The sequence below is a fragment of the Clostridium sp. HBUAS56010 genome, from assembly GCF_007115105.1.
Classification (GTDB): Bacteria; Bacillota; Clostridia; order Lachnospirales; family Lachnospiraceae; genus Lacrimispora.
Genome location: NZ_SULJ01000008.1, coordinates 1 through 57,671 on the forward strand (window position 1 = coordinate 1; position 57,671 = coordinate 57,671).

65 protein-coding genes and 1 riboswitch (1 of these 66 running past the window's edge) are annotated in these 57,671 nt (G+C 39.7%); of the genes, 10 read left to right on the forward strand and 55 right to left on the reverse strand.

All coding sequences use genetic code 11. The features are described from left to right. On the forward strand, positions 1-347 hold a 347-nt coding region (locus tag FAY33_RS12865), incomplete at its 5' end, for an IS3 family transposase (RefSeq protein ID WP_143321639.1). A gap of 501 nt (positions 348-848) precedes the next feature. On the opposite strand, the gene FAY33_RS12870 is transcribed toward FAY33_RS12865, so the two are convergent. Continuing rightward, a complete protein-coding gene (locus tag FAY33_RS12870) occupies positions 849-1,733 on the reverse strand; it encodes a hypothetical protein (protein WP_143321640.1) in 885 nt (294 codons plus the stop codon). 21 nt (positions 1,734-1,754) lie between these two features. Continuing rightward, positions 1,755-2,009 (reverse strand): hypothetical protein, encoded by a 255-nt coding sequence (locus tag FAY33_RS12875; RefSeq protein ID WP_143321641.1) that lies wholly within the window; start codon positions 2,007-2,009, stop codon positions 1,755-1,757. Positions 2,010-2,185: 176 nt separating this feature from the next. Here FAY33_RS12875 and FAY33_RS12880 point away from each other — a divergent pair, with 176 nt between their 5' ends. Further along, on the forward strand, positions 2,186-2,632 hold the full coding sequence (locus FAY33_RS12880; RefSeq protein ID WP_143321642.1) for a hypothetical protein: 447 nt from the start codon (positions 2,186-2,188) through the stop codon (positions 2,630-2,632). A gap of 810 nt (positions 2,633-3,442) precedes the next feature. Here FAY33_RS12880 and FAY33_RS12885 read toward each other — a convergent pair. The 13 genes from FAY33_RS12885 to FAY33_RS12935 all read right to left on the reverse strand — a co-directional run bounded on the left by FAY33_RS12885 (position 3,443) and on the right by FAY33_RS12935 (position 9,795). Beyond that, positions 3,443-4,264 (reverse strand): hypothetical protein, encoded by an 822-nt coding sequence (locus FAY33_RS12885; protein WP_143321643.1) that lies wholly within the window; start codon positions 4,262-4,264, stop codon positions 3,443-3,445. 199 nt (positions 4,265-4,463) lie between these two features. Next, on the reverse strand, positions 4,464-4,934 hold the full coding sequence (locus tag FAY33_RS12890; RefSeq protein ID WP_143321644.1) for a DUF4365 domain-containing protein: 471 nt from the start codon (positions 4,932-4,934) through the stop codon (positions 4,464-4,466). Between the two features lie 72 nt (positions 4,935-5,006). Further along, complete coding sequence (locus FAY33_RS12895) at positions 5,007-5,657, reverse strand: hypothetical protein (RefSeq protein ID WP_143321645.1); 651 nt, start codon at positions 5,655-5,657, stop codon at positions 5,007-5,009. Positions 5,658-5,687: 30 nt separating this feature from the next. After that, positions 5,688-6,038: a hypothetical protein gene (locus FAY33_RS12900; RefSeq protein ID WP_143321646.1), complete on the reverse strand. Its 351-nt coding sequence runs from the start codon at positions 6,036-6,038 to the stop codon at positions 5,688-5,690. Between the two features lie 20 nt (positions 6,039-6,058). Continuing rightward, positions 6,059-6,292: a hypothetical protein gene (locus FAY33_RS12905; protein WP_143321647.1), complete on the reverse strand. Its 234-nt coding sequence runs from the start codon at positions 6,290-6,292 to the stop codon at positions 6,059-6,061. Positions 6,293-6,461: 169 nt separating this feature from the next. Next, complete coding sequence (locus FAY33_RS12910; protein WP_143321648.1) at positions 6,462-6,710, reverse strand: hypothetical protein; 249 nt, start codon at positions 6,708-6,710, stop codon at positions 6,462-6,464. A gap of 90 nt (positions 6,711-6,800) precedes the next feature. After that, positions 6,801-6,995: a hypothetical protein gene (locus FAY33_RS12915; RefSeq protein ID WP_143321649.1), complete on the reverse strand. Its 195-nt coding sequence runs from the start codon at positions 6,993-6,995 to the stop codon at positions 6,801-6,803. Further along, positions 6,979-7,638: a recombinase family protein gene (locus FAY33_RS12920; RefSeq protein ID WP_143321650.1), complete on the reverse strand. Its 660-nt coding sequence runs from the start codon at positions 7,636-7,638 to the stop codon at positions 6,979-6,981. The genes FAY33_RS12915 and FAY33_RS12920 overlap by 17 nt, the downstream gene beginning before the upstream one ends. A gap of 242 nt (positions 7,639-7,880) precedes the next feature. Further along, a complete protein-coding gene (locus FAY33_RS19505) occupies positions 7,881-8,054 on the reverse strand; it encodes a hypothetical protein (RefSeq protein ID WP_185967618.1) in 174 nt (57 codons plus the stop codon). Positions 8,055-8,108: 54 nt separating this feature from the next. Then, the gene (locus FAY33_RS12925) at positions 8,109-8,498 is read right to left on the reverse strand and encodes a hypothetical protein (RefSeq protein ID WP_143321651.1); all 390 of its coding nucleotides are present in this window, start codon (positions 8,496-8,498) and stop codon (positions 8,109-8,111) included. Between the two features lie 103 nt (positions 8,499-8,601). After that, complete coding sequence (locus FAY33_RS19510) at positions 8,602-8,754, reverse strand: hypothetical protein (RefSeq protein ID WP_185967619.1); 153 nt, start codon at positions 8,752-8,754, stop codon at positions 8,602-8,604. Between the two features lie 30 nt (positions 8,755-8,784). After that, on the reverse strand, positions 8,785-9,297 hold the full coding sequence (locus FAY33_RS12930) for a hypothetical protein (RefSeq protein WP_143321652.1): 513 nt from the start codon (positions 9,295-9,297) through the stop codon (positions 8,785-8,787). 228 nt (positions 9,298-9,525) lie between these two features. Continuing rightward, positions 9,526-9,795: a helix-turn-helix transcriptional regulator gene (locus FAY33_RS12935; protein ID WP_143321653.1), complete on the reverse strand. Its 270-nt coding sequence runs from the start codon at positions 9,793-9,795 to the stop codon at positions 9,526-9,528. Between the two features lie 196 nt (positions 9,796-9,991). On the opposite strand from FAY33_RS12935, the gene FAY33_RS19515 reads away from it, so the two are divergent. Next, positions 9,992-10,147: a hypothetical protein gene (locus tag FAY33_RS19515; protein ID WP_185967620.1), complete on the forward strand. Its 156-nt coding sequence runs from the start codon at positions 9,992-9,994 to the stop codon at positions 10,145-10,147. Between the two features lie 107 nt (positions 10,148-10,254). Continuing rightward, complete coding sequence (locus tag FAY33_RS12940; RefSeq protein ID WP_143321654.1) at positions 10,255-10,758, forward strand: J domain-containing protein; 504 nt, start codon at positions 10,255-10,257, stop codon at positions 10,756-10,758. A gap of 334 nt (positions 10,759-11,092) precedes the next feature. Here FAY33_RS12940 and FAY33_RS12945 read toward each other — a convergent pair whose 3' ends face one another. The 12 genes from FAY33_RS12945 to FAY33_RS12995 all read right to left on the reverse strand — a co-directional run bounded on the left by FAY33_RS12945 (position 11,093) and on the right by FAY33_RS12995 (position 21,885). Beyond that, the gene (locus FAY33_RS12945) at positions 11,093-11,968 is read right to left on the reverse strand and encodes a hypothetical protein (protein WP_143321655.1); all 876 of its coding nucleotides are present in this window, start codon (positions 11,966-11,968) and stop codon (positions 11,093-11,095) included. Positions 11,969-12,196: 228 nt separating this feature from the next. Next, positions 12,197-13,603, reverse strand: a complete 1,407-nt coding sequence (locus tag FAY33_RS19950; protein WP_243126736.1) for a tyrosine-type recombinase/integrase — start codon at positions 13,601-13,603, stop codon at positions 12,197-12,199. A 17-nt stretch (positions 13,604-13,620) separates the two neighbouring features. Next, entirely contained in the window at positions 13,621-14,874 is a 1,254-nt protein-coding gene (locus FAY33_RS12955) for a site-specific integrase (protein ID WP_143321656.1), read from the reverse strand. 157 nt (positions 14,875-15,031) lie between these two features. Next, a complete protein-coding gene (locus tag FAY33_RS12960) occupies positions 15,032-16,102 on the reverse strand; it encodes a hypothetical protein (protein ID WP_143321657.1) in 1,071 nt (356 codons plus the stop codon). A gap of 459 nt (positions 16,103-16,561) precedes the next feature. Beyond that, positions 16,562-16,723, reverse strand: coding sequence for a hypothetical protein (locus tag FAY33_RS19520; RefSeq protein WP_185967621.1), 162 nt, complete (start codon positions 16,721-16,723; stop codon positions 16,562-16,564). Positions 16,724-16,736: 13 nt separating this feature from the next. Further along, complete coding sequence (locus FAY33_RS12965) at positions 16,737-17,177, reverse strand: hypothetical protein (RefSeq protein ID WP_143321658.1); 441 nt, start codon at positions 17,175-17,177, stop codon at positions 16,737-16,739. After that, positions 17,158-17,391 (reverse strand): cold shock domain-containing protein, encoded by a 234-nt coding sequence (locus tag FAY33_RS12970; RefSeq protein ID WP_143321659.1) that lies wholly within the window; start codon positions 17,389-17,391, stop codon positions 17,158-17,160. The genes FAY33_RS12965 and FAY33_RS12970 overlap by 20 nt, the downstream gene beginning before the upstream one ends. After that, entirely contained in the window at positions 17,376-17,753 is a 378-nt protein-coding gene (locus FAY33_RS12975; protein WP_143321660.1) for an HU family DNA-binding protein, read from the reverse strand. Before FAY33_RS12975 ends, FAY33_RS12970 begins: the two co-directional genes overlap by 16 nt. A 794-nt stretch (positions 17,754-18,547) precedes the next feature. Then, positions 18,548-19,450: a dihydroorotate dehydrogenase gene (locus FAY33_RS12980; protein WP_143321661.1), complete on the reverse strand. Its 903-nt coding sequence runs from the start codon at positions 19,448-19,450 to the stop codon at positions 18,548-18,550. Beyond that, on the reverse strand, positions 19,447-20,223 hold the full coding sequence (locus tag FAY33_RS12985; protein ID WP_143321662.1) for a dihydroorotate dehydrogenase electron transfer subunit: 777 nt from the start codon (positions 20,221-20,223) through the stop codon (positions 19,447-19,449). Before FAY33_RS12985 ends, FAY33_RS12980 begins: the two co-directional genes overlap by 4 nt. A gap of 8 nt (positions 20,224-20,231) precedes the next feature. Beyond that, a complete protein-coding gene (pyrF, locus tag FAY33_RS12990; RefSeq protein WP_143321663.1) occupies positions 20,232-21,149 on the reverse strand; it encodes an orotidine-5'-phosphate decarboxylase in 918 nt (305 codons plus the stop codon). A gap of 73 nt (positions 21,150-21,222) precedes the next feature. Next, positions 21,223-21,885 (reverse strand): YkgJ family cysteine cluster protein, encoded by a 663-nt coding sequence (locus FAY33_RS12995; protein WP_143321664.1) that lies wholly within the window; start codon positions 21,883-21,885, stop codon positions 21,223-21,225. Between the two features lie 196 nt (positions 21,886-22,081). Between FAY33_RS12995 and FAY33_RS13000 the strand changes: the two genes are divergently transcribed. Further along, positions 22,082-22,495 carry an Hsp20/alpha crystallin family protein gene (locus tag FAY33_RS13000; protein ID WP_143321665.1) on the forward strand — a complete coding sequence of 138 codons (414 nt, stop codon included), beginning with the start codon at positions 22,082-22,084 and terminating at the stop codon, positions 22,493-22,495. Between the two features lie 52 nt (positions 22,496-22,547). On the opposite strand, the gene FAY33_RS13005 is transcribed toward FAY33_RS13000, so the two are convergent. From FAY33_RS13005 to FAY33_RS13025, 5 genes are all read right to left on the reverse strand, one after another. Next, positions 22,548-23,528 carry a D-isomer specific 2-hydroxyacid dehydrogenase family protein gene (locus FAY33_RS13005; RefSeq protein WP_143321666.1) on the reverse strand — a complete coding sequence of 327 codons (981 nt, stop codon included), beginning with the start codon at positions 23,526-23,528 and terminating at the stop codon, positions 22,548-22,550. Positions 23,529-23,653: 125 nt separating this feature from the next. Beyond that, complete coding sequence (locus FAY33_RS13010) at positions 23,654-24,460, reverse strand: ABC transporter ATP-binding protein (protein ID WP_143321667.1); 807 nt, start codon at positions 24,458-24,460, stop codon at positions 23,654-23,656. Continuing rightward, positions 24,460-25,572 carry an ABC transporter substrate-binding protein gene (locus tag FAY33_RS13015; RefSeq protein ID WP_143321668.1) on the reverse strand — a complete coding sequence of 371 codons (1,113 nt, stop codon included), beginning with the start codon at positions 25,570-25,572 and terminating at the stop codon, positions 24,460-24,462. Before FAY33_RS13015 ends, FAY33_RS13010 begins: the two co-directional genes overlap by 1 nt. A 20-nt stretch (positions 25,573-25,592) precedes the next feature. Then, positions 25,593-26,312 (reverse strand): ABC transporter permease, encoded by a 720-nt coding sequence (locus tag FAY33_RS13020; protein ID WP_347562696.1) that lies wholly within the window; start codon positions 26,310-26,312, stop codon positions 25,593-25,595. A 37-nt stretch (positions 26,313-26,349) separates the two neighbouring features. Continuing rightward, a complete protein-coding gene (locus FAY33_RS13025) occupies positions 26,350-27,300 on the reverse strand; it encodes a LysR family transcriptional regulator (protein ID WP_143321670.1) in 951 nt (316 codons plus the stop codon). A 329-nt stretch (positions 27,301-27,629) separates the two neighbouring features. On the opposite strand from FAY33_RS13025, the gene FAY33_RS13030 reads away from it, so the two are divergent. After that, positions 27,630-29,684, forward strand: a complete 2,055-nt coding sequence (locus tag FAY33_RS13030; protein ID WP_143321671.1) for an alkaline phosphatase family protein — start codon at positions 27,630-27,632, stop codon at positions 29,682-29,684. Between the two features lie 80 nt (positions 29,685-29,764). Here the strand turns inward: FAY33_RS13030 and FAY33_RS13035 are convergent, their stop codons facing one another. Together FAY33_RS13035 and pepF are read right to left on the reverse strand one after the other, a co-directional pair. Next, positions 29,765-30,538, reverse strand: a complete 774-nt coding sequence (locus FAY33_RS13035) for a nitroreductase family protein (protein WP_143321672.1) — start codon at positions 30,536-30,538, stop codon at positions 29,765-29,767. A 21-nt stretch (positions 30,539-30,559) separates the two neighbouring features. Then, positions 30,560-32,389 (reverse strand): oligoendopeptidase F, encoded by a 1,830-nt coding sequence (gene pepF / locus FAY33_RS13040; RefSeq protein WP_143321673.1) that lies wholly within the window; start codon positions 32,387-32,389, stop codon positions 30,560-30,562. 94 nt (positions 32,390-32,483) lie between these two features. Between pepF and FAY33_RS13045 the strand changes: the two genes are divergently transcribed. After that, entirely contained in the window at positions 32,484-33,251 is a 768-nt protein-coding gene (locus FAY33_RS13045; protein WP_143321674.1) for a GNAT family N-acetyltransferase, read from the forward strand. Between the two features lie 70 nt (positions 33,252-33,321). Here FAY33_RS13045 and FAY33_RS13050 read toward each other — a convergent pair whose 3' ends face one another. The 6 genes from FAY33_RS13050 to FAY33_RS13075 all read right to left on the reverse strand — a co-directional run bounded on the left by FAY33_RS13050 (position 33,322) and on the right by FAY33_RS13075 (position 39,628). Further along, positions 33,322-34,050, reverse strand: coding sequence for a YebC/PmpR family DNA-binding transcriptional regulator (locus FAY33_RS13050; RefSeq protein ID WP_143321675.1), 729 nt, complete (start codon positions 34,048-34,050; stop codon positions 33,322-33,324). A gap of 156 nt (positions 34,051-34,206) precedes the next feature. Beyond that, a complete protein-coding gene (locus FAY33_RS13055) occupies positions 34,207-35,613 on the reverse strand; it encodes a hemolysin family protein (RefSeq protein WP_143321676.1) in 1,407 nt (468 codons plus the stop codon). A 92-nt stretch (positions 35,614-35,705) separates the two neighbouring features. Further along, positions 35,706-36,053, reverse strand: coding sequence for a type II toxin-antitoxin system PemK/MazF family toxin (locus tag FAY33_RS13060; protein WP_054740115.1), 348 nt, complete (start codon positions 36,051-36,053; stop codon positions 35,706-35,708). A 115-nt stretch (positions 36,054-36,168) separates the two neighbouring features. Next, positions 36,169-37,356: an alanine racemase gene (alr, locus tag FAY33_RS13065; protein WP_143321677.1), complete on the reverse strand. Its 1,188-nt coding sequence runs from the start codon at positions 37,354-37,356 to the stop codon at positions 36,169-36,171. A 3-nt stretch (positions 37,357-37,359) separates the two neighbouring features. Continuing rightward, positions 37,360-38,880 (reverse strand): NAD(P)H-hydrate dehydratase, encoded by a 1,521-nt coding sequence (locus FAY33_RS13070; protein ID WP_143321678.1) that lies wholly within the window; start codon positions 38,878-38,880, stop codon positions 37,360-37,362. A gap of 82 nt (positions 38,881-38,962) precedes the next feature. Further along, entirely contained in the window at positions 38,963-39,628 is a 666-nt protein-coding gene (locus tag FAY33_RS13075) for a redox-sensing transcriptional repressor Rex (RefSeq protein WP_143321679.1), read from the reverse strand. 155 nt (positions 39,629-39,783) lie between these two features. Between FAY33_RS13075 and FAY33_RS13080 the strand changes: the two genes are divergently transcribed. After that, the gene (locus tag FAY33_RS13080; RefSeq protein WP_143321680.1) at positions 39,784-41,703 is read left to right on the forward strand and encodes an ABC-F family ATP-binding cassette domain-containing protein; all 1,920 of its coding nucleotides are present in this window, start codon (positions 39,784-39,786) and stop codon (positions 41,701-41,703) included. A gap of 71 nt (positions 41,704-41,774) precedes the next feature. On the opposite strand, the gene FAY33_RS13085 is transcribed toward FAY33_RS13080, so the two are convergent. Further along, positions 41,775-42,518 carry an NADPH-dependent oxidoreductase gene (locus FAY33_RS13085; protein ID WP_347562697.1) on the reverse strand — a complete coding sequence of 248 codons (744 nt, stop codon included), beginning with the start codon at positions 42,516-42,518 and terminating at the stop codon, positions 41,775-41,777. Positions 42,519-42,699: 181 nt separating this feature from the next. Next, positions 42,700-43,752: a cell wall-binding protein gene (locus FAY33_RS13090; protein WP_143321681.1), complete on the reverse strand. Its 1,053-nt coding sequence runs from the start codon at positions 43,750-43,752 to the stop codon at positions 42,700-42,702. Positions 43,753-43,933: 181 nt separating this feature from the next. Between FAY33_RS13090 and FAY33_RS13095 the strand changes: the two genes are divergently transcribed. Then, entirely contained in the window at positions 43,934-44,167 is a 234-nt protein-coding gene (locus FAY33_RS13095) for a hypothetical protein (RefSeq protein WP_143321682.1), read from the forward strand. A gap of 65 nt (positions 44,168-44,232) precedes the next feature. Here FAY33_RS13095 and FAY33_RS13100 read toward each other — a convergent pair whose 3' ends face one another. The 13 genes from FAY33_RS13100 to FAY33_RS13160 form a co-directional block, all read right to left on the reverse strand. Continuing rightward, positions 44,233-45,510, reverse strand: a complete 1,278-nt coding sequence (locus tag FAY33_RS13100) for an adenylosuccinate synthase (protein ID WP_143321683.1) — start codon at positions 45,508-45,510, stop codon at positions 44,233-44,235. A gap of 98 nt (positions 45,511-45,608) precedes the next feature. Next, positions 45,609-46,502, reverse strand: a complete 894-nt coding sequence (locus FAY33_RS13105) for a LysR family transcriptional regulator (RefSeq protein WP_143321684.1) — start codon at positions 46,500-46,502, stop codon at positions 45,609-45,611. A gap of 62 nt (positions 46,503-46,564) precedes the next feature. Then, positions 46,565-47,995: an adenylosuccinate lyase gene (gene purB / locus FAY33_RS13110; RefSeq protein WP_143321685.1), complete on the reverse strand. Its 1,431-nt coding sequence runs from the start codon at positions 47,993-47,995 to the stop codon at positions 46,565-46,567. An 84-nt stretch (positions 47,996-48,079) separates the two neighbouring features. Then, positions 48,080-49,522, reverse strand: coding sequence for an amidophosphoribosyltransferase (purF, locus tag FAY33_RS13115; RefSeq protein ID WP_143321686.1), 1,443 nt, complete (start codon positions 49,520-49,522; stop codon positions 48,080-48,082). A gap of 26 nt (positions 49,523-49,548) precedes the next feature. Further along, on the reverse strand, positions 49,549-50,256 hold the full coding sequence (purC, locus tag FAY33_RS13120) for a phosphoribosylaminoimidazolesuccinocarboxamide synthase (RefSeq protein WP_143321687.1): 708 nt from the start codon (positions 50,254-50,256) through the stop codon (positions 49,549-49,551). 146 nt (positions 50,257-50,402) lie between these two features. Beyond that, complete coding sequence (locus FAY33_RS19800; RefSeq protein WP_143321688.1) at positions 50,403-50,633, reverse strand: hypothetical protein; 231 nt, start codon at positions 50,631-50,633, stop codon at positions 50,403-50,405. A 303-nt stretch (positions 50,634-50,936) separates the two neighbouring features. Next, positions 50,937-51,245 carry a hypothetical protein gene (locus FAY33_RS13130; RefSeq protein WP_143321689.1) on the reverse strand — a complete coding sequence of 103 codons (309 nt, stop codon included), beginning with the start codon at positions 51,243-51,245 and terminating at the stop codon, positions 50,937-50,939. Positions 51,246-51,321: 76 nt separating this feature from the next. Beyond that, positions 51,322-52,080: a 4-hydroxy-tetrahydrodipicolinate reductase gene (gene dapB, locus FAY33_RS13135; RefSeq protein ID WP_143321690.1), complete on the reverse strand. Its 759-nt coding sequence runs from the start codon at positions 52,078-52,080 to the stop codon at positions 51,322-51,324. Between the two features lie 30 nt (positions 52,081-52,110). Continuing rightward, a complete protein-coding gene (gene dapA, locus FAY33_RS13140) occupies positions 52,111-52,995 on the reverse strand; it encodes a 4-hydroxy-tetrahydrodipicolinate synthase (protein ID WP_143321691.1) in 885 nt (294 codons plus the stop codon). 113 nt (positions 52,996-53,108) lie between these two features. Beyond that, positions 53,109-53,284: riboswitch (Lysine riboswitch) on the reverse strand. 23 nt (positions 53,285-53,307) lie between these two features. Continuing rightward, the gene (locus tag FAY33_RS13145) at positions 53,308-53,811 is read right to left on the reverse strand and encodes a cob(I)yrinic acid a,c-diamide adenosyltransferase (RefSeq protein ID WP_143321692.1); all 504 of its coding nucleotides are present in this window, start codon (positions 53,809-53,811) and stop codon (positions 53,308-53,310) included. Between the two features lie 127 nt (positions 53,812-53,938). Beyond that, a complete protein-coding gene (locus FAY33_RS13150; protein WP_143321693.1) occupies positions 53,939-54,565 on the reverse strand; it encodes a single-stranded DNA-binding protein in 627 nt (208 codons plus the stop codon). Positions 54,566-54,767: 202 nt separating this feature from the next. After that, positions 54,768-56,609 (reverse strand): translational GTPase TypA, encoded by a 1,842-nt coding sequence (typA, locus tag FAY33_RS13155; protein ID WP_143321694.1) that lies wholly within the window; start codon positions 56,607-56,609, stop codon positions 54,768-54,770. A gap of 200 nt (positions 56,610-56,809) precedes the next feature. Then, on the reverse strand, positions 56,810-57,466 hold the full coding sequence (locus FAY33_RS13160; protein WP_347562698.1) for a YigZ family protein: 657 nt from the start codon (positions 57,464-57,466) through the stop codon (positions 56,810-56,812). A gap of 162 nt (positions 57,467-57,628) precedes the next feature. On the opposite strand from FAY33_RS13160, the gene FAY33_RS13165 reads away from it, so the two are divergent. Continuing rightward, positions 57,629-57,671 carry the 5' end (the start) of a transglycosylase domain-containing protein gene (locus FAY33_RS13165; protein ID WP_143321695.1) on the forward strand. 2,606 nt of this gene lie beyond the right edge of the window, so the window shows 43 of its 2,649 coding nt (coding positions 1-43); it begins with the start codon at positions 57,629-57,631; its stop codon lies beyond the right edge, outside the window.

The following is a 57,671-nucleotide window of genomic DNA, read 5'->3' on the forward strand; positions in this document are numbered from 1 at the left end:
AACAAGCGTTTCAATCCGTAAATGGAACGCTGAAGGATATTCAAATATTTCACACGGATCGTGGTAACGAATTCAAGAATCAGACTATTGATGAGACGTTGAAAGCATTTGAAATTCAGCGTTCTCTCAGCCATAAAGGCTGCCCCTATGATAATGCAGTAGCAGAAGCAACCTTTAGAATAATGAAAACAGAATTAATTAGGAACCAGACGTTTCACAGCTTATACCATCTTCAGATTGAATTAGCTGATTATGTAAATTGGTTTAACAACCGTAGGATTCATTCTTCGCTAGGATACCTGACTCCGGTGAAGTATAGAATAAATACCCTAAAAAAAACTGTCTAGAAAACTGTTGACAATCCAAATATCTGCAATCTGATTATCGTTGCTAATAGAACACTTCTGTTCCGTTAGTCCATTTGATGTTATATTCATCTTCCATTTAGACTGTGGGAATATCGCACACCACATAGCACGTTTAAATGCCCATAAATCCATTTTAAGCTCATACCCTAAGAAGTATGCACTAATACTATTGTGAGCCAAGTATGGGGCAAATAGCAACGTTTGTGTTCATTGTGGTGGCATGTGAACACACTTGCATGGAATACCTGCATAGGCGAATGTGATCCATTTCGTTTTAAACTGAAATGCTTATAATTATTGAGTATCTTTCCCACTGTAGATTGTCTGATAGTTTAATTTTTATGTAGATATTGATATGATGGTAGCAGAATCGCCCCATTTTACACATCAAAAAGCTATAAGCCCATTGTAAAATAAGGATTTATAGCCTTTTTGAATTAATGATTTTGTTGTTTAACCTATTTGTTCGTCTAATACGTTCTATTGAATAATTAGTTGTTTAAACTGATAACCGGATATGTGAGAATTAGAATTGGGTGCGAAATATGCAGTATAAGTTTTAACAGGAAGATATTCATTTCTGTTACTTTGATATTGCACTACATTTCCAGTGAGTACTAAAACTCCATTCTCTAAATTATACAATACATTTTCACCAGATAAATAGTATGCACCTGCATCTCCGAAATCCCCCGTATTATTCATATAATATAAACCATTACTTTTCTTTTCTACATAGTTTTTTTCAAAAGTCTTCACATCATCATCATTGCAACTGCCTAAAACCTCTTTCATTATATCCCTTAAATCTTCAGGTCGTAATGTATTGTATGATTCATAATTAAGCGAACTTCCACTTTCTACATCCGATAATCTACCATCAACATATGCGTAATTATATTGGTACCAATATAAAATAAAAGCTTTTTCTTCTGAGCTTAAGTTTCCGGCCTTTAAATTTACATCAAATACCTCGGAATGATAAGGATCATTTTTTGATTCATAGGCTATATTAGCAAGTGATGTAAGATTATAAACAGCGTCCTTGCTTAATTGTATTTGATTCGCTGTTTCGGTGGCGTTCTTATTTTGTGCTGCACCACCAGAAACCCATGCACCACCAGCATCTACTTTATAGCCGTCAGGCGTAGTCGTATTTATAAAGCAATATCCGTCCTGTCCAAAATAATAGCATTTACCGTTTATCCATTGCCAGCCATTATTATAATAGCTTCCATTGTCGCTTTGATACCACCAGCCTGTATTATCTTGATTCCATTGACCAGCATTAACTGTAATAGTACTTCCTATTATAAATAACGATGTAATTACAGCCTTAGTTAAGTTTCCAACTTCTTTCCTCATAATATCACCCTCCTATCATCTTTAATTATATATCGACCAATGTACGATAATGTTTACTATATTTGCAAATTCAGCCTTTGTCTTTGTTACAATACCGGTATCTACTAAATCCGATAATTCTGGTATCATTTCGGCAAGGAGTTTGTAGTTTGCAAGAGTATCTACAGATATCCCAATTTGTTTAGCCAAATCATCTTGAGAAATCACATCCGAATTATTCGGAACTGATTTTGATTTTCTATCTCCTCCATTCTCGATTCCATATAATCGTTCCAATTCCCGTATCCTCATACCCATTTTCTTAGTTGATCCGCCTACATCTCCTCGACGACGAATATTGGACTCTAATAAATCAAGTAAAATCTCATCATTAGAAAATTATGGTATCACAAATATGTCCTTATATGATATAATTTAAGCAAAACTAACTGTCTGTAAAAGGGAAAATGATTATGCAAGTAGATACTACTTTGATTCGTAGTGTAATAGAAGTATTGGTGACACTCAATCCAAAATATCAGAGAAAAGCCTTATCAAATGTTCTTGAATTAATGATCCATCAAAAGGCTGAAGAAGAAGCTCTTAGTAATATTTCTCCAAAAGAAAATAAAGAAACAGCAATCAAAGATAAGCAAAAAGCACTTGAACAAGAAGCCATGGATCTAATTAATCTTCTAAGCCAAATGGGTTCTACCGATAAGGCTTCTTTTATGGCACTAATGGAAAAATGTAAGCCTGGCATAGTTACCACCAAAGAAGATATTACTATTTCTATTGGGGAACGTCACGTATCTATGGAAGATTATATTAAGACTTCTATTCCTAATGCCGATTATAATGCAGCAGAGAAGTTGGCAAATGAATATTTTAAGGAATTTAAGGATAAAGGCATAGTATGATGTGCTATAAATCACATAATTAATAATGTTTCGACTAACTGGACAGAATTGTCCTATTAGTTGAATTGATGGGATTATTGTTATAGTGTCTTTGTCTCTGATGTAAGCTTAGTTGACGTTAGAAATCTTGTGGAAATATGGATATGGTGATATATTGTAATTATCAATCGTGCATAATTTTATATTCTCATCGAACACAATAATAGTAATAATTACTATTTTTTCCATAAAGCCCTAAATAATATTCGTATATGCGAATTACGCTAAAACCCTTATAAATTAAGGCTTTTCGAGCATTAACATTGTCGTTGTAATTATCTGAAAATTTCCAAATATTTCTTAAATTCGTTCGCACATTAGTTCGGTATAACGTATATGAAATCATGCTTAATAAATTTTCTGACAATTTAAAATAGTATGATTTTTGTATCAAAACTGCTGAAACCCTTATAGAATAAGCACTATGTCGAACGACACTATATTTTTAAATTATTCCACACCTTATAACATAAAGAAAAAGCCCTAAATCCCCTAAATATAGGAATATAGGACTTATCTGTTATTTTTACCGAACCTTTTTAATTAGCTGACAATTATATAATTGTACCAATTTATGTGCAATATTATAATAATTAAATTTATTTTCTGTATCCTTTCCATGTTTATCTACTCTAGCATACTTTAGGGCTTATTTGCATATTAGTAATTATTACTATTATCAGCGATCAACTTAGACACCTTGTAGTATCTGAATCTAATCGCCTGGCTATTTTTTGATACACCACTTATAAGGGACAATGTTATAATCTCCTACTCTCCAACCATTATTTCATCAGAATTACTTACTTTTATATATTGCATAAGCATATTTAATTTTTCAAATATCTTATCTTCTGATAACATCGTATCATTTTTACTTAGATAAACTAGATGCAACATATCAATTGCATCATTTCTACTACACTCCGATCCATTAATTTCGTGCATTAGAAAAAGTAAGCAATTATATTTAAGATACACTTCTAAACTCTGATCATAATCATCAATTAAACGAAAATACTCCTCGCTGGGCCTTTTAGAGCCAGAAATATCTTCTACTAAATATATTAATGATAAATCACTTTGATGTCGCACATAAGGAAAAAGGAAGTCTTCATCAAACATTTTACGCTTAAATAATTTTCTATCTGCCTTTTCCAACGATGACCACTCATTTTTATTGAATATCGAGAATTTTTTCCCTAATTGTGAAAGCTCTTTGTCAAAATCCTCAAGACTCTCAAATGTATAGTACGTACTCTCATCAATATATATCTTTACGCACTTGTATTCTTCAAAATCATTACATCTAACTAATTTTTCAGCCATTTGCTTAATAACATATCCCTCAACATCATTATACGGCTGTTCGAAAGCATCATATTCTTTTTTTTTGTATGTTGACCAATCAATGTTTATTGAAGAATTCAATAAATCATTTACTACCTTTTTTCGCAATTCATAATCAGTCTCTTTTATCCCTGCTATTAGTTCTAAGACTGCAAGCACAGAAGTAAAAACATCTAAATTTTCAAATTTATTAAGCCTATTAGAGTTTTTTCTAATTGAAGACGTGTCTAAATATACCCTCATTTTTCCTCCTTAATATACATCATCCTTCTATAAAATTACTATTTTCTCTAGTAACTAAATTTTATTCCATATAAATTTTTCCTCAAATTTGCGCACTTGATCTTCATATATTTCTTTGACTGACGAATCATACTTCTTATGATAAAGTTCAAGAGTGTGACTTTTTAAAAAGTGTATTAAACTTTTGTTTTGGTTATAATCAATCTTCAAATATTCTCCGCAGGATCTTATCTAATTTATATTGCTCAAGCTCTTGTTGATTCCTGGCAGACAGATTTACCCCATACTCAGGAGTAGATTTCTTTCCTTCATAAGCGTGGTAGACAAGGAGCTTACTTTCCCTACTGTTCCAGGCAGAAGCAGGAATCATATACATATCTGGGTGTTCGCCATCTTTAAGGATAATAAGTATCAAATACAAAGATAAATCATCTGTGTTGAAATATTCTTCTCTCATGAACACATAATTTGTATTTGCCCTAACAGACTTCACCTGGAACTTTAAAAATCCATCTTTACCCTCTGCTACAAAATCAATTCCATGATCGTCAACCTCAGAGGTGTATATACTCATGCCGTAAGACGCAAGCGCCATCTTTGCATAGTATTCACAGAATGTTCCCAGCTTCTGAGGGCTAAGACCTTCACGGTGCCAGTTTAAATTATACATTGTGTTCTTCTCCTTGTATTTTTATAGCGTTATCCGCTTACGTTTGTTTCACGGTTTCAAGATCCACCAAATTTAACCAATCCAATGAATTCCTTCATCTGTTATTGTAAGAGAATATAATGGTTCTCCACATTCTTCTAGCTCTAAACATGACCGTTTTAACAATGCTCTAGTAAATCTAACACCTTCATCTAGTGTAAAATGTGGTATATCAGACTCATCTACCAATCTATCTCCTATATCCAGTTTTTCTTTACCACGAATAATATCTCTTGATATACCCCTTATACCGTCCCAAACGATACATATTGTAGGTATACCCCGCTCTGGATTTATATTTTTATGTGTAACTACACCATCCACAACCTGATAAAAACACTGCGTCCCATTCTCATATCCTGCAATATGGCATCGCATCGTTCCCCCTATTAATCTTTCGTTACATTCTTCATTGATTTTTTCAGCTATCTCCTTTATAGTCGTCATCTTGTTAAGTCTATTAAAAAGTCCATTCAGATAATCAGGCACATTTTCATTGCCTACCAGCGCATTTCCACACCATGATATACCTATATTTCTGTCACCAAATTGATAAATCTTCTTTTCCCCATCTCTGTGTGATACTTCTTGTTTACCATCTGGGTAAGTCCATATTAAAGTTGCCCGGCTATCTGCCGCCATAACAATACCATCATATAAACAAAGTGTAACAACAACCGACATTATATTTCTCCCTCAAGCAATTAAACTTTCTCAATTAAACTTTCTCAATTCTACATTTCTTCCATTTATTCGATATTCCAAAGATCCTTCATTTTCCATAATCGCTGCGACTGCTGAAGCGTGTTTTTGAGTCAACCCTTTAATATTATTCAGTATATAAGTTCCAAGACCGCCACGTTGCTTAGAAACATTAGCATCCAATAAGTACCATTTTTCACTATTAGTAAAAAACTCTTTTAAAATTTTATCAATATCATGCTTTGATATTTCGCATCCTTGCTTGCCCCATTTAAACTTACATTTATCAGGTAGCATTTCATATGTAATTATGCTTCTCTTATTCTTCAATGTGAAAATCTCTATTGCTCTACCTTCGGTCATAGCCTCATAATCCCCCCATTTTAAGAAACATTGGTCGGTAAACCACCAATATATCCATCAAGATAATTTTGTGTTTCACTTCCGCAATCCGGGCAGAAGCTTGTATAATCTCCACATGGTTTTCTGCAATCTGAATCCGTACAACGATTACCCCCAAACTCGTAACCACATTTGCAATACATTTCAAAAATGTCCATATGTCTATGACAAAGCGGACATTCTCTTGTTTCAATTTCTGGCATCTTACTTTCCATACAACCGCCCCATTCCATTATTCAATTATCACGAACGAACACACTCTTAAATTAATACTATCACAAACGCATTTATTGTTCAACTATGGCAATTAAATCAGATAAATTGTCGCAAGAAAAAAGGACTAATTTCTTAGCCCATAATTTCATATACCATATTAAATATTCATCACCAGTTAATTAATTTTTCAAGCGTGATCATTTCATCATGTTCATAGCCAAGCCGTTTCAAGGCTCTATATACTCCTTCTGCCTGCCCCCAATGCCTATCTGACCTTCTCTGGCTCATTTCACATTTATACATATCATCACTTAGATAATGTTGCCTGATGTAGTCAAACTCTTTTCTGGCTTGTCTCGCTACTCCTATGGCTTCCTTCATTAATTCTTCACATTTCATAATTTCCTGCTCTGTCATGGTAATACCTCCCAGGCAAACTATAATATATTTTCAATCTTTATAGTTCTGGAAATTCTTGCCATAATACGAATTATTACTATTATTTAATCAATTTAAATACCCTGTGGCATCTGCTGAATCTAACCGCCTGTTTATTTCTTTGATACACCACCAATAGATTTTCTCGGCAACCTCTAATTCGCTTCTATCCCTATCAGTGTATAAAAGCATATCGGCTAAATCAATATCAGCCATATTTACAATGTCTGCTTCAGATATCGTATAGTCAATTATTTGCTTCATGGCTATTCTCCCACAACTTCACCAGCTTATAGAAAGTGGTTCTCTTTAATTTCATGTCGTCCATGCACTTCTTAGCAGTAACACTTTTACTCTTCCACTCTGTATAATACTTTTCCCATTCTTCCGGGAACTCGGCAGCAGGTCTTCCAGTTGCTTTGCCAGTCTTAGAGGATACCCGTTTCCCGTTAATTACTGGCATAGAAGCTATTCCTTGTTTCTGCCTAGTGTTTATGTTCTGTCTCTCCTTTTCTGCTACATAGGCTAATATCTGAAGCGTGAGGTCTGCAATGAATCTATTGTCAAGTGAATCCTTAGAAATGCTTGTATCCAGTAATGGCATATCCAAAACCTTTATATTAGCTTTCAGAGTGTGAGTAATGTATTTCCATTGCTCCTGTATTTCAGTGTAGTTTCTTCCCATTCGGTCAATAGAATGAATAACCAGTAAATCCCCCTCATGTAATAATGGTGCAGTCAATTCAGTTCCTACGAGCGTGTTATATCCTTTGCGGTTGAAATCCTTTCCACTCTGCTCATCAATGATAACGAATCTTCTTTCAATTCCTATTTCCTCAAAGTCTTTAAGCTGCCTTGCTAAATTTTGATCCTTGGTACTAACTCTTGCATATCCGTAAATATCCATATACGAAATTCCACCTTTCGAATATTATTATGTCTTTATAATAGCATTTATATTCGTTAAGGTCAATTCAAAAGCGAACATGTTTGTAATTTACTTTTATATGTTTGCGAACATTGCATTTATATCTTTGGAGGTGTTTTCTTCATGTTCGTTAAAGCACACCTTTGCGAATACAAGAATAGCAGCAGAACAAAATAAAAGCACCTTCAGGAAAATATCTCCGTCTGGTGCTTTGCTCCCTATTACAGATAGACCATTTCATAGACTTTCAATATCTTCCGTCTACCATCGTCATAATTCTGGCAATTTCTTATAGCTTCCTGGACTTCTTCCCGATGAATTACTCTAAAATCAGATGCCAGTGTTTTCAACTCCTTCTTGTACTCTTTATTTCTACTTACATGAGCCTTGCGCATATAAAAGCCTCCTTTTGATAGATAGGGGAGCTGCTACACTCCCCATGAGTCAAGTTACATAAGTTCGTTAATCAGAACATTGGCAATCAGAGTTTTCATTTCTTCTTGGTGCATTGACAAATCAATTTCTATATAGGCACACTCGCCAAGTTTGGAATCATCTGAATCCTCGAAATATGTAGAGATAGAATATTTTGGCTTATTGCAATCGCTTAATGTAATTTTGAGTGTAATATCAACAATTTCCGCTTCTTCCCATTTCTGATCCCATTCATCGGAATAGTATTTTATTGCTTCCTCTACCGTTTTGCTTATCTCTTCTTTTATTACTTCTGGAATATCTGACATTACAACAAACAACGAAATACTTCCGTCTACAGTTACATCACACTGATTAAAATCTACGGTTCCTACGATTGTTACCACTGTGTTTTCTTTCTTCATAATTAATCCTACCTTTCATAAGTCATATATGTTTTTAGTTGCTTTATTTCCAAAGGGCATTAGCGGAATCGAACCACTAACTAGAACCGTTTGCCCTGACTGCTTACTGCTGTTTCTTTAGGAATAATGAATCATCAAGCCATTTAATTGAACCACCTTTAAACTTAATCTCAGGGTGATAAATTGAACTTCTACCGACTCTCTGAATTTCTCCGTTTTTAGTTTCAACTGCTGTCACCATTGTTTGCTTATACATTGCCTTATCCTCCATCAATTTAATTGTTTGTTATGCTACTCCACCAACTAAGAAGAGATATTTAAAACCTTCCTTTATCTCATTCCAATTGAATACTTGATACTTTCTTTCCAATGTTTCCCAACTTACTGCATTGCTTTTGAGATACTCACGCAGATTCATAACCGTTGTAACTGTGTCCTTATTGCACTCCACCTTGTCAAAATATCCGCTTGCATTCTCTGATACGATAATTGCTTTACCATTTTTAACAAGGGCTACACTTTTGTAGTTATCTGCTGAACATAAGAACACTGCTATATCAGCGGTTAATACTAATGCGGTGCGTCTGCAACCTTCCATTATTGATGCACCATTATTAATGGTAGCCGTTCCCATTGGATTTGTTCTAATGCTGTTGTCAATTCTCCAACCCATCGGTAAGTTGTAATAGAATTTGTCTCCTAGACGATCTATTGATTCGGGAATGTTCTGTATAACTGGACGTTTACTTGCGTTGTTGATATCGCCGTTTACTGCTACTTTAAATCTTCTCTTTACCATGAATGGCTCCTTTCGTTTGCGTTGGATGGTTGATGGTTTTTGATTTGTTTTGGTCTGTATTGGTTGACCTTATGATGTTATTATACACACTACATTTAGTGTTGTCTATGTGAAATATGTACAACATTTAGTGTTGGTTTTAGTGCAATATGTTACAATGTTTAGTGTTGGTTTGGGGTAAAAAAATAGAACCATCTTTTTCAGACAGTTCTATTTCCGTTTCTTATTTTATTCTTTATCATTTAACCTATATCTTCTTTCAGACGTATCGGAATATCCTTCTATATCATCAATACATTCTAATATGTCCCCTGGTTGACAGTTTAATAATTTGCACATTTTATCAACAACTTTAATATCTATTGATTCCCCATTGATTCCATTGTTTTTAAATAGTTTTGTAATTGTAGCTGATCCTAATATCCTATCCTGTCTTAATTTATATTGACTTATGTTTCTTTCATTTAATAATCTGATAAGTTTCTCATAGCTAATCATTTGATTAACCTCCTTTTCCCAAATTCATGATAGCATATGATTTTTAATCTTTCAATACTCTTACCTAAACATTGTAACATTTGTACAATTGTAAACACTAAACATTGTGCATAGTGTCAATATTCAGCACTACGTTTAGTGTGTATAATAAGTATATCAAATCAATAACACGCACACAGAAAGGCAAGGTATTCATATGAAGCTATACGCAACATTAAAGAACTCAGATAAGGTGTTCGTTTTATCACAGGACACAGAGAAAGACGCAAGACAAGCAGAATTGACCGTTGATGAATATGTGGAAGCAGTAAAGAGAATCAATCCACAATTTGGCGAAGTATGGACAGTATAGAAACAGACTCTTCCAATTACATAAATCTAATCTACCAATTGCAACCTTAAACAAAGGTGGGAAGGCTACCAAACTTCCCACCACCACAATTAAAGGCGGTAATACACATGACAGCATATTTCAATCATATCAATACATTAGAGGAATTAAGAAAGCAGTATAAGGAGTTATTAAAGAGATTCCACCCAGATAACCCAGACGGCAGTACAGAGGCAACACAGGCCATTAACGCAGAGTATGACAGCTTATTCAAGGAGTTAAAGGATAGACATGATAATGAAGCAGATAGCAGAAGAACCGCATACGATGATCTGAAATATGACTTTGCAGAAGATGAAAGATTAAGGGAAGTATTCCAACAGGTTATTTCATTCGTTGGTGTCAATATTATGATTGTAGGCGCATGGATTTGGATAGATGGTAATACATATGGATATAGAACTAAATTAAGCAATTTGGGATTCAAATGGGCATCGGATAAAAAGAAATGGTATTTTCATACTGAAGCATTCAGGAAACGCAGTCATAAGAAATTGAGCTTTAAGGATATCGAAAACTACTTTGGAAGTGCCAGAGTAGAACCGGAAGGAAAAGTATTATTGCAAGCATAAGGAAATTTTAGGTATAAGAAAAGGCGGTCATTTCAACCGTCTTTCTTTGCGTTCATAATTCGTCGTGTAGTGCTGTTATCTTGCTCATATTCGGCTTGTATGCGGTCATGTGTACAAGTGTTAGGGTAATTATTTCAACGGCATACAGGTGGCAATATGAACGTGTAGCGAGGTGTTGATTATGTGACATGGTGGCAGTAGGACGGGAGGTGTAAGGGGGCTATGTTTACATCTTTGCGTTGATGCGTTAGTGTTGTAGAGGGCATAGCTGTTCTACTCACACACTACGTTAAAAATTCAACCTTTACGAACTAATAATCATTATTTTTATCTTTTAAATATATATTGCAATAGGAATTATTAATATTGATGGTGCTTCAATTATAGTTTGAACATTTTCTATGCTGAAATTTTCATCATTCAGATTATTAAAATTATCAAATAAATCATCTAACATCTTTTCACGAATCATAGTAAAACTGGTATTCCGAAGCAAATTAATTTTTTCGTCATCAGAAGAACAAATTTTAGTAACCTTACCAAATACTTTAAAGCTTCCATCAATTAATTCATTCATATTTTGATTAAAGAAATAATCCATATAAACAGGCAAAACTCCTTGGAATTTAAAATCTCCATTATTTGACTTGCATATTAAGTCTAACATATCATTCGATTTTAAGCCATTAGAAAAATTTCTTATTTTACTTATTGTTTGTTTATCATCTAGGTTCTTTCTTTTTTGCTTTTGACCCGTATTATCTGAAAAAGCAGTCATTAATTCTATCATATTTGCCATGTTATCTAAAACTGAAATAAGTGGATTTTTCGAAAGGGTACCACAGATCTCTACAAACTCACCTGCATTTACTTTGTTAAAATCTTGTTGAGAATAAATTTTCTTGACCATCTTATTCTTATATAAACTCTCTTTCAATCCATTAAAAAGCGAAGAAGGAGTATGTATTTTTTCAAGTTCTTTTTCTTCACTTTTATCTCCACTTGTTTTTCCTTTAACGTTAGCATTTAAGAAAGCAAATATATTTTTATTTCCAAGACCAGCATCAACACTTGCTTCAACTTCTCCGCTTATTCCAGATGATGTCTTAATTTTAGATAATTTACTGAATCCATCATCAACAGAGGCTAATAAATCAAATACAATTTTTTGATTTAAATATAAAGGGATATCCAACTTATATTTATCCATATCTTCTCCTTTTAAGTGGGTTATAAATTATTATAAGAAGTTATTGCTTTTATTAATTTGAATCATATTAAATATATCATACCATACTCGAAAAACAAAAAAAATAGGCATATTAAATATTTCTTCCTAATATACTCAGAAACAACAAATAAGCCAGAAACACATCACATGTCACCGGCCTATCGTAAATTATTTTATTCAATTTTTATCCTTCATATTAAAAACCTATCAATCCACGTTTTTAAATATGGACTTTATAGAATCATGTCCACTTCTCTTTTCAAAGTCTTGATCTGCTTGTACATAATGCTTATTCGTATGCAATATAGACATTTCCTTTACTTTTTTCTGTGTCTCGCTCTCTCTAAACGGGTTGTAAATGTACGTCAAAGTAGTGGAAGTCATAGTATGACCGAGCCAGCGTCTTATCTCATCTAACGCCCAACCATTAGCGTTCATCCTGCTGGCAACCGTACGTCTGATACAATGAGATCTTTTCATATTCCCGGACTCTTTCCAACCTAAAGTGATTTCAGCTTTCTCTAGTCTATGAACAAATACCATCTTATCTGCTCTTGAGCCATCTTCCTTCAGAAAAATATACTCTGACAAGATATTACTGCTTCTTCTGATTTTCTTAAATATATCAATTAACTCATCACTTAGATTCAACTCCCTATAGCCAGTTTCAGCATCAGATTTTACATAATCAACTACTTCTCCAGAACTATCTTCCATACGTTGAATAAATACAGTTTCATTTTGCCAGTTAATATCCGACCATTTTAAAGCACATAGTTCACCTATACGAAGTCCTAATTCAAAATTCCCCTTTAGCCCTAAATTGGCTATATTGCCATTCAACTCGTATCCCCTATCGAATTCTTCAATAAGACCTTCAATTTCATCTGGATAGAAAATCATATCAGCAGAAGGTTTTCTTCTTGCAGATTTGAATAGGTGAGTATATTCCAACTCTTCTTTTTTCCAAGGATCTTCTGGAATTAGTCCTTTTCTTTTTGCATAACGAAGAGTTCCAGTAACAACAATCTTGTGGGTATTGAAACTTTTCGCTGTCATGGGATTATTAATCAGTACATCAATCGCCCAATTTTCAAGGTCTAGTGTTTTGATTTGTTTTAATGGCATTTTGTCGATTTCTGTACCTTGGACATATTTCTGGTAACTTGCTCTGTTCTGTTTCATCGTTTCATCGGTATTATTTTTCTTTTTACATTTGTAAGCAAGCCATTCTTCAAAGATGTCACAAAATCTATTTCTACTTACATGAGTATTTATTTTCCCTAAAAAATAAAACATATAAAGTTTATCAATCAATTTCTCATATGTTGCAGCTTTAATATTACGTCTCCCTCTTGGCTTTGTAGCATCTGGAGCCCACGTTCCAACTCTTCCATCATATAAATCAGCAATATTATATTTATGACATTCTCTAACCTTTTTTTCTTTAAACTTATTGATTTGTAGCTTTATAGCATCTGGATTTATAATTCCATTAGAAACTAATTCAAACCACATTCCTTTATCTAATGATGTTAATTCCAACCGTATCATGGTGTTATACAAAGAATCAAGTTCTTGCTCTTTTTGAATGAATGAAAATTCCTTAGTCATCTTATCAATTTTCCGCCTCAATTATTATCAAAAGCATCTCTAATCATCTCTAACGTCTTTTCTTTTGGAAGAGGATTGTAAATATATCCCAGTGTAGTTTGTGCATCAGAATGGCCTAAAAGCGTTCTGATTTCATCAATAGGAACCCCATTTGCATTCAGTTTACTTGCAAACGTTTTTCTAATTTTATGAGATGATTTTTTACCAAGTCCACTGCATTCACATACCCTCCATAAAGATTGATTTACTTGCTCTTTGTTCAAATAAGTATCCTTCCTCATAAACAGAAACTCCTCTTTATCACAATCACCGTTACGTTTACTTATAATTTTTGTTAATACATTTTTGGCTTTAGGGATTAAAGGTACAAAGCGATTCGTATATGTCTTTGTATGATTTTCTATTATCCACTTATATTTTCTTCTGCCGTTAACATCTAATATAATACGTTGAGTAACTTCCCTTTCAACAGATATATAATTCTTCTCATAATTCACATCCTTAAATTTCAAACCACATAGTTCACCCACCCTCAGCCCACAGTAGAAATTAAAAATTATTGCTAGATAAACTTCATTTTTTGTAAGTTCGTAATACTCATTACATTTAACTATTATTTTATCTAGCTCGTCGCCAATGAAAACTTCTTCTTCGGGAGTTTTCTTATTTACTTGCCTAAATCTAACGGTGATTTTGACCGATTCCCAAGGATTGATCTTTACAACACCCGTTCTAAAAGCATACGTCCATATACCATTTATAATAGTTTTAAGATTCTGCCACTCTTTTCTCGTGAGATTATGATCTTTGATTAAGCTGTTTGCCCATGATTCTAGCAATATCACATCAATATTTGTCATAGATTTCTTTACAATTTCTGTTCCCTCAAAATACCTCTTCCAATGGTTAATATGTCTTTGAATAGTGTTTTCAGAATTAGTTATTGTTCTTTTATACGGTATCCATTTCTTAAAAACCTCTTCCATAGATTTAGAAGACTCTACAGTATCAATAATATTGTAATACTCTGCTAATTTATTATATAATTTATTTTTCTCAGCAGCCTTGAATATTCTTCTTCCATTCTTTTTTCTGGAATCTAAGACATAAGTTTGCCAACGCTGATCATTCTTCCCGTTCAATTTGGTGATTTTATACTTATGAACCTCATCAACTTTCTCCATTAGCTCAATATTAGCCTTTTGAGAAATTTCTTGTAAATTAATTACCCCATTATCAATAGCATATTTCAAGATTTCTTCCTGTGTCAAATAAACCACTCCCTATTATTATCAATAATTAAAATATACCATATATTTAGAAAACTATTGACTTCCAATAACTTGTAATACAGGAAAAAAATGTAAAAAAATAGGCATACCAGATATTTCTATCCAATATGCCTATAAATTTAATTAACAATTTCAATCAATACGGTTGAACCTCATACTTCAGCAGAGCATCATACACATTCTTTGGAACCTTACTTTTATATTTAGCAGCCATTAGCAGAATATCAGCCTGTTTGATTTTCTTATATTCCTCAAAGGCTTCTTCTGGCGTGTCCCAATAAGACAGAGTGATTGTCTCATCATGTCCACATGGCTTAATCTGACCATAATATTTTCCCATGCTTATATTATGCCGGACTCCTAAAGGTAAATTTTCTTTAGATGTTCTCCATATTGAACGATTGGTACGTTTCTTGCAATTTGAAAGCATTGTGTTTAATGTTTGTGGAATAATACAACACGTTTCAGGAGAATAAACTTTATTGCCAGGATATAATAAATCCTTATCTACAGCCATGGATTCTCCATCACACTCATAATAATTCGCCACATACCATTCAACGAAAAGATCTATATCACTCAGCCACTTATCGCCCATTGAAGCAGATTCATAGCATACACCGGAACTGGACTGCTCCGTTTTATAACACCTATTATATATCCCATGCCAAATATCATAGGCTGTACTTCCTGTTATCGTTGTGTATGTAATATACTCTTGTTTTCTAGGAAGATCACTGATTGTAATTATGTCATTTTCCAAAGCATACCTTTCAGAGCCGTCAACATATACAAGATTCTTATAGTAATTATTGTTTACGTCTTTATCTATATGCCAAATACTTTCACAACCTGTAGGCTTAATTAGAAAATGCTCCGCTGTTATTCTATCAAGAAACTTGTCAATCTTAGTTCTTTCTCCTCTGGCATCATAACCTGTTAGCGTGAAATGTATTCCATACTTATTTTCCGTTGTTGTCTTGTGATAAAATATCTTACCCCGAAGATTGTTAATAATTCTTCCATAATTGGATATCCAGTAGTTACGTGTATTATTTACCTGTACAAATACTTCGTCTTTTTCTATTAATTCTACTCCATACTTTCTTACATTGAAAACGCTCTCGTCCTGGATTGATATATATTCTCTCCACTCCTTACGTTCCTGTAATTTCTTCTGCTTCTTGCTAATCTTATTGTCATTCATTGAACCTCCTTTTATTAACCAGAGATTCAAGAAAATTGCTATAGGGGGCATGGTTTAACATTATGGCTTCTATATACAGGGGGGTGATCCCAAGAACGCCTTATTTTGAGATATATTTTAACCGAAACCCTTGTAAAATAAGGCTTTTTATACGGTCCCAATGAATAAACCCTTATTCTATAAGCAATTCTTCATTATTTACCCCCTAGAAATCGCCATTTCTCGTTAATTCAGTCCCATAGCAAATAAGCCCAGAATACATTATCCTGAACTTTATAAATCCAATATTCTATTTTTTACTTTTCATGTCTTTATCACATGGAATAGTTGTGCTGATATATTGACGACCACCAATCGGGGGACGTTGATTACACATAGAAAATTAGAAATACTCTTGAATCGTGGCATTACCTTTCTTTTACTTCCCGGTAACTAGGAAATACAAATACATATAAATTCTTAATGGCAGCAGTTGTTGTCTTCCATTATTTCATCAATGGCAACCGCAATATGCTTATTTACAATTCGCTCCAGATCATCATGCGTCATGTTTCCATATAACTGATTCAATCCATTCATATTCTCGCTGCTGATAACTGCTACTCTGTTACTTAACTCCATTATGTAAATCCTCCTATGTTCTTACTGAAAAGCCTTTACTCTTCAGATATTTAATTGCCAGTTTCAACAATTCCCCATTCTCAACGGTATTTTCTATTGTCTCGTCCCAAACACGGGGAGTATTATTTCCTACATCTAAGCCGCCATGTAATCCCAGATTTGCCCATGTGGCCACCTCAGATCCTGTAGCATTGTAATAATTATCCATGGAGTCATAATCAATGTATACAGACGCTACCACCTTATTTCCTACTCTCTTAGGCTCAACTTTTACCGCTGATCGCAAAAAATCATATGACCTTCTGTACGATTCTGGCGAATAGGAATCATAATAGGATTGTAAATAATAATTCAAGGTTTCATATACTCTATCTTCCAGGATACTTACCATATTTTCCATTGTTGGTATAAGTGCAGCAGTCAACTGGCTCATATTACTTATTCTTTTTGCCATTCTTATATTTCCTTTCTGCGGCTTCAATCACAGATATATTCATGGCATTATAATCACTTCTATCTGTTGAATACACATCGAAATTTACCAGATATCCACGTTCGACATGTTCCCCGTTTAATTTTGACCAATGGATAAAATACGACTGACCATTCTCACCACGAATAAATCCAAAACCCTTGTCTTCAAAATACTTTGTTACTGTTCCAAACATTCGTCTTCTCCTTTCAATCCATGAATTCCTTTTTCCATATTCTTGCTTAATCTTTCTTTCAAACTCTTTTTAAATAAATCATTTGTGTGGAAATGTAATCTTACAAATGTACGAAGCTCACCTTCCTTGTCCTTCATCGTGGCAAGTCCACAATGTGAAGTTCTAACGATAGTAGGACGAATTGTACCTACTCCCTTAATGCTGACCTTTTCACCTTCCATTAATGCTCTGAGACATTCTTCTGCATACATTTTCAGAATATTTTCAATTGACTTCTTGGTGTAAGCATTATCCTCCCTTCTCCAAACCCGTTCTATTGCTCTCCAGATTGTAAATCCATGGTCATGTTTTTCTTTGCTCACTTAATTTCCTCCTTGATTTTTTATAAAATTGTTATCGGTGGTGCCGATATCTGCTGAAATCTCCGGTCATTATCGGAATCTCAATTTTCATAAAATTGCTATTTGCTAGTGTCGTGTATTAGTGCTGTTACAATGCCCCTGTGAAGCACCAGAATGTCCATACAGACATTTCAATGATGGGTAAAGGGATTTTTACATTGGAATTTAAGGCACTAAAATAAGCCCTCTATCAATCATATTTCTACAACTGATAAAGGACTTATGCTAATGTCCTAACCTATTAATTTTCTCCGATTTACTACACCATTTACTACACCATTTTAACATCAAACTTTGATATTTTGCGATAAGTTACGATAAGTAGATATCTCATCGGAATAACCCTAAAGTGTCGTAAAATCAAGCATTTGCAAGGATTTTTAAACCTCTGGAACTGAAGGATATTACAAATTCAATAAATTCCTGCTTATACTGTTCCATTTTATCATTTTCTCCTTATTTTATGCGCTTATCAGCACTTCGATCTACATGATTATCTTACACGCCCTAAATAACCCCAGAACATTCGTCCCTAATTTTACCATACCCAATATTTATTTTCAATCGGCAATTGTCTTTCTCATGCGAAAATATCTTCTTTTTAAAAGATATAAAATCAAAAGAAAAAGATAAAACAGCCATTCTTTTCCTTTCATTACACTTCTATCACACTTCATAAGCTCCCTTCAGTAAAACACAGAAGCCATATATCAATCATAGCCAACTGATATAGAGCTTCTGTGAAATGTAAAATATTAACGCACTGCCCCGATCAGATCACGGATATCTTCCACTTTATGTTTCTTCATATAAGCTTCGATTCCACTTACAATCTCTTTTGCCGCGTAAGGATTCCGGAAATTAGCTGTCCCCACGGAAACCGCTGTTGCACCTGCCAGAATAAACTCGATGGCATCATCCGCATTCATAATTCCACCCATGCCAATAATCGGAAGCTTCACCGCATTGGCAACCTGATAGACCATGCGCACCGCAATGGGTTTGACAGCAGGACCGGACAGACCGCCGGTTTTATTGGCTACGGCAAAGGTCTGACGGTTAATATCAATCTTCATTCCGGTCAATGTATTAATAAGAGAAAGCGCATCCGCTCCCCCTGCTTCTGCCGCTTTTGCCATCTCGGCGATGTCGGTTACATTAGGGCTTAATTTCATAATAACCGGCTGTTTTGCATGTTTTTTCACTTCCCGTGTAATGGCTTCCACTGCCTTAGGGTCCTGACCAAAAGCAATTCCGCCTTCTTTTACATTGGGACAGGAAATGTTGATCTCCAGCATATCCACCGGCTCCTGTGCAAGACGATCCACTACTGCAAGATAATCTTCTGTGGTCTTGCCGCAGACATTGACAATGATCTTTGTATCGTACTTTAGTAAAAAAGGAATATCTCTTTTGGCGAAAACCTCCATACCTGGATTCTGCAGGCCTATGGCATTGAGCATACCGCCGTAAGTCTCTGCAATCCGGGGAGTTGGATTGCCTGGCCAGGGAACGCTGGCAACCCCTTTGGTCACCACTGCACCTAGCAGGTTTAAATCCACCATCTCACTGTATTCTTCACCGGAGCCAAACGTACCGGAAGCTGTAACAACCGGGTTCTTAAATTCAATTCCAGCCAGATTCACTTTTGTATTCATGAAAAGTCTACCTCCTCTGCCCGAAACACCGGACCATCTTTGCAGACCCTTTTATTCTTTACTTTGGAATGGTCATCTACATCCGTACTTTTGCATACACAGGCAAGACAGGCACCGATGCCGCATGCCATCCGCTCCTCTAAAGAAAGATAACATTCTATCTTATGCTCCAGTGCATAAGCCTTAATCGCTTTTAACATGGGAGTTGGTCCGCAGGCATAGATCACATCTGCCTTTAACTGATGTTCTTCTATTGCATTTAGTACATTGCCCTTTGTTCCCTGACTTCCATCTTCTGTGGCAATAAATGTATCACCATAGGGTAAAAATTCCTCATTTAAAAACAAAGAATCCCGATAACCCAGAATGATCTGCTTTTCACAAGCAAGCTGCTTTGCCAGCTCTAACATTGGCGGAATTCCGATTCCGCCTCCGATTAAGAACGCCTTTTTTCCAGCTCCTACCTCTAAAGGGAATCCATTCCCCAGAGGACCCATAATCTCCACAAGATCCCCTTCTTTATAATGAGAGAATTCTTCTGTTCCACTTCCCAGAATCCGGTATACGATTCTTAACCTGCCATTTTCTTTGTCTACTTCACAAATACTGATGGGACGGGGAAGTAATTTGGAACTGTCTTTTGAATAGAGAGAAAGGAACTGGCCAGGCGTCGCCTGCTCTGCCATCTGTCTTGTCTCAATCCACATGCTGTATACACCTTCTGCCAGCCTGATCTGACTGGTGACCCTTGCTGATTCCAATGCTTTTGCCATGATTCCTCCTATAATACCCGGTTGATGTCTGTCACCATATCAATCACTGCCTGTCTGGAGGCTTCTCCAAAATGCTCTGCTCCAAACTTCTTATATTTATCCTGCTTATAAGCTGCAATAATTCCTCTGGAAGAGTTTACAACAGCACCTAATCCATCTTCATTAAAACATGGTTTTAAGTCTTCTGCGGTTCCGCCCTGTGCTCCGTAACCAGGCACCAGAAAATAAGTGTTTGGCATAAGTTTACGAAGAATGGCGCTCATCTCCGGATAAGTTGCTCCTACAACAGCTCCTACATTGCTGTAAGTGCCATCCATGGACTGGCTTCCCCACTCCACTACCTTTTCCGCAACCTGTTCATAGAGAGGACGTCCATCAATCAGACGATCCTGGAACTCTCCGCTGGAAGGATTGGAAGTCTTAACCAGGACAAAAAGTCCCTTATCCTCTTCCCGGCAAACATCCACAAAAGGCTTGATTCCGTCTGTTCCAAGATATGGATTAACCGTAAGGAAATCCGTACCAAAGGCAGAAAAGCTGTTATTCCCTACCTTTACTTTTCCAATATGTGCAGTTGCATAGGCGGCAGATGTGGAACCAATATCTCCCCTTTTGGCATCTCCAATGACCAATAGCCCCTTTTCCTGACAATAGTTAACTGTTTTCACATAGGTCTTTAAACCCTCTATACCAAACTGCTCATACATGGCAATCTGGGGTTTCACGGAGGGAATCAGATCATAAACATGGTCGATAATTTCTTTGTTATACTGCCAGATTGCTTCTGCAGCACCCTCCAGAGTTTCACCAAATTCTTCAAATGCCTTCTTCACAATATGCTCTGGGATATAGCTAAGCATAGGGTCTAAACCTACACAGACTGGGGCTTTTGTTTTCTGGATTTTTTCAATTAACTGCCTGATCATTGTTTCCTCCTTGGTTGTTCTTTGCCTTATTATTCTCGATTCTTTCCAATTCTATCATAAGAAAGAACTGGCTTCAAGCTTTTTCAAAGAAAGCAAAGGAGCGCCGCTCATCAAACTGACGGAAGAAATCTTCCTCTGATTCATAGCTTGTCAGATAAAATGTTTTTAATAGCAGAACGCTGATCTTATTCGCCAATTCCAGGTCTTTACTTTCTGCTATTTTCTCTTCAAGTTCTTTTAAAAGGCAATGCCATTGATAAATAAATGTTTCATATCGCTTCAAATCCGGTGTGTCAATCCACTTACGGACTTTTACTTTTGACCGTTTTTCCATGCGGCATTCATGGATCTGGAGAAAATAACGAAATCCGTCTTCCTCGTAAATTCTTCCAAGAGGAAAAAGTCTGCAGATTCCGGGCCGGGAACTGTGAATGCTGCATCTCCCTTTCTCATCCAGAAAGCCACACCGTTCTTCCTCTCCTGACATGTTTAAATTGGGCAGAATAATTCCGTCCACCACATTTAATTCAAGCTTATCAAGAAGCAGCATTTCCATACTGCAGGATAAATGTCTGGTCAGCCTGTAACAGTCAAAGGGGTCAAGAACCACAGACTTTCCCATTCCCTGACAACAGGAATAACAGCCCTCACAGTCTTTGCAATCCGCTTTCACCATATCATTCAGCCCATAAAGCCTGCCATCCGAAATCTCCTTTAAATCTATGTCTCGTTTCATAACCTGTCCTCTTTATCTCTTTTATAAAAGCATTGATAGTTTATCATCCTCTTCTCTCAGTAGCAATAAAAAAATTTTAAAAAATTAGCACTCACCTCTTGACAGTGCTAATAATAAGTGTTATATTACATGTATAACAAATAAATAAATGCACCAGCAATCTGATGCACATGTAATAGGAAAAGGAGGAGTTCATATGTTATTATCCAGAAGAAACAATTTATTTGAAGACTTTTTCAATGATCCTTTTTTTACGGATGCATATCAGACCAGACAATCCCTGATGAAAACCGATATTGAAGACGACGGAACAAACTACGTTATTGACATGGAATTACCGGGATATGCAAAAGATATGGTAAAAGCCGAATTAAAAGACGGATATTTAACCATCTCTGCAGAAGCTTCCTCAGAAGAGAATTCTGATCAGGATAAAAACTACATTCGTAAAGAGCGTTATCACAGTTCTCTGAAACGAAGCTTTTATGTTGGTTCCGGTCTGAAACAAGATGACATTAAAGCTTCCTTTGAAAACGGAGTTTTAAGACTTACCGTTCCAAAAGAAGTACCAAAAGCAATTGAAGAAAGCCATTATATTGCGATCGAATAAATCTAATAACATAAAAAATACCGTCCAAAAGATCTGGGCGGTATTTTTTATGTTATTCCACTCTCCACGGATTGTCTTTTCCCTCCGCTTCATACTTGCAGCTTAGAATCGAATATTCCACCATATCACTGACCGCCTCTTCCGTATAAAAAGCCGTGTGAGGCGTGATGATTACATTGGGCATGGACTGCAAAACTGCCAGATCCCGGTTTGGGATTACTTTATATTTTAAATCTTTATAAAATATTTTTCTTTCATTTTCCAACACATCCAAAGCTGCGGCACCGATTTTTCCCGATTCAAGACCAGCGATCAAAGACTGGGTATCAATCAGCGTCCCTCGGGCGGCATTAATCAGAACCGCCCCCTCCTTCATCTGTTCCATTTCCTTTTGCCCGATCAGATGTTCTGTCTCTGCCCTGGCAGGAGCATGAAGGGAAATAACATCACTTTCCCGCAAAAGCGCCTCTAAGGAAACATAGGATACAAAAGAAGCAAGCTCTTCTTTGGGGTTTAAGGTGTGAACCAGGATCTTGCATCCAAACCCCCGAAGCCGCTGAATCACAGCCTCTCCAATTCTTCCTGCTCCGATGATTCCCACTGTGCAGGTACGGAGTTCCCGTCCCCTTACCTTCGTGAGTGAAAAATCCTGGACAAGCCCCCGTGTCACAATTGTTTTTACTTTGCGTAATGTCATCAGAATGAGCATTACCGTATATTCCGCCACACTTGCAGGGGTATAATTGACTGTGGAGACAGGAATGCCTAAGGTTTTGGCAGCCTCCATGTCTATATGATCATAGCCTGCAGTGCGGGTCGATACACAGCGGATTCCGCCAGCTTTCCATTTTTTTAGTATTTCTTTGGTAATGGAGGAAGTGACAATACTCACTGCGTCAAAACCTTGTACATGTTCTGCGTTCTCTAATGAAGGGCTGTAAGGCACCGTATGAAGTTCTACCCCATATTTTTCTGAAAATCTCTGAAAAAACATTGATTCGTCTGTACGGACATTATATGCAAGCAATTTCATGAACCACCACTCCTTCTCTCTATTGATTGAATGCTTCAAGATGACTGTATTTTAATACATTCCAAACATTCCTGCAAGAGCTTTGGTTTTACACCATGAAATTTCACCTATGTCTCTGCCAACGTTTACTGTTCATTGATCAATTGAAGTACATATTTTCTTTTCTGATGAAATTTTTCCGTATATCTTGCCTCATCGGAATTTTCCTCAATAAAATCCCTGGTAAATTGTGCAGGAAAATCTGCGATGACTTTTCCGGGTCTTCTGGACATAACCAGGATTCTGGTTCCTAAAAGCAGTGCTTCATCCACATCATGGGTAATAAAAAAGATAGTCTTTCCTGAATTCCACCATATCTTACGGATTAATGCCTGCATCTGTTCTCTTGTAAGGGCATCCAGGGCGCCAAAAGGTTCATCCATCAGCAGAATATCCGGATTGTTGATGAGAGCACTTGCTATGGCTGCTCTCTGTCTCATTCCGCCGGATAATTCATATACCTTTTTATCTGCAAATTCCATTAGACCAACCTGATCCAGATAGACTTTTACGTCCTGTTCTATCTTTTTCTTTGGAACTTTTTTCATCATCGGGCCAAAAGCTATGTTTTTTCTGACAGAATACCATTCATAAAGCGGCGGATGCTGAAAAACAACTCCCCTTTGGGAATCAATTCCCTTAATCTCTTTCTGGTTCAGCCTTACAGTTCCTTCTGTAGGCGGGATAAAACCCGCCAGAATATTTAAAAGAGTACTTTTGCCGCAACCGCTTGGTCCCATGACACACACGAATTCTCCCTGATAAATATTGAGATTCAATTCAGAGATTGCAGGACTTCCACCTCCGCTTTTATCATAGGATAATGATACATGATCAATGGAAATCAGTTCATTGGCGGTTTCATAAAAGTTTTTTCCTTCTTCCTCTTCCATTATTCTCCCGCTCCTCCCGTTTTAAACTGCAATGCCTGCTCTGCAAAAGTCGGATCTACCGCATCGGCAATGCTCTTCTCATCAGGAGTCTGGCTGATGTTCCCCTGGGAATGATGAAACTCGGCAATGGTTTTTAAGGTACCAAACAGCTTCCCCTTGCTCTCTGCTGTTCCCAGATAGCTCTCAGACAACTGCTCTTCTCCGGATACCCATATATTATCATTGATCTGCCCTCTGGCACTTTCCTCAGAAATTCCTTCCCATTCAGCCACCTCCTTTACTGCCTGATCCGGATTTTCCTTGACCAGATCGTGAACGTTCATAAGAGCCTTTACATAACGGGCCACAAGAGTTGGATATTTCTCTGAAAAGCTGGTTTCTGCCACTGCAATTTCAGGAATAAGAACTCCTTGTTTTGCCAGTTCCCCGTCATTGATCAAAATCGTACCATCCTTTAAACATTCATCAAGAGCCGGACTCCATATGTATGCCCCATCAATATCTCCCCTGGTCCATGCTGCCACAATATCCTGACCAGACATATCCAGAAGTGTCACATCGCCGTCCTTTAAGCCCCCCAGCTCCAGAGCATTTAAAAGAGCATAATGGGCCGTTGTTCCAAATGGCGCTGCAATGGTCTTACCCTTTAAGTCTGCTACCGTTTTTGCATTTAAGTCTTTTTTTACTGCCAAAGCTTCAATATTCCCGCCCTGTACATAAGGAACATACACTGCCTTATACTGGATTCCATTGGCAATTCCCAGGGCGATCGGAGAAGACCCAAAGGATGCCACATCCACCTGACCGGATACTACCCCATTGTTAATATCTGTACCTGCCGAATAAGTAACTGCATTCACCTTAACTCCAATATCACTTAAAAAATCTTCCTTCAGTAAAATGGCAGATTCCGGTCCTCCTTCGATAATTCCCACATTAATCTGGTCTGGGTAGATCTCTCCAGTGACCGGGTCTTTCTCGGACATCTGGGATAAATCTGACGTTTTTGATGAATCACTGTCTAAACTGGTGTTTTTCAAGCCACATCCCAGCAATTGAATAGAAAGAATGGCTGTAAGACCTAAAAAAATAATTTCCTTTTTTCTTTTCATATAGAGCCTCCCGATTATAATTAATATTTTCCTTTCCAGAATACAATTCTGGTTTCCAGATAAAGCAGGATTCTGTCAAGAAAGATTCCTGTAACCCCCATAATTATGATTCCCACAAAGATGACATCGCTCCTGAGATACTTACTTGCATCTAACACCATCCACCCGATTCCAGATACGGCAGCTACCATTTCTGCCGCCACGGAAGTGGCATAAGCCACACTCATGGCATTTCTCAAACCTACAAATATATCAGGAAGAGAGGCGGGAAGGATTACATGAAGAAATATCTGTCCTTTGCCTGCCCCCAGGGTTCTGGCGCGGTTAATGTAGTCCTGTTTCACCCTTGTGACTCCTGCCACACAAGAGACAAAGACAGGCGCTATGGCACCTAAGAACAATAAAAGTATTTTAGAGCCATCTCCTATGCCCATCCACAAAATTATGATGGTATAATAGCCCAAAGGAGGCAGTGGTCTTATAAATGCGATTATAGGTTCAAAAACCCCACGCACCCTTTCTGAGTATCCGCTCAACAATCCCAGAGCCGTTCCAGTGACTACTGCAAAAAAATACGCAATAAAAAGTCTTCTTAAACTGGCTGCCATATGGACCCATAAAGAATGGCCTTTATACCCTTCTTTAAGCAGATTGATAAAACAGGCTCCGATTGCAGTGGGCGAAGGAATAATAATACTTGAAATCCGGTTATTCCAGGTTGCCGCGATCCAGACTGTCAAAATGACAGCTCCGGTAAAAATGCTGATCATATATTTTTCATTTGGCTTTTTGATTGTTCTCTCCCCCTTCCAATATCCCTTGTTTCTGCCCCATTTTCCGGACCGTGTCTTTGACCGCATTCAGCACGATTTTGTCTAATTTTTTCAGTTTGTACTTTATGCTTTCCACATATCCAACTTCAAAAGACAGACTTTTATCCGACACTTTAAGCCTTCGAATGTGACCGTTTTGAACATAAAAATCATTTTCCGACATGCAGCGTGGAAAAAAAGCCACATATTGATTATAAGTAATCATGCTTTTAATGGAATCCAGATTATCGGTGCGGAAAACCACCTTTGGAAGTTTACCGGAGCCGATCATATTGGTAAGACCACCGTTATACCGTTTAAATTCATCCCGGTAAGCAATGTAGGGCTCCTCCAGCAGTTCCCCGTATGTAATGCTTTCTCTGTCCCAATAAGGAGAACTTTTCCCCACATAAAGGACATACTCATCCTGAAACAGAGGGGTATACTTAAGATCTGTGCTCCGCTCTAACTCTCCGTAATGTATGAGAATTCCAAACTTTGCGATACCAGAGGAAACATCATGAGCTACCTGACTGCTCTCCCCTGTTGTGACAGAAAAAAGAATGTCTGCCATATCTTCTTTCAGACTGTGCACCGTGGATGGAATAATCCAGTCACAGATGCAGGGAATACAGGAGATGCTTATTTCTCCTGCTTTTTGCTGCTCCCTTGCCATTTCCGTAATGTCATCAATTGCCTTTAAAATCTCTTCTGCCTTTTTAAGCAGCAATTCTCCGGTTATGGTGGGAGACACACCAGCATTGCTTCTCCTCAAAAGTTCCGTCCCAAGCTCCTTCTCCAGATTGATAATCGAAGAACTTACCGATGACTGAGACATGAAATTCTTCTCAGCAGCCGCAGAAACAGAATTATATTTTACAGCTTCTTTAAATAAATATAATTGTTCAATCTTCAACCCCTTCTAAAACCTCACCTTTCCAGAATCCTTATTTTCAACATTTTATTGGTAAACACTACTTCTATGGTCCTCCTCCCGGCCATGATCCCATACCATACGGTTTCAGATCTTCAATTATCAGCAAGAAATTATCAACATAATAAACCGATAAACATATATTGTCAACATGTTTATATGTATTATGATGAGGCAAAAATTTAAAAATCCTGTATTTTCCTTGATAAAAGGGGATTATTAGAATTTCCGATACCCCGTATATTATTTTCCTATTTTTCAAGTATGTTTAATGGTTTATAATGTAATTAGTTATTTTTAAGGAGGTAAACATGAAGCGAAACGCTAGAACAAAGAAATTAATTGTACTGGGGATTGATGGTATGGACCCGGTTACCACAAAAAGAATGGTGAAAGAGGGCAAATTGCCGAATATCAAAAAATACCTTTCCATGGGGTCTGCCAGACAAGGGCTTGAGATGCTGGGTGCACATCCTACCATTACCCCTCCCTGCTGGACCACCCTTGCCACCGGAGCATATCCGGGAACCCACGGTATCACCTGTTATTGGCGTCAGTCACCGGAAAGTCTGGATGCAGTCGTCTATAACATGGATTCCAGAAACTGCAAAGCCGAACAGCTCTGGAATGTGACCACAGAAGAGGGGTTAAAAACCCTGGTATGGCATTGGCCTGGTTCGTCCTGGCCCCCAACCTCTCAAAGTCCCCTGCTCCATGTGGTGGATGGAACACAGCCAGGTTCCGTGAACATGGGCGTTGCCCAGATGGATTGGGAAAAGATTGTCTACGCCTCACCAGAAACCAGATCGCTGCGGTTTGTTCCTCATACCCAAAAAGCTGCCGGTGTGGGCTGCAACATTACGGATCTGCACCAGGTCATTTCTGAGGAAAATACAGATGATGACGAGATGATGGAACTGTGGTGGGGAGACGCAGCAAGAAGCGGGGGAGAAATCAGAACCTATATAAAAGATCTTGAGGACACAGAGATGATGATCGGTGCCAAGGTGGCTTATGACGTTGTGTTTTCCCCCATTCAGCCTGCCACAGACTGGACTGCTGCTCCTGAAGGCGGACTGGAATTTACCATTTTAATCTCAGGCGGCAAGGAAGAACGCTATGGGTTGATTACCAAAAGTGAATCAGGAGCATACGATAAAGTCTCCCTATACCGTTCCAAACATGACAAAGAACCCTTTGTCATCATTCCAAAGGGAGAGATGATCTCGGGCGTCATAGATGATGCCACAAAAAAAGGAACTACCAGACCTTGCTGCAGATCCTATAAAATACTGGAACTAAGTCCGGACGGCTCTACCCTTCGCCTCTGGATCAGCAATGCCCTTGACATCACCAATAAAATGCTCTGGCATCCGGCTTCTCTTTATGAAAAACTGGTTAAAGACGTTGGTAACATTCCTCCAGTAAGCCTGATTGGCGGAGAAGATTCAGAGCTGGTAGATCAGATCTTCGAACCTTCCTGGAATATATACAGCCAGTGGCAGGCAGACAGCCTGGAATACTTAATTGACAAGGAACACTATGACGTGGTATTCAGCCATCTCCACAATATTGACTGCGCCGGACATCAGATCTGGCATCTGGCAAAAACGCTTGAACCCTGGAACCATACAGATGAAAAAATCTACCAGGAGCTGATTGAACGCTTTTATATACAGACAGATCATTATCTGGGACGATTCCTCCACTACCTTGATGAGGGCTTTACCATTTTCATTGTATCGGACCACGGCTTGCTGGTAGGCGAAAATGTACCGCCGATTCTGGGAGAATACGGCGGCTTAAATACAAAAGTCATGGAGGAACTGGGATATACAGTTCTAAAAAAAGATGCACAAGGCAATTCCATTGATGAAATCGACTGGGAAAAAACCAGAGCCGTTCAGATCCGAAGCAACTATATCTACATAAATCTAAAGGGAAGGGACAAACACGGAATCGTGGAACAAGAAGAAAAATACCAGTTGGAAGAACAGATTATATCAGACCTGTATGGCTATCGGGACCCCTACACCCAAAAACGTGTGGTGGGAGTTGCTTTAAGAAATAAAGATGCGGTTCTTTTTGGCACAAACGGACCGGAGTGCGGAGATATATTCTTTACGGTTGAAGAAGGCTTTAACCGGCTTCATGGAGATGGTCTTACCACTGCAGACGGATATTTCAATACCTCTGTTTCACCGGTATTTATTGCTGCCGGGGAAGGAATCAAAGACGGATGTACCACAGAACGGGTTATCCGGCAGGTGGATGTAACTCCTACCATTGCAGTGCTTCTTGGCACCAGAATTCCATCCCAGTGCGAAGGAGCTCCCATCTATCAGATATTATTAGAAGAATTCTAACTGTATGGAAATGATAGAGAGAACGAAAGAGAAGATCCAGATAAGGGTCTTCTCTTTCGTTCTCTGTAAAAGCGGGAATCTCAGCAGTTAAATTCTTTTATATATGCCGTTGTTACATAGGTTCCGCTTTTATAAGATTTTTTTAACATTGCCTCTTCCACTTCCAGTTTTATATTCATCCACATCTCCTCTGCTGCAATGGTCAGATGCGACAGCATAATTCCAATGCTCAGTTCCCGCATGGATATGACCGATGCAGACGGAAGAAACTCCTTACAGGCAAAAATATAAATCCGGTCGTGATAAACAATGAATCTCCAGGGCTGGGTGTTCATCGCCGAGGGAGCAAGTCTTGCCGCCTTTAAAATGTTTTTTACCGGTTCGCCGGCTTCTTCTTTAAATATACACAGTTCCTTTAAGGGAAGACGTTTTGCAGTCGCCGGGTCCCGGTAAAGTAAGGTCTTTGGATATCCGAACGCAACGGTTATGACCTGTTTGAAGTCAGAAGGACCGGGGCGGTCAACCTTTGCATTGCCTAGATAACAGGTTCCCAGACCTTTTCCAGTCATATAAAGAAGCACCGGCTCCAGAATAAAACCTGCATTTGCCATGTAACCTTCTTTCTCTTCTGAATAAAGCACGATATAATAAGGGGCTTCTACCTTCCATAAGCCTTTTACAGAAAGGTTCCCATCCATATTGTCATAGATCTCCATCTTGACAGAAATATCCCCGTGAAGCTTTAATACACAATTCCCAAAATAAAGAATATCCTTCAAAAGCTGGGGCGAAACCTGCTCTTTTTTGAATTTTCTGATGGATCTTCTTTTAAATATCATCTGATAAAGATTCATACCTGCTCCCCTCTTAAAGACTTAAATAAGCCCTTTCATTTCCTCCAAAAGTCCTGCAAACACCAAAAGGGATTCTTTTACCGGGTCTGCAGTCGACATATCAACACCGCAAAGCTTCAAAAGATCAATGGGAGACATTGAATTTCCACCGCTTAAAAATTTAAAGTATCCCTTTAATACGTTCTCATCTCCTGCAAGAATCTTGCTGCTGATGGCTACTGCTGCGGAAAAGCCTGTGGCATACTGATATACATAAAACGGTGTATAAAAATGCGGAATTCTGGACCATTCATAGTCAATCTCCGGATCAACTGTCATATCCGGTCCAAAATAAAATTCATTCAATTCGTGATAAGTCTGGCAGAGAAGATCTGAAGTTAATATCTGTCCTTCCATGTTCATCTGGTGAGTTCTGGCTTCAAATTCCGCAAACATTGCCTGGCGGTATAGCGTTCCCCGGAAACTGTCCATGAAATGGTTAACCAGGTAAGCCCGCTCCTGCTTATCCTTGCATACATTTAAAAGGTGACGGATCAGCAGCGCTTCGTTACAAGTGGAGGCAACCTCTGCCACAAAAATCTTGTATCCAGCATCCACATAAGTCTGATTCTTATCCGAGTACCAGCTATGAAGGGCGTGCCCCATCTCATGAGCTAACGTAAATACACTGTCAAGAGTTCCGTTAAAGTTCAACAGGACATAAGGATGGACACCATATACCCCCCAGGAATAAGCACCACTTCTCTTCCCCTGATTCTCATATACATCAATCCAACGGTTTTCAAAGCCTTCCTTTAACAGGGAAGCATATTCTTCACCAAGAGGTTTCAGACCTTCTAATACCATACTTTTTGCTTCTTCAAATGAAATCTTTTTCTCCTCCACCGGAACCATTGGCACATACAGATCATACATGTGAAGATCCTCTACCCCAAGCGCCTGTTTCCTGATGGAGACATATTGATGAAGATAGGAAATTCCTTCGTGTACTGCTTTTATCAAATTATCATAGACTTCTTCCGGTATCTCATTCTCTGACAGAAAATGGGCTCTTGCTGAAGAATAATTCCTTGCCTGTGCATAAAAAGCCGCCTTTTTCACATTGGCAGAAAAGGTAGATGCAAGTGTGTTTCCAAACTGTCTGTAAACTCCGTAAAGAGCTTCAAATGCTGCTTTTCTCACCCTTCTGTCCTGCTTTTCCATGAGGGCAATATAATTGCCATGGGTAATGGTAACTGGCTTATTATTCTCATCTGAAATTTCAGGGAATTTTACATCTGCATTGTTAAACATATTAAAAATATCAGAGGCACCAGAGGTAGCTTCCATGGACTTTGCAAGAAGTTCTTCCATAGACGCAGACAGAGTATGAGCCTTTTTCTTTAAAATAATCTCAAATGTCCTGTCATACCGCTCTAACCGGGTCTCATTTTTTCGAAACTGTTCCAGGGTCTCACCTGGAATTGCTAAAATCTCAGGTATGAGGAAAGAAGAAAGTTCTCCTGCCTGATAGGATAAAGCTCTTGCCCTGGCGGCAAATCCCTGGTACTTTGCATTGCCTGTATCCTCGTCAGACTTTTGTTTCCCATAAACAAATAAAGTTTCTATCTTGAAAGACACTTCCTCATCAAACTTTAAACAGGAATAAAGCGTCTCACCCGAATCGGCCAGATGCCCTTCATACGTTTTATATCCGGAAAGTGCCTGCTCTGTCTCTTTAAATAATTCTTCCCATGCCGTCTCAGACGGTAAAATATCCCCCAGGTTCCAGGTGTCGCATACTGGTACTTCATCTCTCTTTTTCAATGATATCCCTCCAACTGCTTTACTTGTGTTTATTCTATCACCCATATTTCAAAGAAACAACTGGAAATATGGAAATATTTGATTGAAATTTCATATTTTTTTGTATTATACTATAGGAAAACAAATTAGGAGCCCTCTCATGAATCTATATCGCACGAATACTCTGAGCCAGATACAAAAACAGGATCTGCTCAAGCTGCAGAATATTTGCAGAAATCACGATAAAATTTCTGTAACACTACCTGTGGAAGAAGACTGCATCTACTGCTTATTATACAACGAAGAAATTCTCTTATCCGCACTTTGTGGATTTTTTAATGAAAATGGAGATTGTGAATGCGGCGCATTTACTTTGCCCGAACACAGAAGAAAAGGACATTTTTCCCGCCTGCTGAAAGAAATGATAAAAGAAACAAAAGACACGGACATTGTGTTTCCTGTGGATCTAAGATGCAGTGATACCCTTGGCGTTTTAGAAGAAATCGGAGCATCGTTCTGGTATCAGGAACACATTATGGAACTTCCGCTTTCAAGCCTTCTGATCACACCAGCTGTAAACAGTCAAAAGCGAGTGAATAACCTGGAACTTTCCATTGCTTCTACACCGGAAGAAATACCGATCCAGTGTGTCTTTCTTTTAGATGGAGAAGCAGTTGGATCCTGCTTTTTGGACACCCAGGAGCATGGCGCTTATTTTTATGGTTTTGAAATTTCAGAGCCGCTCCGCAATCAGGGACTTGGCACAGCCTGTCTGTCTTTATTTTTAGAAACGTATTTTGCTCATCCCAATGCAAAAAGATTTAAGAAACTGTTTTTGCAGGTTTCCGGTCTTAATCAACCGGCAATCGCTTTATACAAAAAGGCAGGGTTTCAGATTACAGAAAGCCTTTCCTACTATGTATATTAATGATCAAAAAAAGCGAGTAAAGAAGGATTCTCATCCTTATCTTCACTCGCCTTAACTGATTCTTAACTGATTATTCGTCCCAGTTATGGTACGTTGCCTGAACGTCATCATCTGAATCCAGAAGGTCCATAATCCGGTTCATCTTCTTAATGGACTCTTCGTCCGTAAGCTCTGTCCATGTCTGTGGAATCATGGTAACATCTGCTTCCGCCATGGATATTCCGGCTTTTTCCAAAGCCTCTCTTACAGTGCTGAATTCATCAGGTCCTGTAATCACTTCAAAGCTGTCCTCTTCTTCTGAGAAATCTTCTGCTCCTGCTTCCAGTGCAATCATCATCAGCTCATCCGGATCCATGTCGCATTCTTCTTTATCAATAATAATCTGTCCCTTACGGTCAAAAAGAAAAGAAACGCATCCAGGAGTTCCAATATTACCGCCGCCTTTAGTAAAGGCACTTCTTACATTGGCTGCGGTACGGTTCTTGTTATCAGTCAACGTATCTACGATGATTGCAACCCCGTTCGGACCGTAACCTTCGTATGTAATTGTTTCATAATTCACAGATCCGGCATCGCCTGCTGCCTTTTTGATGCCCCGGTCAATGGTGTCATTTGGCATATTATTGGCTTTCGCCTTGGCAATAATATCACGGAGCCGACTGTTATTTGCAGGGTCTGGTCCGCCTTCTTTTACAGCTACTGCTAATTCTCTTCCGATGACAGTAAAAATTTTGCCCTTTGCGGAATCATTTTTTTCTTTTTTATGTTTGATGTTTGCGAACTTTGAATGTCCTGACATTGTTTCACGCACTCCTTTTCTTTCTCTATTTCGTCCTTATGTTTTTATAAACAAAAATCTTTTCTATTTTAACACTAATTTCCTTATCTTGCAAGAAAAAGCACACAGCCACAGGGACCAGTGTCTAAAACAAAGGCCGCCAGGACTGTGCCTGTTCTAATTTAAAGTTTCAGAAATCTCCTGCTCTGTCTCCATCTTCTTAACAGAATCCTCATGATCCTCCGGTGCACTTATCACTTCTTTTTCCACCCGGATGGACTGGATAATCTTATCCTTCACCTGTAGAATCTTAAACCGGTACCCAAGAACTGATACTTCTGTCTGCTCCCCTTCCTGGGGAATTCGATCCAGTTTGGAGATCAGAAGACCGCTTATAGTATCATACGAATCGTAATCCTCTTCATCAAACTCCATATTCAAGGTCTTTTCCACATCCTCTAACAGAGTCATCCCGTTCATTAAGTAGGAACCGTCCTCCGATGGGATGATGTACTCCTCATCCACATCGTATTCATCCAGAATATTGCCTACAATCTCTTCCAGAATATCCTCCATGGTTACAATTCCGGCTGTCTGGCCATATTCGTCCACTACGATTACCATGTGAATCTTTTCCGACTGCATCTCTTTAAAAAGATCGTTGATATTCCTTGTCTCTGGAATAAAAACAGCTTCCCGCAACAAACCTTCCATCTCCCACAGGCTTCTGTCTGCATTCTTCTTATCTTCTACTGCGATTAAAGCATCTTTCATATGAAGAATACCGATGATCTGATCCACTTCCTTTTTATAAACCGGATAACGGGAATTAAACCCCTCATTTAAAATAAAATCAACAGCCTGTCTCAGGGTTAAATCCCCTTCCAGTGCGACCAGATTTTTTCTATGGGTCATAATATCGCCAGCCTCTTTGTCATTTAACTCAAAGATGTTGGTGATCATCTCCGCTTCCCTGGCTTCCAGTACTCCCTGCTCATGACCTTCGTTTACCATAGACATAATATCTTCTTCTGTCACATTCTCATTGTCCGATGTCATGCCAATTCCAAACAGTTTTAAAACAATAACAGTCACCAGATTTGCCAGCCATGCAAAGGGTATGACAGGAATCATCAGCGTATTGATTACAGGCAAAAGACCATAGCCCCACTTCTCCGGATTCCTTGCTGCAAACCTTTTCGGAATCATAATACCAAAACTGACTAAAAGCACAATTAGTGCCACAGCCACCACAAAAAGACTGAGAAACGACAGCCACTGGCTGGAATAAACATGATCCCTCACCAGTACCTGCTCTAATTTTCTGCCAGCCTCCTTAAAAACATAAGCTCCGGTTACAATACCGACCAGGTTGGTCGTAATCTGAATTGAGTTAATAAATCCGGTAGGTCTGTTTACAATTCGAAGCAGCTTTCCTGCCTTTTTATTCCCTTCCTCCATCTGATGTTCCAATTCGCCTGTGTTTACATTCTGAATGGCTGACCCAAAGCCATAGAATACGGCGTCTAATACGATAAAAGCGATAAAAACTATCATCCACATAAGTGGATTCCCATCGTCCATCTTCTAATCGACTCCTTTTGTTCATCATCATTCGTACTTTTATGCAACTTATTAGAAATATATCATTTTATCAGCATTCCGTCAATAATGAACTATGTATCCAGTTCCAGGCTGACCCGCAGTGCACAGTCCACTTCCTGCTGAAGTTCTTCATCTATATGACAGATTTTTTCTTTTAGTCTCTGTTTGTCTATGGTACGAAGCTGTTCCAGAAGAATAACCGAATCCTTAATCATATCACATTTTTTTGTATCAAGTTCCACATGGGTGGGAAGCTTTGCCTTATTCATTCTGGAAGTTATTGCAGCACAGATCACAGTTGGGCTGTGCTTATTGCCTATGTCGTTCTGTATAATAAGAACAGGACGTATTCCGCCTTGTTCAGAGCCTACTACCGGTCGTAGATCGGCATAATAAATGTCTCCACGTCTGATTATCACATTCTCACACTCCGTCAATTTATTTAAGTCTATTATTGACCTTCTTTGACTCGTGTATACACTCAAGTTTTTCCGCCGCATACATTATGATATGTTTTGGACATGGAGTTTGTTATCATCCCTTTTGAAACCCTTTATAACAATCATCAAAATAATCCTTTACTCCAATGATCTGACCGCCTTCACAATAGACTCTTGGCACACGTTTGCTGATTCCGCATAAAATCTCATAGTGGAAGCCGCCGGAGGTTTCTGCCAGTTCTTCCACACGGATCTCTTCTTTTCCCTGCCTGCCAACTAAAACAACCTGGTCTTCTTCCGCGGCTCCTTCAATATCAGTCACATCCACCATAAACTGGTCCATGCAGACCCTTCCTAAAATCCTGGCACGTTTTCCCCTTATCAGTACCTCCCCTTTTCCGGAAAGGTTTCTGGGATAACCATCCCCATAGCCAACCGGAATGGTGGCTACTGTCATCTCTCTCTCCGCAACAAAGGTTCCGCCATAGCTTACGGGTGTGCCTGGAGCAATTGTTTTTATGTAAGAAACTGCACTTTTTAACTCCATGGCAGGAATTAGTTTTACTCTTTCTTTGTCCACCTCATCTGAGGGATAATGCCCGTAGATAGAAATTCCAGCCCGCACTGCGTGGAAATTCGCTTCGGGCAGATCAATGATTCCGGCACTGTTGGAACAGTGGAGAATGGGAATTTTAACTCCCAGACCCGATAAAAGCTCTACAAACCGGCTGTATTCTGCCATCTGATGTCTGGATGAAGCTTTGTCTGTCTCATCAGCTTTTGCAAAATGGGTAAACAATCCTTCCACTTCAATTCCTGGAAGTGCTGATATTCTGGTTGCCTCACTGGCTGCTTCCTCTGTAGCCGGAAAACCGATTCTGCTCATTCCTGTATCCAGGGCAAAGTGAATCAGTGCCTTTTTTCCTGCTTTCCTGGCTGCCTGTGAAAGGCAAAATGCTCTTTTATATTGAAATACAGAAGAACTGATTCCATATTCTATAATCAGATCATAGCAGTTAGCAGGCACTGGGGATAGAACCAGTACAGGCTTTTTTATTCCATGCTTTCTTAAAATAACGCCTTCTTCTGCTGTGGCTACCGCATACCCCCATACATAAGGATCTATGGCAAGGGCAACGGGAACCGCACCATGTCCATAGCCGTCGGATTTTACAACACCGATCACTTTTGTTCCTTCTGCCAGATTTCCCTTCATTGCTTCCATATTATGCCTGATGGCATCTAAATTCACTGTTTCAAAAACCCTGCCGTATAAATTCATCTTTTATTCCCTCGTTTGTTCCTGCATGATTGTGTATATTTCTTCTGTCAGCTGACTGGCTAACAGACTGTAGCTTCCGAATTTTTTTCTTACCTCATCTCCTGCCCGTCCATGAATCCATACTCCAAGGGCAGCTGCATCAGATTCTTCCAGCCCCATTGCCAGAAGTCCTGCGATAATTCCTGTAAGCACATCGCCTGATCCTGCCTTTGCCATGGCGCTGTTTCCAGTGGAAGCAACAAAAGTCCTCTGATCCTTTAATGCACCTATGGTAACCGCATCCTTTAGCACGCAGGTAATTCCAAACCGGTCTGCATATTCCCTGGCTGCGGGAATCAGATTCTTTTTCATGGCTTCAACGGAACTTCCCGTAAGCCTTGCCATCTCCCCTAAGTGAGGGGTTATAATAATATTTTCCGTAAAATATTGGGTCAGCTCTGGATTCTCCCCTATGACCCCAAGACCATCGGCGTCAACAATAATCGGCACATACGCGTTTACAAGAACTTCTTCCACAAGATTCTTCACATAAGCTTCTCTGCCCAGTCCAGGGCCCAGCACAATCACACCAGCCCATTCACATTGTGTCTGGAGCAGTTCTTTAAAGCTCTGAGTTCCTGCTTCTGCTTCTTTTGGATCGTAAGTGGCGATAATCGCTTCCGGCAGTCCTGTCTGAAGAATCTGACGGTTTTCCTCTACTGTGAAGATTTTCACAAGCCCCGCACCTGTACGATAAGCAGACAGAGCACTTAAATAGGCTGCACCGCTCATATTTTTCCCACCGGCTGCAATCAGGACTTTTCCAAAACTGCCTTTGTTTGAGTAGGCCGGGCGTCTGGGAATGAGAGACTCATCTCCTGGTTCATAAGTGTAATACCGGGCGCTGGGAAGCCCTGTCTCCGGGAAACCCAGATCAGCAACAATGGTTGTACCGCTGTATTCTTTTCCGGGATAAAGCATTGTTCCCAGTTTTTCATAGCCAAAGGTAACGGTAACATCTGCAGGAAAGGCAATTCCCATGACCTGACCGGTATCCCCATGAATGCCCGACGGAATATCCACAGACACCGTATACTCCGGACATCGTTCCATAATGTTTTCCATGAGATCCCGATAAGGACCAAATATCTCCCGGTTAAGTCCTACCCCAAACAGGGCATCTACCAAAATTGTGCATGTCCCCTTAGGAAGCTCTCCATTCTCTGTAAAAGGAAGCCCCACATTCTCTGCAATCTTCACCTGGGCTTTATATTCTCTGGTTCCTTCTTTGCTGTCACCTGCCAGGATTGCAATCACATCATACCCTCTTAAATGGAGAATACGGGCAGCCGCAACTCCATCTGCTCCATTATTGCCATTGCCGCAGACAATCCAGATGGAAGCTTTTTTCTCTGCATACTTTATCACTTCGTCCACAACAGCCAGGGCAGCACGTTCCATGAGAACCATGGAAGGAATTCCTACCTCCTCCATCGTATAGCGGTCCAGCTCTTTCATCTGGCTTCCCGTAACCAGATATCTCATAAGCATCTACCTTCCTTTCCCAGAAAAACAGCCGGCAGCAAAGAGTCCATCCTCTTCGTCTGCCGGCAGGCATACTTCTCTATTATACCAGGTTGTCTCCCATTCGATCCTCTGTCTGGTCCTGCATGCTGCAAACACGATAGGATAACCTCATCAAACTTTCTGAAAGATGAACGTTCTCCACAACCACATCATCAGGCACCGTTAAATCTGTATGGGCAAAATTCCAGATAGCCTTGATTCCTGCCTGTACAAGGCGGTCTGCAATCTCCGGCGCCTTAGTCTTTGGAATCGTCAGCGCGGCAATCTGAACCGCATTATCCTTTACAAACTGCTCCAGATCATCCACACTCCGGATCTCTATTCCGCGAACCACAAGACCGATCAGGCGCGGATTAATGTCAAACATTCCTTTAATCAGGAATCCACGCTTTTCGAAATTGGCATAGTTGGCAATTGCCTGCCCTAAATTTCCTGCTCCAATAATAATAATATTATGCTGTCTGTCAATTCCCAGAATCTTCCCGATCTCTGTATATAAATACTTCACGTTATAGCCATAGCCCTGCTGGCCAAATCCTCCGAAATTATTCAAATCCTGACGGATCTGGGAAGCGGTCACTTTCATTCGTACACTTAAATCATTGGAGGAAATACGCTCCACTCCTTCTTCCAGCAACTCACCAAGATAACGGTAATATCTTGGAAGCCTGGCAATCACTGCTTTTGAAATCTCTTTATCTGCCACATCTTCACCTTCTTTTACTTAGAATAAACTACCATTATTATAACTTCACGTCAAAACAATGTCAAACGGCTTTTATCATGGAATCCTTGAAAAATCAAAAGACCTATATTATACTAGTCCTATTGTCTTACACTTATTCAGGAGGAAATGAACACATGATTCTTTCATGCAGCAATATCAGCAAAGCTTTTGGAAGCAATGAGGTGATTAAACAGGCTTCTTTTCATATAGAGGACCATGAAAAAGCAGCAATCGTAGGGATTAACGGTGCAGGAAAATCCACACTTTTAAAAATCATCATCGGAGAGATGCCTGCAGACAGAGGGGAAGTGGTAATTTCCAAAGGAAAAACTTTGGGCTATCTTGCCCAGCACCAGGATCTGTCAGGAGAAAAGAGTATTTACGAAGAAGTCCTTGAAGTTAAGCGGCCAATCATTGAGATGGAAGAAAAGATCCGTCAGATGGAACTTGATATGAAGCACTTAACCGGTCCGGATTTAGACCATATGCTTTCTGCCTACAGCCGCTTAAACCATGACTTTGAGCAGCAGAACGGTTATGCGTATCAAAGTGAAGTAACCGGTGTTTTAAAGGGACTTGGTTTTTCAGAGGAAGACTTTAAAAAACCAGTCTCCGCCTTGTCAGGAGGACAGAAAACCAGAGTCTCCCTTGGACGGCTTCTCCTTACAAAACCAGATATTATCCTTCTCGATGAGCCGACCAACCATCTGGATATGGACTCCATCGCATGGCTGGAAAGCTATTTAATCAATTATGATGGCAGTGTGATTATCGTAGCTCATGACCGTTATTTTCTGGATCGGGTGGTCACAAAGATCATTGAACTCGATAATGGGAATATGAACGTCTACCAGGGCAATTATACCGATTACAGCCAGAAGCGTGCCATGATACGTGATGCCCAGATGAAGGCTTATCTAAATCAGCAGCAGGAGATCAAACACCAGGAAGAAGTCATTACCAAATTAAAATCATTTAACCGGGAAAAATCCATAAAGCGTGCAGAAAGCCGGGAAAAGATGTTGGATAAAATCGAACTGCTGGACAAACCCTCTCATGTAAACGATGAGATGAGGATTCGTCTGGAACCCAACATCATCAGCGGCAATGACGTTCTTACCGTAAAAGATTTAAAAAAATCATTTCAGCAGAATCATCTTTTTGACAAGCTGAGTTTCGAGATTAAGCGGGGAGAACGGGTTGCCATCATTGGCGGCAATGGAACCGGGAAAACAACAATACTGAAGATACTCAACGGGATTTTAGAAGCGGATGCAGGGCAGATCGCCTTAGGTTCTAAGGTACATATCGGCTACTATGACCAGGAGCATCACGTGCTGCATATGGAAAAGACTCTTTTTGATGAACTGCAGGACACCTATCCTTCCATGAACAACACCCAGATCCGCAATATTTTAGCCGCATTCTTATTCACTGGAGATGACGTATATAAGAGGATAAAAGATTTAAGCGGCGGGGAGCGGGGAAGAGTTTCCCTCGCCAAATTAATGCTGTCCGAAGCAAACTTTTTAATCCTCGATGAGCCGACGAACCATTTAGACATTACTTCCAAAGAGATTCTGGAGGACGCTTTAATCAATTATACAGGTACGGTTCTTTATGTCTCCCATGACCGGTACTTTATTAACAAAACTGCCACAAGAATCCTGGACTTAACAAACCATACTCTGGTCAATTACATCGGTAATTATGATTATTATCTGGAAAAAAAGGAGCTTATGACCAGTCTTTATGCCAATCCAGTGCAAGTGTCTGTCTCTTCCTCCCAAACAGAAGAAACATCAGACATAAAAGTGGACTGGAAGACACAAAAAGAAGAACAGGCACGGTTGCGCAAGCGGCAGAATGAATTGAAGAAAACAGAAGACAAAATTCACCAATTAGAAACAAGGGATGGAGAAATTGACGAACTGCTTATGAAAGAAGAAATCTTCACCGATGTCCAAAAGCTGATGGAACTGAACAACGAAAAAGAAGCCATCAGCCAGGAACTGGTTTCTCTTTATGAACAGTGGGAAGAACTGGCAGAATAAATTATAAAAGGTGCATGAAACAGCATATAACGGCTGTTTCATGCACCTTTTCACCATTCATCAAAAAGAATTTACTTGTTATTTGAAAACTTCTGGCTTTTCAGTGTTGGATAAACCTCCGGATAGTAAACACTCTGATAGATCCTTGAAGTCAGCTTGCTCCAGTTCCCCTCTTTTTCAAGCCCCTGCTCTTTTAGATACGATTCCATATCATGATCATACTGGTCAATCACTTCCTCCATACCTTCTGCCTTATAAGATTCATTATGACGGAATGTTTCAAAAGGCATCCTTGGTTTCTTGTGGGAATGGTCTTTTGGATAACCAACTGCAAGACCCACCAAAGGATAAGTATATTCCGGAAGATTTAACAGTTCAATCAGTTCTTGTGGATTCTTCCGCACACCTCCAATTGGAACAATTCCCAGTCCAAGGGATTCTGCTGATATAATTGCACCACCCATTAACAAACCGCCGTCAAAAGAGCCTGTAATGATTCCCTCCACGCTTTCATGAGCCACCTGGGTAAGACCATTCTTCTTCGCTGCTAAATCTGTTTTGTAAAAATCCATTATAAACACGAGGAAAACAGGTGCCTCTTCTATCCAGTGCTGGTTCCCGCAAAGTTCTGCAATCCTTGCCTTTTTCTTTTTATCCCTTATTACAATAACAGAAGTCTGCTGACCGTTAATGGAATTGGGCATTGACTGGGCAGACTTAAGAATCTCATCAATGGTGCTGTCGTCAACATCTTTATCAAGGAAATTACGAATGGATCTGTGATCCTGTATCACTTTTATGGTATCGTTCATCATAGTTCTCTCCTATTTCTTTATTGAATGCAGCAGTATCTGAACTTCTGCCGCAGCTTTTAATATGTTTTACAAAATTTAATTTAATACAATATATGTTATGATAATACATTTTATATCCTGTTGTCAATATATTTTTAACCTTTTACAGAAAAAAGCGGTCTGGAATCCTATTCCAAACCGCCTACTTTTCTTTCATATCCCCATATAAAATCTCTTTTAATATCTCTGTCACTTCCGGCACTTCCTCTTCCATCTCCGCCTTTGTTATGGTTGAACTCACATAACTGCTGAAAAGTTTTCCAAAATAAAATGTCATATCATCAGAAAAATATTCCGGCATGTTTATAAATTCATCCACAGAATAACGGTACATGGAAAGATCTCTCGCCTGTTCACTGTCCTTCCCGTAACAACCAGAAGCATATCCAATATATTCTCCAAACGCTTCCGTCAAATCCGATGGATTGCAGATCTTGATTTTTTTGTAATTGGTATCCAGTTTATGCTGCACATAATAAACACCATTCTCTGTCATTGGAGCTGAAAAATATGATTTCCCCGGATAGAACAGGACCTGCCAGCCTTCCTCATTAAAACGCTTCACCCACTGCCTTGGAATGTTCTTTGAAGCTTCTGTAAACGCTTCCTTTACCTCACCTGCAGGTGTGTAGGTCTGTCTTCTTCCCTCAATCTTAATATCAAGATCCCTGTTGCGTACGCCATTCTCATCCATATAGGCAAGCCCTACATACTGATTGGCAGCCATCTGCCCGTTATCGAAAAAAAAGTAACGCCGCCCCGCTACATTCTTATATCCGGAAGATGCCATCTCTCCCTTAAAGGAGAACCAGTACCAGCTTCCGTCTACGTCCTGAAACCAGCCTTTTTTTGCATTGCCGTCTTTGTCATAATAATGCCACTTTTCTTCCTCTTCATCATAACGCCAGCCCAGTTCCAATTCTCCTGTTTCAGAAAAGCAATACGCCATTCCACCGATCTTTCTCCAGTCAGCAGCCATATATCCATCGTTATCAAAATAATACCAGTATCCGCCAATTTCTTCCCAGGTACTCTTTTTAAAGTCACCCTTTTGATCTATGTATTTCCACCCATCAAAGTCCTTCTGCCAGTCCCACACAGGCGTAAGTCCTTCTGGTTCTTCCGCCTGTGATATCATAGGAATACCCAGGCTCAAAAAAATCCATGCACACACTGCCAGCCAATGGTTTTTCAAGGTTCTTACACCTCCTTTCAGCCATCCTTTTTGTTACATAAAATTTTACTATAGATCTACAAAAAAGTACAGGTTTCAAATGCTAAGTTTTTATAAAGAATGTCAAAGGTCTTCTTTTCAATTGACCGTTTATAGGCTATAATAGAATCAAATTACTGGTTTCAGAAAGTGAGGAATCTCTATGAACTGGAAACGTCCATTGGCAATCATCGGTGTAATTTTTTTATTGTCCATGTATGCAGTTGCTATATTTGCCGCATTCTCAAACCATCCCCAGTCAAAAAACTGGTTGATGGCAGCCGTCTTTTCTACTGTCCTTGTACCTGTTTTTATCTATGCCATGGAACTGGTTTACCGGGTTCTAAAACCAGATTCCGCTGGGATAGACAAGCAGAAGGAACATGAGGAAAAATAAAATACGGAGAGCAAAAAAAGGTCAGTTCCTTTTTTTGCTCTCCGTTTTCTTTTTAGTAATCCCTTTTACTTGCGGTAAATAATCTCATCTCTGCCTGGTCCGTTTGACACCATGGTAATCTGAGTCTCCAGTTCTTTTTCGATGAATTCAATATAATTCCGGCAGTTTTCCGGAAGCTCTTCATATTTTGTAATTCCTCTGATATCACAGTTCCAGCCTGGAAGAATGGTATACACTGGTTTTGCCTTATGAAGTAAGGTGGTGGTAGGGAAATCTTTTGTCACTTTTCCGTCAATCTCATATCCTACGCACACTGGAAGCTCTTCCAGATATCCAAGCACATCAAGAACCGTTAAAGCAACTTCCGTAGCACCCTGAATCCGACAGCCATATCTGGAAGCAACAGCATCAAACCAGCCCATACGTCTTGGACGTCCCGTTGTTGCGCCAAATTCACCGCCATCGCCGCCTCTGCGTCTTAATTCATCGGCTTCTTCCCCAAATATCTCACTGACGAATGCACCTGCACCAACTGCGCTGGAATAAGCTTTAACAACCGTTGTAATATTTTTAATCTCATAAGGAGGAATTCCCGCTCCAATAGCACCATAAGCAGCCAGTGTAGAGGAGGATGTAACCATTGGATAGATTCCATGGTCCGTATCCTTTAAAGAACCTAACTGTCCTTCTAAAAGAATGTTCTTGCCTTCCTTAATTGCCTCATGAAGATAGCTGGATACGTCGCAGACATAAGGTTCTACCATATCCCGGTATTCCATAAGAGTCGCAAATAATTCCTCCGGGTTAAGAGCTGGCTTGTGATAGAGATGCTCGAGCAACACATTCTTTGTCTCACAGACCCGGGAAATCTTATCTTTTAAAGCTTCCTCATCAAAAAGTTCACTAACCTGAAAACCGATCTTTGCATATTTATCTGAATAAAATGGAGCAATCCCTGATTTTGTAGAGCCGAACGACTGTTTTCCCAGACGTTCTTCCTCATACTGATCAAATAAAATGTGATATGGCATCAAAATCTGAGCCCGGTCTGAAACCAGAATGCGGGGCTTTGGAACACCATTCTTTACAAGTTCCCCCACTTCCTTAACCAGAAATGGAATATTTAATGCCACCCCGTTGCCGATAATACTGGTCGTATGATTGTAGAATACACCTGATGGCAGAAGGTGAAGTGCGAATTTGCCATAATTATTAATAATTGTGTGTCCGGCGTTGCTGCCTCCCTGGAAACGGATAATAATATCAGATTCCTTTGCCAGCATGTCTGTGATCTTGCCTTTTCCTTCATCGCCCCAATTGGCGCCTACGATTGCTCTTACCATTTTATTGTTCCTCCTTCGAGTGAAATGCCTTTTACTACTCTATGATACTCTAAAGTATGTCATAAGTAAAATCAATAATATTTATATTCCCCATAATATCAGCTTATATCATCAGTCATTAACTGCAGCAGCCGCTTCCCTGCAGGAGACACAGGGGTTTTACTGTCGGTGATGATGGAAAAATGTCTCTTTGGCATCTCTTCTTTAAATTGAAGCTGAATTAAATTTCCTTTTTCAAGTTCCTCTTTTGCAAAGCCGGACATAACACAGCCAATTCCAAGATTACGCATGGCAAACTGCACGATCATGTCACTGGTGGAAAGTTCAAATTCAGGTTCCAACTCTACGCCCTGTTCTGCCAGATAGCGGTCCATAAACGTTCTGGTGCTGGTGTTTTTTTCCAAAAAAATACAGGGCAGATCCTTTAACATGCTGTAATCCAGCTTTTTCCCATGTAAATTGTTAAACTTTTCACCGGCAATAAACACATTCTCAATCTCTTTTACCGGTGTACTGATCACTTCATTCCTGGCTTCAAACGGGGTACTGACCACGCCGAAATCAATCTTCCCTTCATAAAGAAACCGCAAAGTCTCAGAAGTAGGTCCATTGGATACCATGACCTTAATGCCTGGATGAAGATCATGAAATATCTCCAGATAAGGAAGTAAGTAAAATTGTAAAGTCATATCGCTGGCACCAATCCGCACCTCTCCTGTATCAAGATCTTTCATCCGTCTGAGCATGGTTTCCCCCAGCCAGATACTATCCAGTCCTGATTTCACATAATGGGAAAAAAATTCTCCTTCCCTGGTCAGCTTCACGCCCTTTGATGTTCGTAAAAAAAGCTGGCTGTCTAAAGACTGCTCCAGTTGTCTGACTGCCTGGCTGACTGCAGGCTGAGAGATGCACAGCTTTTCCGCCGCCAGAGTAATGCTCCCAAGCTGGGCAACATAATAAAACACTTTATAGTATTCCAAATTAACGCTCATGAATTCCTCCTGACAAAAACAAAAGCAGACAGACCGCAAGGTTCCGTCTGTCTGCATGATCTTTATACGTTTATCTCTGCTGTCAGTCCAAGAATTTCTTTGTTCTCCTCAAGCAGCGGAGTAACAATATCCCTTAAATAATCGGTAACCTGAACAGGAGCACAACCTACATATCTTCCAGGTTCCATGCTCTTTTTTAAATCTTCAATGGTCAAATTAAAGGTGGAATCAGCCGCAATCAGCTCCAGAAGGTTATTGTCAAGACCTCGTTCTTTTACATTGCGCCCTGCTTCCATGGAAAGTTCCCGGATTCTCTCATGAAGTTCCTGACGGTCTCCTCCTGCTTTTACAGCGTCCATCATAATGTTCTCAGTTGCCATAAAAGGAAGCTCTGCCATCATATGTTTCTCAATTACCTTAGGGTATACTACCAGTCCATCAACAACATTGAGATACAGATCTAAAATTCCGTCAATAGCAAGAAAGCCCTCCGGAACACTTAATCTTTTATTGGCTGAATCATCCAGCGTACGTTCAAACCACTGGGTAGATGAGACAAGCATAGGGTTCATCACATCAGCCATTACATAGTTGGATAAAGACGCAATCCGCTCACTTCTCATGGGATTTCGCTTGTAAGCCATGGCAGAAGATCCGATCTGACTTTTCTCAAAAGGCTCTTCTACTTCCTTTAAATGCTGTAAAAGACGGATGTCATTGGAAAACTTATGGGCACTCTGGGCAATTCCTGCCAGAATGTTCACCACCCGGCTGTCCACTTTTCTGGAATAAGTCTGTCCGGAAACAGGATAGCAGCCTGCATATCCCATCTTCTCTGCAATCAGGGCGTCCACTCTGCGTACCTTGTCCATATCACCGTCAAACAGTTCCAAAAAGCTTGCCTGTGTTCCAGTTGTTCCTTTAGAACCAAGAAGACGTATGGAACCCAGCAGATATTCCAGATCCTCCAGATCCATCAGCAGATCATGAATCCACAGGGTTGCACGCTTTCCTACGGTAGTCGGCTGTGCCGGCTGGAAATGGGTAAATGCAAGGGTTGGAAGTTCCCTGTAAGAATCTGCAAATTTAGCCAGTTCCGCAATCACGTTAAGCAGTTTCTTTCTGACAAGCTGCAATGCTTCTGTCATAAGAATAAGATCGGTATTATCCCCCACATAACAGGAGGTGGCACCTAAATGAATAATTCCTTTTGCCTTCGGGCACTGTACTCCGTAAGCAAATACATGGGACATCACATCATGACGGACCTCTTTTTCTCTCTGTCTTGCCACGTCATAATTGATCTCTTCCTGGTGCGCCTTTAATTCTTCTATCTGCTCTTCCGTAATCGGAAGCCCCAGTTCCTTTTCTGCCTCCGCCAGTGCAATCCACAGTTTTCTCCATGTCTTAAACTTTTTATCCGGTGAAAAAATATACTGCATCTCTTTGCTGGCATATCGCTCAGACAGCGGACTTTGGTATCGATCTGTCATGGTTCCTAAATTCCTCCTTGAGTCGTATTGGTTTTATGGTATCATATTTTTGATCATTTGGGAAGAGGAAGGAAACGGACTGGTTTATCTGTTGTATTCTCCCCGGATATCTTCCTTTGGCGGTTCAATGGGATAGTTCCCGCTGAAACATGCCGTGCAGATAGGCAGTTCCTGTGCCATCTCCGGCAAACGATCCATATTCAGATAAGAAAGGGAATCTGCTCCCAATAAATCACGGATTTCTTCCACAGACCGGTTATGTGCAATAAGCTGCTCTTCATCAGGAATATCTGTTCCAAAATAGCAGGGATGAAGAAACGGCGGTGCACTGATACGGATATGAACTTCTTTTGCCCCTGCTTCCCGAAGCATATTGACAATCAACGCACTGGTCGTTCCACGTACAATGGAATCATCAATCATGATCACCCGCTTTCCCACAACAGCCTCCCTTAAAACGTTCAGCTTAATCCTTACAGACGATTCCCGGTTGCTTTGCTTTGGCTTGATAAAGGTTCTTCCCACATAAGAGTTCTTTACAAAAGCGGTTCCGTATGGAATTCCTGACTGAAGCGAATAGCCAAGAGCTGCGGCATTGCCTGATTCCGGCACACCTACCACAAGATCTGCTTCTACAGGAGAATCCACGGCAAGGGCACGTCCGGCGGAAAGTCTTGCATGGTAAACGCTGACTCCGTCAAATACGCTGTCCGGCCTTGCAAAATAAATGTATTCAAACACGCATCTGGCTTCTTTTGATTTATCTGCCGGGCAGAGACTGGTATCCGATACAATTCCATCTTTTGTAATGGTTACAATCTCACCTGGAAGTACATCCCGTACAAACTCTGCACCAATGGTATCCAATGCACAGCTTTCTGATACAATAATGTAGGCATTGTCCCTTTTCCCGATGCAAAGGGGTTTAAATCCGTAAGGATCTCGGGCGCCTATGAGCTTTCTCGGGCTCATGACCACCAGGGAATACGCTCCTACAATCTTTTTCATGGCATTTGCCACAGCCGCTTCAACCGATGTTGTCTTCACCCGTTCCCTTGCAATGTGATAGGCAATGACCTCTGAGTCGATGGTGGTCTGAAAAATGGCTCCGCTGTATTCCAGTTCTTTTCTCAGTTCCGGTGCATTAACAAGATTCCCGTTATGAGCCATTGCCAATGTTCCCTTTACATAGTTAAGAACCAGGGGCTGTGCATTTTCTCTGGTACTGCTTCCGGCAGTGGAATAACGAACATGACCTACTCCAATATTACCGTTAAGTCCTTCTAAAATTTCCGGAGTAAACACTTCGTTACAAAGCCCCATCCCTTTATACGCATTGACTTTTCCCTTCGGTCCCTCTGTATCACTGACAGCGATTCCGCAGCTTTCCTGTCCTCTGTGCTGTAACGCAAATAATCCGTAATAAATGGTAGATGCAACGTCAGCGCCGTCAAAATCATACATACCGAAGACGCCGCATTCCTCATGTAACTCTTCCTCGATGTTGAAGTTTAATTCGTTATTCATCTAATATTTTTCCCTCTCTGTGCGGTTTACTCAATCCCAAGACGGCGGAACACTTCCTCGTATGCGCCTTCTACATCTCCCATATCTCTGCGGAAACGGTCTTTATCCAGTTTCTCATGAGTGTCTTTGTCCCAAAGTCTGCATGTATCCGGAGAAATCTCGTCAGCCAGAATCACGGTTCCATGATAACGGCCAAACTCAATCTTAAAATCAATCAGATCAATATTTAAACCATTAAAGTATTCCTGTAATACTTCATTTACCATAAAAGCGTACTTTGTAATGGTATCAATCTCTTCCTGTGTTGCCAGATTTAAGGCAAGTGCATAATAATCATTAATGAAAGGGTCACCCAGATCATCATTTTTATAGCTGAATTCAAGAGTCGGACAAGAGAACTTCACGCCCTCTTCCATTCCCATCTTTTTGGCAAAGCTTCCGGCAGAAAAATTTCTGATAATGACTTCCAGAGGTACAATCTCCACTTTTTTCACTGCAGTCTCACGGTCATTTAACTCTTCAACCAGATGTGTCGGAACGCCTTTGGCTTCTAATTTTTTGAAGATAAAATTGGTCATGCGGTTGTTAATCGCACCTTTTCCCACAATGGTTCCCTTTTTGAGACCATTGAACGCTGTAGCATCATCTTTATATGAAACAATTAATACGTCGGGATCTTCCGTCGTATAAACCTTTTTTGCTTTTCCTTCATACAGCATTTCTTTTTTCTCCATGACATCCACCTGTCCTTTTCTGAATTAATTTATAAGTTTATCAAATAAAACTCTGGTGTTTCAGTAGAAATTATAATACACTAAAATTAGGAATGCAACTGATTCTATTATTATAAATACTAATGACCACTGTCCATTGCTGTTTCTCAATCTGTTTTCTTCGTAACGGTTCGCTCCACTTTCTGCCACCATTTCACCTCTCCGGACTTTATATCCAGAGAAAAGCCACGCTCCCTGGTCTCTCCAGAATCATATTCTTTTGTGCCAAGAGCGGTCTCATAGCTGATTGAAAAAAGAGTACGGGCTTCCGTTAAAAGGAAAGGTCCATACCTGGGAAATAAGACAGCCGCCTCTATCCCTGCAAAAAAGAAAAACAATCTCCATCTCCTGCAGGGCAGAAATGCTGTTCTCCAGGGTCTTCTTTTGTTATATGTATATCTGTATCTGTTCCGTACCGGATTCTTCTCTGTTATGGAAGAAACACCTCCCGATCTTATGCTGCCTGTATGGAGCGGATTATCATTCACTGTTACTGGGTATTCATAATAGAATTTCATGTCTTGATTTGTTAAGAGGAACTGCTGCCTGCTGCAGCAAGATGTGACAAACCTTATTATATCTTATTATGAAAAAAGCTTCAAGCATAAATTTATGCCTGAAGCTTTTGATTGCATTTCAGATTAATTGGCTTTTGTTGTATCATCCGTGGTTGGTGTTCCATTGCTTTCGCCTGTAATTTTATCTACACCTTTTTCAACATCATCTACCACATCATTAATTACACCGCCGCTTTCACTGGCAGAATCTCCTGCTTTTGATGTTCCTGCTGGTGATGTAGTATCCGCTTTTGTAGCTGCTGTTGTCTCGGTGATTGCTCCTGTTGTGGCTGCGGAAGTACCGCCATTTTTCTTAGTTGTTGCACAGGCAGACAATGACATAACTGCCATAATTACAAGAAGTGTTAAAACAATTGGTTTTATTCTTTTCATAATACATTCTCCTTTCATTTTCTACTGTTAGTATGTGTAAAGGTCAAATGAATTATGGTGGAATATTTTGGAAAATTTAGGACTCGATTACATCCTTCATGGTATACAATCCAGGACCTTTTCCAGCTAAGAATTTGGCAGCGGAAACTGCTCCCTGGGCAAAAATTGCTTTTGAATAGGCGGTATGGTTAAAAGTAACCACCTCGTCTTTTCCAGCAAAAATCACATCATGCTCCCCTACAATGGTTCCTCCTCGTACAGCCTGAATACCGATTTCTTTTTTATCTCTGGCTTTTCTCACCTGGCTGCGGTCATAAACATAATGATACTCCTGATCCATGGCCTCATTAATAGAATCCGCAAGAGCAAGCGCTGTGCCGCTGGGAGCGTCTAATTTTTTATTGTGATGTTTCTCCAGAATTTCAATATCAAATCCGGCTACAGCAAGCACCTGGGCGGCATCTTTAATAAGCTTCATCAGCAGATTTACACCTAAAGACATATTGGCAGACCGGAGAACAGCAACCTGACTGGCTGTTTCCTCCACTCGTTTTATCTGTTCTTCTGAAAGACCGGTTGTGCAAAGTACCACCGGAATTTTTCTCCCTACACTATAATCCAGCAGACCATCTACAGCTTTTGCAGATGCAAAATCAACAATAACATCGGCTGGAATATTACAATCATTTAAGCTTTTAAACACAGGATAAGAGCTGTTTTCTCTTTCTCTGGGATCAATTCCGGCTACAATTGCAATATTTTTTTCTTCCGCTGCAATCTGGGTAATTACCTGTCCCATCGCTCCATTGCAGCCGTGCATTATCATCTTAATCATGTTTTCCTCCATAAGTATATCTTTCACTTTTTAAAGAATCCCATACGCTTTCATGGCATTTTTTAAACGTTCCTGATTCTCTGGTTCCATCTCCGTAAGAGGCAGGCGAAGCGGTCCGGCCTGCTTGCCCATGAGATTTAAAGCAGCCTTCACCGGAATGGGATTTACTTCGCAAAATAAAGCATTGATTAAATCAATGGCTTCAATCTGTAATCTGGCACTGAGTCTGATATCACCATCAAAATATGCCTGGCAGATCTGATGGGTTTTGGCAGGTGCAACATTGGAAAGTACAGAGATGACACCTTTTCCTCCCAAAGCCAGAATAGGAATAATCTGATTGTCATTGCCAGAATACACATCCACATTCCCATCAGAAAGATACATTAAATCTGCAATGGCATTAAAATCACCGCTGGCTTCTTTTACACCCACGATGTTTGAAACGCTGCTGCACAAATCTGCAATCGTCTTTGGAGAAATGTTCACTCCGGTTCTTGAAGGTACGTTATATAGAAGGGCAGGAATTTTCACAGAATCAGCAATCGCTTTAAAATGTGCTTTAAGTCCAGCCTGAGTCGCCTTATTATAATATGGAGAAACTAAAAGAAGTCCGTCTGCACCATGCTTTTGTGCCTCCTGTGACAGATAAACCGCTGTGTCCGTGCAATTAGAGCCAGTCCCTGCAATCACAGGAATTCTCTTTTTCGTTATCTCACACACATATCGGATCACTTCCAGATGTTCTTCGTGTGTCATGGTGGAAGCTTCTCCCGTTGTGCCGCAGGCAACAATGGAATCTGTTCCTTCCGCAATCTGCTCTTCTACCAGTTCTTCTAATTTTCCGTAATTAACTTCTCCATCTTCCTTAAATGGTGTAACAAGTGCTACACCTGCACCCTCAAAAATTGCCATGATCTTTTCCTCCTGATCCATTTTCATCATACATAGTAAGTTCTGCTTAACACAAAAAAACAGAGCTGACAACGGGGTCAGCTCTTAAAGTCCAGAATTGTTAAATTCATCTCTCTTTAAGTAGCTCCCCATCCAATCTGGATGACAGTCATATGGCTCTTAACCATATGCCCAGAACAAATACGCTCAGGACGTATTATTCTTCGGCGTCTCTTCCTTCCCCCTGTCCTCATCTGTACCTGATACATCGGACAGAGTACTTATAAGCAACGCAACCTCTACTCTATTATGTATGTTACCATACTATCATTATTAATTTGTATTGTCAACTTTAATGTGGTTGATTTCCAGAATACTGTCCACATAAGGTTCCATGTCTTTGGAAAATACCTTACCGGTCAATATGACTTCCATGTCATCAACTTTCGTCTGCAAAAGCTTCACAAGTTCTTCCGCTTCAATGATCTCCTGGTCGAGAATCCCAAGAATCTCATCAAGAATCAGCAGATCGCATTCTCCGGTTGATACCACCTTTCTGGCAAAATTCAAACCATTCCGGATATTCATCCGTTCCTCTTCCTGCTCTTCTTTTGATAAGTTTTCGAAAAAACCATCACATTTTTCAAATCGGAATATCTTCATCTCCGGCTCCAGCCGCTTCATAATATCAAGAAAGCCCCGCCCGGTACAGCCTTTTAAAAACTGTATGACAATAACATTCCTGTTCTTCATCAGAGCTTCGATTCCTATTCCGAATGCAGCAGCGGTCTTTCCTTTACCTTCGCCGCATATAACCTGTATCGTACCTCTATTCATCTTCCAGCACCTCATAACAGCTAAAATGCAATTCATTACATATTACGTTAGAACCTGCTTATATTAACACAATTTTTCTATTATTGCAAGTTTTCTTACCATTTTCTTAACATTATGGCAGTAAAACTTATTCTGCACACTCCAGCTTGCTGACAGAGACTTCATAGGCAATCCGCTTCTCGCATTCCGTCTCGCTTAATTTTTTGGTATACTCCCTGCTTTGAACTCTTCCCCATACTTTTACTCTGGTACCTACAGAAAATCCGGAAGCGTATCTGGCATTTCTGCCCCAGGCAATACAAGGTATGTAATCTGACTTTCCATAGGGACGGTTCACTGCAAGAAGTAAATCAGCTATTTCCCTTCCCAGAGGCGTCTTTCTGTAAATGGGAGCTTTGCATATGTATCCATCCAGAAAAATCTGATTGGTCTTTGTGTAATCCGTAAACTCTTCCATAAAGTGAACCTCTCTGACAAATACAGAAAGCACCAGACGATTTTTCGTTCCCTCGTGGCGATTGTAGGAACGGAACTGACCTACGGCTTCCACCGTACACCCGTTATAATCTCCGGTTACATCAATCAGACGCTCTGACACCATTAACGGAATTACATCAGCCTGATCGCTTAAACGGTTTACTGCCATGTCCACCATATAGAATCCTTCTCCAAATACCTCATGGCTGAAGGTGAAGCCGGAGATAATTTCTCCAATAACGCTTACTTTGTTGTTTTCAATCATTTTTTCTGACATTGTATTTCTCCTCTTCTTTCACTTTTTTGCTAATACGCTTCACAGCTAATATTAAATTTATGTGACAGAACGTAATAAAATGATAAAAAACAATCCAAAAATATCGACAGCACCAGGCATAATGCACAAAATAAAATGGAGAATACGGGCTGTTCGTCGAATTATCGGCGATTCCAGTCAGTATCCTCCATTTTCCAACAGATTAACCTAAAGATTTTTTATTTGATGTTGACCTTTTTCTCATGGTCGGATCAAGAATTTTCTTTCTGATTCGAAGACTTACAGGAGTGATCTCCAAAAGTTCATCAGTATCAATAAAGTCAAGACTCTGTTCCAGGCTCATCTCTTTTGGCGTAGTCAGCTTCAGAGACTCATCAGCGCTGGAAGAACGGGTATTGGTCAGCTTCTTTGTCTTGCAGACATTAATCTCAATATCTTCTGCTTTTGGATTCTGCCCAATTACCATACCAGAGTAAACCTTTACACCTGCTCCAATAAAGAGTGTTCCTCTTTCCTGTGCATTGAAAAGACCATAGGTAATCGACTCACCAGACTCATAAGCGATCAGAGAACCGCTCTTTCGATAAGAAATCTCTCCCTTAAATGGTGCATAACCGTCAAATGCAGTGTTCATAATACCGTTTCCTTTTGTATCTGTCATGAACTCACCGCGGTATCCGATCAGACCTCTTGAGGGAATCGAAAATTCCAGTCTTGTATAGCCGCCATTGGCAGGGCTCATTCCCTGAAGCTCTCCCTTACGTCCGGTAAGCTTCTGAATAACTGCACCGGTAAATTCTTCCGGAACATCAATATAAGCAATCTCCATAGGCTCAAGCTTACGGTTTCTATCATCAAAGTGATATAACACTTCTGCCTTGCTGACTGCGAACTCAAAGCCTTCTCTTCTCATGTTTTCAATCAATACAGATAAATGAAGTTCTCCACGTCCGGAAACTTTAAAGCAGTCTGCAGAATCAGTCTCTTCTACACGAAGGCTGACATCCGTATTCAGTTCTCTGAATAAACGCTCTCTGATATGACGGGAAGTAATGAACTTTCCTTCCTGTCCGGCAAGAGGGCTGTCATTTACCATGAAATTCATGGCAATGGTCGGTTCTGAAATCTTCTGGAACGGAATCGCCTCTGGATTCTCCACTGCACAAAGTGTATCGCCGATATGAATATCTGCAATACCGGAAATGGCAACGATGGAACCAATGGATGCTTCCTGGACTTCTACTTTATTAAGACCTTCATATTCGTAAAGCTTTCCGACTTTTACTTTGCGGAATTTGTCAGGTTCATGATGGTTTACGATCACGCACTCCTGATTCACTTTGATTTTACCATTATCCACTTTACCTACACCGATACGGCCAACGTATTCGTTAAAGTCGATGGTACTGATTAAAAGCTGGGTGGATGCTTCGGGATCGCCTTCCGGACATGGAATTCGATCAATGACGGTCTGGAATAGAGGAGCCATATCTACATTTTCTGCATCCAGAGATGTCTTTGCAAAACCTCCCTTTGCAGAAGCATAGAGGAATGGGCAGTCAAGCTGCTCTTCGCTGGCATCAAGATCCATCAACAGTTCCAGTACTTCTTCTTCTACCTCTTCCGGTCTTGCTTCGGGACGGTCGATTTTATTAATACAGGTAACTACAGAAAGTCCAAGTTCCAGTGCTTTTCGCAGAACAAACTTGGTCTGTGGCATTACACCTTCATAAGCATCTACAACAAGAATTACACCATTCACCAGCTTTAATACACGCTCTACTTCGCCGCCGAAATCAGCATGTCCTGGGGTGTCAATGATGTTGATCTTTGTATCCTTGTAATGAACGGCTGTATTTTTTGAAAGGATTGTGATACCACGCTCTCTCTCAATATCATTGGAGTCCATAACCCGCTCCACTAATTCCTGATTCTCACGGAAAATACCACTTTGTCTTAATAAAGCATCTACAAGCGTTGTTTTACCATGATCGACGTGGGCAATTATTGCCACATTTCTTACGTCTTCTCTTTTCATCTTCATAAAATGTACTCTTCTTTCTTTTCTTTCAACAAAGAATGTGCCCCAGCCGCCCAAGGGGCAAAAAGCCAGAGAACATTTTTATAATATGGGCACATTACACCCATACCATAAAAAACTAAGGACCAGATCTGTCCTTAGTTTCATTAACATTATCACGATTAGTTAGTATAGCATCCTATATTTAATATTGCAAGATTTTTTTAAAATATAAGTACTTCTTTGTCAAATAAACTGTAAAAAACTTCTTCTAACTCCATATACCCGGCTTTTCCGCTGGTGGCTTCCCTGATTTCGTTTTCTAATTTTTCTTCCTTCTCATCGGGAACAAGAATGGTAAGAGCCACCTGATCCGTATACTGGCTGTCTAAGGTCAGGATCTCCATCTGACCAAGAAGATACTGAAGTTTTCCGATTCCGTTATAATCGGTGGATAAAAGCACCTTTTTCGCCGGCTGGACCATTAATGTGGTACATGCTTTTAAGCCTTCCCTCACCGCACCGGAATAGGCTCTGACAAGTCCTCCCGTCCCCAGTAAGGTTCCGCCAAAATACCGGGTCACCACCACACAGACATTGACAAGTTCTTCCCCTTCTAAAATGTCTAACATAGGCTTACCTGCCGTCTGACTTGGTTCTCCGTCATCACTGCAGCGCTTTTCCTCGCCTTTTTTTCCGATGATCCACGCATAGCAGTTATGTCTGGCATCCCAATACTTTTTTCTCATTTCTTCAATAAAAGCCAGGGCCTCTTCCTCTGATGCTGCAGGCTTAAAATTCGCAATAAAACGTGATTTTTTCTCCGTGATCTCTCCGGTTGCTCCTTTATAAAGAATCCGGTAAGCCTTCCTCATATCCATCCTCATTTCTCTTGTTTCGTATTCCTGAATTTCTCTTATTATATACAAAATAACAGGTTCCGGCAAGGTTTGATGTATATTTCTTCTTTTTTGTTCCGAAAATGGTAAGTGTTGAATTGCTATACATTATTTGGTATAATAATCCGGAAAAGGAGGTTTCCTATGAATTACGGCAAACAAGCGACAGAGAAGAAGATCCGATCTG

Excerpts from the sequence above, each read along its gene's own strand:
- dapB (WP_143321690.1), bottom strand. The coding sequence starts at position 52,080 with ATGATTAAGATGATAATGCACGGCTGCAATGGAGCGATGGGACAGGTA.
- FAY33_RS13010 (WP_143321667.1), bottom strand. The coding sequence starts at position 24,460 with ATGGAAGAGGAAGAAGGAAAAAACTTTTATGAAACCGCCAATGAACTG.
- FAY33_RS19505 (WP_185967618.1), bottom strand. The coding sequence starts at position 8,054 with ATGCGCAAGGCTCATGTAAGTAGAAATAAAGAGTACAAGAAGGAGTTG.
- alr (WP_143321677.1), bottom strand. The coding sequence starts at position 37,356 with ATGAATTTATACGGCAGGGTTTTTGAAACAGTGAATTTAGATGCCATC.
- FAY33_RS12880 (WP_143321642.1), top strand. The coding sequence starts at position 2,186 with ATGCAAGTAGATACTACTTTGATTCGTAGTGTAATAGAAGTATTGGTG.
- FAY33_RS13150 (WP_143321693.1), bottom strand. The coding sequence starts at position 54,565 with ATGTCAGAAAAAATGATTGAAAACAACAAAGTAAGCGTTATTGGAGAA.
- FAY33_RS12895 (WP_143321645.1), bottom strand. The coding sequence starts at position 5,657 with ATGTCGGTTGTTGTTACACTTTGTTTATATGATGGTATTGTTATGGCG.
- FAY33_RS12985 (WP_143321662.1), bottom strand. The coding sequence starts at position 20,223 with ATGGCAAAAGCATTGGAATCAGCAAGGGTCACCAGTCAGATCAGGCTG.
- FAY33_RS12995 (WP_143321664.1), bottom strand. The coding sequence starts at position 21,885 with ATGAAACGAGACATAGATTTAAAGGAGATTTCGGATGGCAGGCTTTAT.
- FAY33_RS12870 (WP_143321640.1), bottom strand. The coding sequence starts at position 1,733 with ATGAGGAAAGAAGTTGGAAACTTAACTAAGGCTGTAATTACATCGTTA.
- FAY33_RS12920 (WP_143321650.1), bottom strand. The coding sequence starts at position 7,638 with ATGGATATTTACGGATATGCAAGAGTTAGTACCAAGGATCAAAATTTA.
- FAY33_RS12890 (WP_143321644.1), bottom strand. The coding sequence starts at position 4,934 with ATGTATAATTTAAACTGGCACCGTGAAGGTCTTAGCCCTCAGAAGCTG.
- FAY33_RS12935 (WP_143321653.1), bottom strand. The coding sequence starts at position 9,795 with ATGATTAGCTATGAGAAACTTATCAGATTATTAAATGAAAGAAACATA.
- FAY33_RS13050 (WP_143321675.1), bottom strand. The coding sequence starts at position 34,050 with ATGTCAGGACATTCAAAGTTCGCAAACATCAAACATAAAAAAGAAAAA.
- FAY33_RS12905 (WP_143321647.1), bottom strand. The coding sequence starts at position 6,292 with ATGGAAAGTAAGATGCCAGAAATTGAAACAAGAGAATGTCCGCTTTGT.
- purB (WP_143321685.1), bottom strand. The coding sequence starts at position 47,995 with ATGACAGATCGATACCAAAGTCCGCTGTCTGAGCGATATGCCAGCAAA.
- FAY33_RS13000 (WP_143321665.1), top strand. The coding sequence starts at position 22,082 with ATGTTATTATCCAGAAGAAACAATTTATTTGAAGACTTTTTCAATGAT.
- dapA (WP_143321691.1), bottom strand. The coding sequence starts at position 52,995 with ATGGCAATTTTTGAGGGTGCAGGTGTAGCACTTGTTACACCATTTAAG.
- FAY33_RS12960 (WP_143321657.1), bottom strand. The coding sequence starts at position 16,102 with ATGAATGACAATAAGATTAGCAAGAAGCAGAAGAAATTACAGGAACGT.
- FAY33_RS19510 (WP_185967619.1), bottom strand. The coding sequence starts at position 8,754 with ATGTATAAGCAAACAATGGTGACAGCAGTTGAAACTAAAAACGGAGAA.
- FAY33_RS12900 (WP_143321646.1), bottom strand. The coding sequence starts at position 6,038 with ATGACCGAAGGTAGAGCAATAGAGATTTTCACATTGAAGAATAAGAGA.
- FAY33_RS12915 (WP_143321649.1), bottom strand. The coding sequence starts at position 6,995 with ATGAAGCAAATAATTGACTATACGATATCTGAAGCAGACATTGTAAAT.
- pyrF (WP_143321663.1), bottom strand. The coding sequence starts at position 21,149 with ATGATCAGGCAGTTAATTGAAAAAATCCAGAAAACAAAAGCCCCAGTC.
- pepF (WP_143321673.1), bottom strand. The coding sequence starts at position 32,389 with ATGGGTGATAGAATAAACACAAGTAAAGCAGTTGGAGGGATATCATTG.
- purF (WP_143321686.1), bottom strand. The coding sequence starts at position 49,522 with ATGAATAACGAATTAAACTTCAACATCGAGGAAGAGTTACATGAGGAA.
- FAY33_RS12910 (WP_143321648.1), bottom strand. The coding sequence starts at position 6,710 with ATGACAGAGCAGGAAATTATGAAATGTGAAGAATTAATGAAGGAAGCC.
- FAY33_RS19515 (WP_185967620.1), top strand. The coding sequence starts at position 9,992 with ATGAAGCTATACGCAACATTAAAGAACTCAGATAAGGTGTTCGTTTTA.
- FAY33_RS12930 (WP_143321652.1), bottom strand. The coding sequence starts at position 9,297 with ATGGTAAAGAGAAGATTTAAAGTAGCAGTAAACGGCGATATCAACAAC.
- typA (WP_143321694.1), bottom strand. The coding sequence starts at position 56,609 with ATGAAGATGAAAAGAGAAGACGTAAGAAATGTGGCAATAATTGCCCAC.
- FAY33_RS13130 (WP_143321689.1), bottom strand. The coding sequence starts at position 51,245 with ATGAAAAGAATAAAACCAATTGTTTTAACACTTCTTGTAATTATGGCA.
- purC (WP_143321687.1), bottom strand. The coding sequence starts at position 50,256 with ATGGAGAAAAAAGAAATGCTGTATGAAGGAAAAGCAAAAAAGGTTTAT.
- FAY33_RS13015 (WP_143321668.1), bottom strand. The coding sequence starts at position 25,572 with ATGAAAAGAAAAAAGGAAATTATTTTTTTAGGTCTTACAGCCATTCTT.
- FAY33_RS13105 (WP_143321684.1), bottom strand. The coding sequence starts at position 46,502 with ATGAGCGTTAATTTGGAATACTATAAAGTGTTTTATTATGTTGCCCAG.
- FAY33_RS12940 (WP_143321654.1), top strand. The coding sequence starts at position 10,255 with ATGACAGCATATTTCAATCATATCAATACATTAGAGGAATTAAGAAAG.
- FAY33_RS13045 (WP_143321674.1), top strand. The coding sequence starts at position 32,484 with ATGAATCTATATCGCACGAATACTCTGAGCCAGATACAAAAACAGGAT.
- FAY33_RS13070 (WP_143321678.1), bottom strand. The coding sequence starts at position 38,880 with ATGAGATATCTGGTTACGGGAAGCCAGATGAAAGAGCTGGACCGCTAT.
- FAY33_RS13005 (WP_143321666.1), bottom strand. The coding sequence starts at position 23,528 with ATGAAATTGCTTGCATATAATGTCCGTACAGACGAATCAATGTTTTTT.
- FAY33_RS19950 (WP_243126736.1), bottom strand. The coding sequence starts at position 13,603 with ATGACTAAGGAATTTTCATTCATTCAAAAAGAGCAAGAACTTGATTCT.
- FAY33_RS13030 (WP_143321671.1), top strand. The coding sequence starts at position 27,630 with ATGAAGCGAAACGCTAGAACAAAGAAATTAATTGTACTGGGGATTGAT.
- FAY33_RS12970 (WP_143321659.1), bottom strand. The coding sequence starts at position 17,391 with ATGTTTGGAACAGTAACAAAGTATTTTGAAGACAAGGGTTTTGGATTT.
- FAY33_RS13080 (WP_143321680.1), top strand. The coding sequence starts at position 39,784 with ATGATTCTTTCATGCAGCAATATCAGCAAAGCTTTTGGAAGCAATGAG.
- FAY33_RS13095 (WP_143321682.1), top strand. The coding sequence starts at position 43,934 with ATGAACTGGAAACGTCCATTGGCAATCATCGGTGTAATTTTTTTATTG.
- FAY33_RS12945 (WP_143321655.1), bottom strand. The coding sequence starts at position 11,968 with ATGGATAAATATAAGTTGGATATCCCTTTATATTTAAATCAAAAAATT.
- FAY33_RS13035 (WP_143321672.1), bottom strand. The coding sequence starts at position 30,538 with ATGAATCTTTATCAGATGATATTTAAAAGAAGATCCATCAGAAAATTC.
- FAY33_RS13055 (WP_143321676.1), bottom strand. The coding sequence starts at position 35,613 with ATGGACGATGGGAATCCACTTATGTGGATGATAGTTTTTATCGCTTTT.
- FAY33_RS12965 (WP_143321658.1), bottom strand. The coding sequence starts at position 17,177 with ATGGCAAAAAGAATAAGTAATATGAGCCAGTTGACTGCTGCACTTATA.
- FAY33_RS13145 (WP_143321692.1), bottom strand. The coding sequence starts at position 53,811 with ATGAATAGAGGTACGATACAGGTTATATGCGGCGAAGGTAAAGGAAAG.
- FAY33_RS12980 (WP_143321661.1), bottom strand. The coding sequence starts at position 19,450 with ATGAATACAAAAGTGAATCTGGCTGGAATTGAATTTAAGAACCCGGTT.
- FAY33_RS13085 (WP_347562697.1), bottom strand. The coding sequence starts at position 42,518 with ATGATGAACGATACCATAAAAGTGATACAGGATCACAGATCCATTCGT.
- FAY33_RS19520 (WP_185967621.1), bottom strand. The coding sequence starts at position 16,723 with ATGGAGTTAAGTAACAGAGTAGCAGTTATCAGCAGCGAGAATATGAAT.
- FAY33_RS13160 (WP_347562698.1), bottom strand. The coding sequence starts at position 57,466 with ATGGATATGAGGAAGGCTTACCGGATTCTTTATAAAGGAGCAACCGGA.
- FAY33_RS12925 (WP_143321651.1), bottom strand. The coding sequence starts at position 8,498 with ATGAAGAAAGAAAACACAGTGGTAACAATCGTAGGAACCGTAGATTTT.
- FAY33_RS12885 (WP_143321643.1), bottom strand. The coding sequence starts at position 4,264 with ATGAGGGTATATTTAGACACGTCTTCAATTAGAAAAAACTCTAATAGG.
- FAY33_RS13100 (WP_143321683.1), bottom strand. The coding sequence starts at position 45,510 with ATGGTAAGAGCAATCGTAGGCGCCAATTGGGGCGATGAAGGAAAAGGC.